This window comes from Paraburkholderia sp. RL17-347-BIC-D, assembly GCF_046027915.1.
GTDB lineage: Bacteria > Pseudomonadota > Gammaproteobacteria > Burkholderiales > Burkholderiaceae > Paraburkholderia.
In genome coordinates this window covers 1-42,671 of sequence record NZ_JARESS010000063.1, presented here as the reverse complement: position 1 = coordinate 42,671, position 42,671 = coordinate 1, and the positions used below count along the sequence as shown (strand labels likewise).

Below are 42,671 nucleotides of genomic sequence, written 5' to 3'. Positions count from 1 at the left end.
CGCGTTTGAGTCCTCACGGCGGGCCAGCCTCTACCTCGCGGAGTCATACTGACTAGTGTCTAAAAACGGTTATCTATCAGAGGCTTGGTGAATCCGTGTTTCGGGGAAATGTTGCAGCACAGGAGATCCTTGCTGGACAGGGCTCTGTGGGCGATGAGCGCCAGAAATTACTGAGATGGACCCGACGCCTCCCCCGGGGGACACTAATCGACTCAACCGGACGTCTGGATGGAGGTTCATCATGGAAATCGATATTCTCGGCATTGATCTCGCCAAACAGGTATTCGTGCGACCTGCAAGTCGCGTGAGTTTCTGTCTCACAGGTGCAGGTATGACCTGATGAAACCGGTTGTTCCATCAACCGTTCCCTACCCGGACATGCGGAGTTGGTAACAGCTCGGTGTGAAGCTTCGGGGACAACGTAGCCGCCGGGTAGCCGGTACGCCGTGCCGCGAGGCAAGGCGGAATCTGCCAGCACGAAGGCGGAGAGGAGCAAGGGATGAGTGGATACGACCAACATATGTGAACTTCCGCTAAACGTCGTGAGTTTGAACAAGCCAAACGTGCTGACAGGCTTGAACCAAAACGGTACGCGGTGAGGAGTGGTCTTTGAATACTGGGCCGCCATGGACAATCAGCCGCCGGCGAAGAGGAAGGGTCCGCCCCGCTCGGAGATTCATGCGGAACAGGGTAAGCCCATAGTGCTGCCGGCATCGGCAGGCGAACCGCAAGGAACGCTGTTGGCGCTGTGGGTAAAGGAATGCGGAGAAAGCGAATGCCCGGCTGTAATGGACGGGATACGGGCTGCAACATCGCTCGACGCGAAAGCGGGCAGACTTCCCTGCGGTCATTCATGGCGAGAGAACCTTGACCAATCGTTATACGAGGGAAGGCAGATGACGGCGATCGGCGCGAAAGCGACCGGGGCTGGTGCGCCCTCGCGCGCTGCACAGATGTGGGATCAGGCAAACTGGTCGCACGTCGAGGCAGATGTAAAACGACTTCAGGTGCGTATCGCCAAGGCAGTTCGGGAAGGCCGATGGGGCAAGGTAAATGCATTGCAACGTCTGCTAACCCGCTCGCATAGCGGCAAGATGTTAGCCGTGAAGCGGGTGACGGAGAATCGCGGCAAGAGAACGCTGGGGGTGGACGGCAGGATATGGTCATCTCCGGCGGCCAGATGGAACGGAATGTTGTCACTTCGACATCGCGGCTATCGTGTGATGCCGCTGCGACGCGTTTACATTCCAAAGAGTAACGGCAAGAAGCGTCCGCTGGGAATTCCCTGTATGCAGTGCCGGGCGATGCAGGCGTTATGGAAGCTCGCTCTGGAACCGGTGGCGGAGACACTGGCGGCCCCGAATTCCTATGGATTCCGGCCCGAGCGCTCGACGGCCGACGCCATCGAACAGTGCTTCATCACTCTGGCAGGCATAGAGTTCATGCATCGCATTTGCAAAGGACACTTCAACCTCGCGAAGCTAAGCCTCAAGGATACCGCTGCGCCCGCTGTGTGGGATGCCGTCCTGACGGTTCGATAAGACTTACTTAGTTATACGAAACACAACGACCCGGACCGCCTATTTGCACCAGAACCTCAACCTCTGCCGAGTTGCCCGCCACGGGGCACATCACGGCCAATGAGAGATGGTGGGCAGTGAGGCCTTCATGTTGAGTCTTTTGGCCTGTGCGGTCGGTCGCTGATGCAGATCGCAGGCGATAACGGCGGACTTCGGTATTTGGTTTGAAACAAATGGATGTTCGGACCTGCGCCGGCTGTGAGTCTTCCTGACAGCGTACCAAAACACAATGCGGCGCTAGACCAGCGACACTCCGCTGGCCATCATCTGCTCCTGGCGACTAGGTACCCTGTACCGACGCAAAGGCAGATCACCGCCTTCGATGTCTGCCTGCGCTCTAGCCACGCACGAACCACGTTCGTTTGGCCGAAGTGAGCATGCCCCGGTACACAAGCCAGGAGACGAGAAAGCTTGCTGGCGCGGAGAACGACTGCACAAGTCCCGGGACATTCATCAACACAAGACCGGCGAACGCACCTGCAAACCATGCGGTCAGGCCGCCTGGATTGAAAGCAGGCACGTGCGAATCGCGGCATTCGACTTCCCCGCCGATCAGTTCGTCGTAGCGTGTCGAACGGATGTGTGCGAGCGCCACACCGACCCACGCGACCACGAAGATTCCCTGATACGCCAGCGCCTGCAGGATCTTCGAAAATACATCGGCCATCATCAAGGCATAAACAGCCACGCCGACAACCAGCGCCCACACGAACTTCGGCGCGCGAAGGCCGAGTACTTTCTGAGAAAAAGCCTGCATATTGATGGCCGCGAGATAGTAGTTCGCGGTATTGATGCGCGACTGCGTTACCCACACGAACAGCAGACCCCAGACCCCCATCAGCTTGAGCAGCGCAAGCACAACGGATACTTCCGAAAGTGTGCCGAGGCCTGGAATCGTACTGACCAGATAGATGCCGACCGCTCCATTCAGCAGGAACGTGACCAGATAGAACGGCATGCCAAAGTTGAAGCGGCCGTGGTAACCCGCGTCCTCCTTGCGGCCAAAACGGGCGTAGTCGAAAGTGAACATCATCAGCACCCAGACGCCCATGTAATAGACAAAGCAACTCCACCAGCCGTTGGCCGGTGCGTTGCCTTTCGGGCCGAAGTCGAGCCACGCTGCGTTGTAGCCATATTCATGGGTAGCCAGCGCGACGGCAGCGACCAGCCCGAGCAGATAGAACGGCAACAGTACGCCGTTGAACTTGTCGAGCCAGTGCTGCACGCTGCCGAACACGAGTGGCACGCTGTAGCAAACGACGATCAGCGCCGCCCACCGGTAGTCGAGCACAGGAAAAAGACTGTGCGCCGCAACAGCGATCACGGACCCTTCGAATACCGCGTAGTAGATCGCAGTCGCGAAGAAGATCAACGTGGCGAGCGCCGCACCTGCGCTGCCGAACAAGACCCGCGAAAATAGCGCGACGGACAGGCCGGTGCGAACCGCGTAGCGGCTGATGATGGAATTGACAATACCGTACGACACCACCGATAGCGCCATCCCGATCAACGCGTTGCGCGCACCGTAATTGAGTGCAAGCGTTGCGCCGACGACAATGTAGAACACCGCGCTGCAAACCGCCCACCAGGCCATCGTGAGCGAAAACGCCGGCATGCGGGCGTTCTCCTGTATAGCGATGGTCGATTGATCCAGATCGCTTTCGGCGGGTTCCTGGGCCAGATTGGCCATGATCGTGCTCCTCAATGCATCTGCAGGTTTGGGAACGACGCCGTGATAGCGACCGTGTTCGGTGCCATGGCGACGAGTGAAAGAAAGACAACCGGTACGGCACAAAATGACGGACGTGTGCGTCCGCGTGCGGCGCATGGCGCCGCACGATCTGATTCGCGAAAATGCACTTAGGGATCACGGGGCCGGGCGCGCAATTCAACCGGCCCGAGAATGCGCTGCTTGCGCGCTAGCGCAGCAACACCTCGCGCAACCGTGCAAGCCGCAGTTGGGCATCGCGGCGGGCAGCGAGCGCCTGCGTCATGGTGACGGGCAGGAAGTGCGCCTGATGGTTCGGTTGCATTTGCCCGATCAGATCCATGTCGGCGCTGATGACGGTGCCGATCGTGGCGTAGCCGCCGCCGGACACTGCGTCACGGTGCAAAATAATCGGTTCGAGTCCGGCAGGGACCTGGATTGAGCCAATCGGATAGCAGGCATCGACAATGTTTGAGGGATCGGAGCCCGCGCCGAACGGCTGCTCGCGCTCGCGAAACTTAAGTGGCCGGCCCTGCTTATAGCGGTAACCGATACGGTCTGCTTCAGGGGCGACAGTCCACGTGTCTTCGAAAAACGTGATGGCTGACTCATCCGTCAGACGGTGATGATAGAGGCCAGGCAGCACGCGCAATTCGACTTCCCGAGCGAGCGGCGTACGCAACCGTTCTGGCAATTCCGTGCCTTCACGAGCGGGCCCTCGGGTACGCCCGATTCCGAGCCGGTCGCCTTTCTGCAGGCGCCGCCCCTCGTGGCCACCGAAAGCCCCTAGCGTGTACGTGGAGCGGCTTCCGAGCACCATCGGCACATCAACGCCGCCGGCCACCGCGAGACAGGCCCGCGCACCGCCTTTCACATAATCGAACGTCAGCGTGCTGCCTGCCTTGATTAGCAGGGCGACGTTGCATGCCTGGGCCACGCCGTCGATCTTGGGTTGCATTTCAGCACCCGTCACGGCAATCAGCGCGTCCGCATGAAACAGCAGCTGAGGACCAAGCAGCGTGCATTCAAGTGCGGCCGCACTTTCGGGGTTACCCACCAGGAGGTTGGCCGCACGCAAGGCGTACTGATCCAGCGCGCCGGAAGGCGGAATGCCGACATGGTAATACCCTTGGCGGCCCGTATCCTGCACCGATGTAGCCAGTCCGGGCTTGACGACCTCGATGGCATGGAGAGGGTTAGTCGGCATTGAGCACCTCGATCAACGAACGGTTGTAGGCTTCAGGGTCGCGCATAAATGAGCCGAGCGAGAAATTCACATCGCGCACCCGCAATGAAAAGATCCCCGCATCGACAGCGGCCAAGGCTTTGTCGTAAGTGTCGCGATCGATCGGCTTGAACTTGACGATGTCACCGGGGCGGAAAAACACCATGAAATCGCGCAGGTAATCCAGACGCTGCGCCGGATCGAAGATCGGTGCGGGCGTCACGCCGAACATCTGATAGCCCCCTGCGCCACGCACCGAGTAGATGCAGCCGAAGCACCCCCCGTGGCCAACCGTCAACCTGGGCGTATCGGTGCGAGGCCGCAGATATTTCGGTACCTGCAACTGACGCGCACGTTCGACCATCTGGAACATGAACGGTAAGCCGGCCACGAAGCCCACCATCGAGACAAACCATGGGGAGTCGGAGTGTGCTGCGATGAAGTCTTCGACGTCCTTCTTCCTGTTGATCCGTGCCGCGTATTCCAGATCCGTCGAAGCCGGGTCCTGATGACGCTCGCGAAAACCCATCAGTGTCTCGTTCGTCCACGGATCGTTGTAAAGCACGGGCACCTCGACAATGCGTGTGGCGATGTCCAGTTCCGTCGCGCCGGCGACCTCGGCCTCGATCTGTTTGAGCAGCGCGAGGAGCGTGTCCGGCTCGATCACGTCTGGATCGTAACGAACCTGGAAAGATGCGTTAGCGGGGCAGATTTCGGTCACGCCGTCCACTTTGCGGCGCTGCAGTTCGCGCGTGATCGCGGTCCCCTTGAAGAAGGCTTCGAGCGACATGTCTTCGCTGATCTCCACGAAGATGAACTCGTCGCCACCGAATGTGTATCGGATCGTCATGCAGCCTCCTCGTTCAGGTCCGTGGCGGCCACCCGTTTGGCGCGCCAGTCTGTCATCCATGCTTCCAGATAGTTGGTGTCGTAGCGGCCGGCGCGAATGTCGTCGTCTTCAAGCAGCGCGCGGTGCAGCGTCGCGGTGGTCTTGATGCCCACGATGCGCAGTTCGCTCAACGCCCGCTTGAGCCGCGCGAGCGCTGCAGGCCGGCTTTCGTCAAAGGCAATCAGCTTGGCGAGTAGCGAATCGTAGAACGGCGGGACGGTGTAACCCTGGTAGAGCATCGAATCGATGCGCACCCCTGGGCCCGCCGGCCAGACCAGTTCGTCTATGCGGCCGGGGTTCGGACGAAAATCCTGCTCGGGATCTTCCGCGTTGATCCGGCATTCGAGCGCGGCACCGCGCAACACGATGTCATTCTGGCTGAAACGCAACGGTTCGCCGTCCGCGATACGCAGCGTCTCACGCACCAGATCGATTCCGGTGACGGCCTCGGTCACCGGATGCTCGACCTGGATGCGTGTATTCATTTCAATGAAATAGAACTCGTCGCGCGTTTCATCGAACAGGTATTCCAGCGTTCCGGCACTGCGATAGCCCACCTGCTTTGCAAGCCGCGTCGCGGATGCGCACAGCGCATTGCGCAGCGCCGGCGTGAGCGAGGGTGACGGCGCCTCTTCAAGAATCTTCTGGCGGCGCCGCTGCAGCGAGCACTCGCGTTCGAACAGATGGACAACGTCGTTGCCGTCGCCGAGTACCTGCACTTCGATATGCCGGGCGCGTGCGATGAATCGTTCGAGATACACCCCGCCGTTGCCAAACGCCGCATGCGCCTCGCGTTGTGCAAGGGGCAATTCAGCGTCGAGTTGTGCAGCGTCGTGTGCCACCCGAATGCCGCGTCCGCCGCCGCCGGCTGCCGCCTTGATCATCACCGGGTAGCCAATCCTTGCTGCGATCTCGCGCGCTTCGTCGAGCGACAGGACGACACCGTCGCTGCCCGGGACTGTTGGTACATCGGCGCGCTGCGCGGTTTCCCGTGCATTTGCCTTGTCACCCATGGTTGCAATGACGCTCGACGACGGGCCAACAAAGATCATCCCGGCGTTCTCTACCTGCGCTGCGAATGCCGCGTTTTCGGAGAGGAAGCCGTATCCCGGGTGGATGGCATCCGCCCCGCACTGCTGTGCGGCAGCGAGAATCACCGCGGGGTTCAGGTAGCTTTTCGCCGCATGCGCATGGCCGATGTGAATTGCCTCATCGGCCATGCGCGCGGCAAGGCTATCGCGATCGGCATCGCTGACCACCGCGACCGCCCGCATACCCAGTTCGTGTGCTGCGCGGATCACCCGCACCGCGATCTCGCCGCGATTGGCAACCAGCACCGTACGGATTCGCTTCGGCTGATAGAACATGCCTGAGGAGCCGCCCGTGTTTGACGTGTTCATCCTGTTCACCCTTCAATCCGCATCAAGACTTGTCCTGCATCGACCGGCTCGCCGTCGTCGACAAGAATATCGGTGATGCGGCCCGCCACGCTTGTTTCGACATCGCTGAACTGCTTCATCACCTCGACGAGTCCAACCACCGCGCCGCTTTCGACAGATGCGCCTGTTTCGACGTAGGGCGCGGCCTCCGGCGACGCCCGCCGATAGAAGGTGCCAGGCAGGGGGCTGACGATATCGTGTAGTGCCATAGGGATGCTCCTCAAGTCTCTTTGGGGTAACTGGAATTAGCGGGCGGCCGCAGATAAGGGGGCTGCCACACGGATATCGTGATTGGCCAGTGTGGCGCGAGTGGCCTCGACGAGTTTGAGGGCGCCCGGCGTGTCGCTGTGAATGCAGACCGAGTCGAAATCGATATCGATGTCGTCGCCGTCGACTGTGGCCACCCGTCCTTCCACGCAGGCTCGCAACACCTTCGCCGCCACCTGAGCCGGATCGAGCCGTCCGACGCGTCGGGTGAAGACGATCGAGCCGCTGCGATCGTAGTCGCGGTCGGCGTAAAACTCGCGGATCACCGGCTGGCCGAGTTCGCGCGCAATCCGATACGTCACCGACGCTTCCATGCAATACAGCAGGAGCGTCGGATCCAGCGTCTGAAGCGTCCCGATCAGGAGGCGCGACAGGTCCTCGTCGCGTGCGGTGAGCATATAAAGCGCTCCGTGCGGCTTCACGTGTTGCACGCTGACGTTGTACAGGCGCGCGAATTCGCGCAGTGCGCCAAGCTGGAAAATGATGTCGTTGACGAGCGCCTGCGGCGTCTCGGCGATGTTGCGGCGTCCGAAGCCCACCAGATCGCGAAATCCCGGATGTGCGCCGACACCGACACCTGCCTGTTTCGCGAGTTGCACCGTACGCGCCATGATGTTGGGGTCGCCTGCGTGAAACCCGGTCGCGATGTTGGCCGAGCTGATGAGGGGCATGATGTCCTCATCGACGCCATCACCGATCTTCCATGAGCCGAAACCTTCCCCCATGTCGGAATTCAAATCGACGCTGCGCTTGTTCATGCTAGATCTCTCCTGGTTCAACAGCCTGGTCAGCTTGAAGGACGCGCGCCAGACCCGTTAAGGGAACGTTATCCGCTCGCCGGCTGCCAAAATAGTTCTATTTTTATATGGCACGTTATCTGTTTTTTCGATAGCTTCAGCGGCGCAAGGAGGAGCGGAAATCGGGCTTATTGCGGACTGGTCAAGGGAAGCGGAGGCGGATTCCATTCTGAACACTTGCGGGATTAAGATATTGCGCAGTGCAATATCATTTTTTCAGGTGGCCCCATGGCGCTGACTCTCCGGCAACTGAAGTACTTCGTCGCCACGGCCGAACTCGGTCAGATTTCGCAGGCGGCTATTCAACTGACGATTTCGCAATCGGCAGTGACCAATGCCATCAAGGAGCTCGAGGACAGTCTCGGCACGCAACTGTTCATGCGCACCGCTTCCGGCATGACCTTGACCAATACCGGGCGACGTTTTCTCAATCAGGCGTACACGATCCTGTCGTCGGTCGATGAGGCCATGCGCATTCCGAATCTCGAAAGCACGCTTACGGGCACGCTGACGCTCGCCGCAAGCTATACCGTGCTCGGCTATTTTCTGCCGCATCATTTGCAGCGCCTGAACACGCTCTATCCGCAACTCACCATCCAGTTGCACGAGTTGAATCGCGAGTCGATCGAAGAGGGATTGATCGCAGACCGATACGACATGGCTGTGCTGCTCACATCGAATGTTGCGAATCCGGAGTTGGTACTTGAGCCGGTCATTCATTCAGTGCGGCGCCTGTGGCTGTGTGCGCAGCACCCATTGTTAAAGCGCGAGAACGTTACGCTCGCCGATGTCGCTGCCGAACCATTCATAATGTTGACCGTCGACGAAGCGGCTTTTACGGCTTCGCGTTACTGGAACGAGACGCCGTACCGACCGAACGTGAAGCTACGCACATCGTCCGTTGAAGCGGTGCGCAGCATGGTGGCAAATGGAAGCGGCGTGGCGATCCTGTCGGACATGGTGTATCGCCCTTGGTCGCTGGAGGGCAGGCGCATCGAGACCGTCCAGCTGCGCGATCCGGTGCCGCCGATGAGCGTGGGTCTCGCATGGCGCAGAAGCGCCGAACTGAGTCCGGCGATGCATGCGGTGCGCGAGTACTTCCGGCATACATTCATGGAACCTCGGGCGTTCACCGGTAGCAGCTGAAGCACTGAAGTGGCGCGCGCAAGCGTTGTTTCCCGCAGCAATCGCGATCTCGTTGACCTGCCGTAACTCACGAACTTCCCGCTCAAGTTCCTTAGGCCGATCCTGCTCCTACGTGCTCGTCGCTGGGCGCAAGCCACGATCCCGTTCAGCCTGCCGCACCCAGCTTCGCAGCGTCTCTCCCGAGCAGCCGATCTTCGCCGCTATCGACGCAATCGCTTTCCATGTCGACTCGCGGGCGCCCTGCTGCTCCAGCACCATCCGCACGGCCCGCTCACGCACTTCCGGCGAGTACCTTGGTGACTTCTTCTTTACGTTTTCCATAACTCCATTCTCTCAAACGTTGGAGCCTCCGGAAAACCCGGTGCGATTCAGTCTGAAGCAGTTCGCTGCTTAACGCGTTGGCGTCGACCATTTCCGACCGACCTCAGTTTGCCCTGTCGCGTCTTGATGTTGATATTGCGCGAAACCGCATTTGTGGGGCTTTTGTTTTCCGCGGCATGACGGGCCACTGCCTGCATGAGCCACGCAAAGACGCAGCATGCGATGTGCCAAAACATCCGCGGCGGTTCCACAAAGTACAAAACCTCAAACGCCCCCACCGGCTTTCACCCGGATGCGCAAATAAGGGTAATCCCCCATATCGTTCATTAATTTGAATTCATTCAATATAAACGTATCTTGTTGACGACATACATTTAAATCGCTCGCGAAACGGACACCCGGCACATGCCAGCAGACTTTCCGACCGCCCTCAGCCTGTCGAACGACTACGCCCTCGGCTGCGCCCACCCCGTCAGCGTGACGGAGTGCGCGCTTGAACGCGCCACCAGCGTCCCGGAAGCGTTCATCGTCCTGACCCCGGAACGCGCACACGCTGAAGCCGCGCAATCGGCCGCGCGCTGGAAAAGCGGCGCGCCTTTGAGTCCGCTGGACGGCGTGCCGGTCGCATGGAAAGACCTGTTCGATATCGCGGGCACCGTCATCACGGCCGCGTCGGCGGTCAACGCGAAGCACGTCGCCACGCACACCGACGCTCGGCTCGTCGCCCACGCCACCCGCGCCGGCATTATCTGCATCGGCAAAACCAACCTCCCCGAGTTCGCCTTTTCCGGCCTCGGCCTCAACCCGCACTTCGGCACGCCGGTGAACCGCGCGCTCGACAGCGGCTCGCGCGCGCCGGGCGGCTCGTCGTCAGGCGCGGCGGTTGCGGTCGCGGCCGGGGTTGTGCCGCTTGCCATCGGCACCGACACCGGCGGCTCGGTGCGCGTATCCGCCGCCTTCAACGGCATCGTCGGCTATCGCGCGAGCACCGCGCGCTATCCGAAAGACGCACCTTCGCACTGCCCCGCACGCTCGACACAACAGGGCCGCTCGCCCGCACCGTCGCCGACAGCATCGCGTTTGACTCGGCCGTACGCGGCATCACCTCGCCCGCGCCGATTATGCCGGCGTCGCTCAAAGGCCAGCGCTTCGTGATCGACCCTACGTTCAGCGAACGACACGCGGTCAGCCCATCGGTGCTCGGGCAACTCCACGCGGTCGTCGAACGTCTGCGCGACGCGGTCGTCGAACGTCTGCGCGACGCGGGCGCGCAAGTCGACGCGCGCCGCCTCGCAACGCTCGACCAGTTGCACGAACTGATCCGCATGTACGGTTGGCTCGGCGGTCTCGAAGCCTTCAATGTGCATCGCGCGTTGCTCGATTGGCCTGACGCCGAATGCATCGATCAACGCGTGCGCACGCGTCTCGAAGCGAGCCGAGTCGTGCCCGCCGAGCGCCGCGCTTTCCTGCGCGAGCAACGTCTCGCGATGATCGCGTCGTTTCGCGACGAACTCGCCGACATCACCCTTATCGCTCCCACCGTGCCGCACGTCGCTCCGTTGCGCGCACCGCTCGAAGCCGATCCCGAACTGTTCGCGCGCGTCAATCTGCAAACCCTGTCGATGACCATGCCCGGCAGTTTTCTCGACACGCCCACCGTCGCGCTGCCCTCCGGCACCGACGCCGACGGCCTGCCCACCAGCGTGCAACTGATGCGCGCGCAAAACGACGACGACGCGTTGCTGCGCATCGCGCTGTCGGTGCAACACCACGCAAACTGCAGTTCTGAAATCTGAAACAAGGAGGAAGTACAGATGGCCAAGGAAATCCTGATCACCTTCGGTATCGACGTCGACGCGGTGGCCGGCTGGCTCGGTTCGTATGGCGGCGAAGACTCGCCGGACGACATCTCGCGGGGCCTGTTCGCGGGCGAGGTCGGCTCGATGCGTCTCCTCAGGCTGTTCGAACGCGAAAAACTCAAGACAACCTGGTTCATTCCGGGTCATTCAATCGAGACCTTTCCCGAGCAGATGAAAGCGGTCGCGGACGCGGGCCACGAAATCGGCATTCACGGCTATAGCCACGAAAACCCGATCGCAATGACGCCCGAGCAGGAAGAAGCCGTGCTCGACCGCAGCATCGAACTCGTCACGCAACTGTCGGGCCGCCGCCCGACCGGCTATGTCGCGCCGTGGTGGGAATTCAGCAACGTGTCGAACGAACTGCTCGTGAAAAAGGGCATCAAGTACGATCACAGTCTGATGCACAACGACTTCCATCCGTACTACGTCCGGGTCGGCGATAGCTGGACCAGGATCGATTACAGCAAGCACCCCGATACGTGGATGAAGCCGCTGGTACGGGGCGCGGAAACCGATCTCGTCGAAATTCCGGCCAACTGGTATCTCGACGATCTGCCGCCGATGATGTTCATCAAGAAAGCGCCGAACAGCCACGGTTTCGTGAATCCGCGCGAAATCGAAACGATGTGGCGCGACCAGTTCGACTGGCTGTATCGCGAGCACGACTACGCGGTGTTCCCGATCACGATCCATCCCGACGTATCCGGCCGTCCGCAAGTGCTGCTGATGCTCGAACGTCTGATCGCGCATTTCAAGTTGCACGACGGAGTTCGCTTTTGCACCTGCGATGAAATCGCCGACGACTTCCTGCGCCGCCAGCCACGCGTCAAACCAACCTGAACCCGGCGCGATTCAAAGCGCTATGTGTAGCGTCCTTATCGGAGCATTGAGATGAAAGAAAGTGCCTTGACCCGCGCCGGCTTCAGGCTCGAAAAGATCCTCCCGGTCGACGTGAAGCGCGCCACCGTGGTCGCGTTTTTCGCGTGGGTGTTCGCGGTGTACGACTTCATTCTGTTCGGCACGCTGCTGCCGGAAATCGGCAAGCACTACAACTGGGACGCAGCGACCCAGGCCGAGATCGCGACCTTCGTGGCGATCGGCACGGCGATCATCGCGTTCGGCATTGGCCCCCTGCTCGACCGCGTGGGACGAAAGGCCGCGTTGTTGTGGACCGTCGCGGGCGCGGCGCTGTGCTCGGGTCTCACTGTTCTCGGCGGTGCGATGGGCCAGTGGCCGCTGGTGCTGATCCGTTCGCTGTCGGGCCTCGGTTACGCCGAGGAAACCGTCAACGCGACCTATCTGAACGAACTGTACTCGGCCGCCGACGACCCGCGCCTGAACCGCAACAAAGGCTTTATCTACAGTCTCGTGCAGGGCGGGTGGCCGATCGGCGCGCTGATCGCCTCGGGTCTGACCGCGCTGCTGCTGCCGCGCATCGGCTGGCAAGGCTGCTTTATCTTCGCGACGTTCCCAGCTATCGTCATCTTCTTCATGACGCGACGCTTGAAGGAAAGCCCGCAATTCCTCCTGCACAAACGCATCAAGCAACTGCGCGAAGAAGGTCAGGACAAGGACGCGCGCGCGCTCGCCAGCGAACATCGGGTCGACTACGAACAACACAGCCGCGCGGGCCTGCGCGAAGCGTTTCGCGGCGACGCGCTGCGCGCGACGCTAGTGCTTGGCGGCGGCATTCTGCTGAACTGGTCGGCGATTCAGGTATTCAGCGTGCTCGGCACTACCGTGCTGACGCGCGTGCATAACGTGTCGTTCGAAAACTCGCTGCTGATTCTCGTCCTCTCGAACGTGATCGGCTATTGCGGCTATCTGAGCCATGGCTGGATCGGCGACAAGATAGGCCGACGCAACACGCTCGCTATCGGCTGGATGTGCGGTGGCCTCGCATTCGCCGGGATGTTGATGGGACCGAGCAGCTATGCGGTGGTGGTCGCGCTGTACAGCCTGGGTCTGTTCTTTCTGATCGGGCCGTATTCGGCGGCGCTGTTCTTTATCGGCGAAAGCTATCCCACTGCGATTCGCGGTACAGGTAGCTCGATCGTCCATGCGATGGGTCCGGTCGGCGCCATACTCGCGGGTGTCGGTGTGACCTCGATGCTGAATCACGGCGTGGACTGGTTGCATGCGGCGCTGTGGTTCGGTGCGCTGCCCTGCTTCCTGTCCGGCCTGTTGATCTTCTTCGCGAAACACGTCAACCCGGAACGTATTCATTAATTTATCGCCCTTATCGAGCAGACAAGTCATGAGCGAATCACAACGCACTAAAGTCGCGCTGATCACCGGCGCGGCGAGCGGCATCGGCCAGGCGCTCGCGCTTGCGTATGCGCAAATCGGCGTCGCGGTGGTCGGCGGCTACTTTTCGGGCGATCCGCACGACCCACGCGACACCGAATGTCTTGTTTCCGAAGCCGGCGGCCAGTGCGTGATGCATCCCGTCGACGTGAGATCCGCCGCCCAGGTCGACGCGTTCGCTGCCGTCGCACTGGAACGCTTCGGACGGATCGACTTCGCCATCGCCAATGCTGGCCTGCTGCGCGCCGCGCCGCTCACCCAGATGCGCGACGAGCAATGGTTCGAGATGATCGATGTCGATCTGTCCGGCGTGATGCGCACCTTCCGCGCCGCCAGCCGGCGTATGTCGGAAGGTGGCGCGATGGTCGCGGTGTCGTCGATTGCGGGCGGCGTGTATGGCTGGGAAAATCATACGCACTACTCCGCAGCGAAAGCGGGCGTGCCTGGGTTGTGTCGCGCGGTCGCGATGGAACTGGCGCCACGAAAGATTCGCTGCAACGCAGTGATTCCCGGGCTGATCGAAACGCCGCAATCGCTCGACGCGGTCAACTCGCTCGGCCCGGAAGGCCTGCTCGAAGCGGCGCGCGGCATTCCGTTGCAACGGGTCGGACGCCCTTCGGAAATCGCCACGCTAATCCGTTTTCTGACCAGCGAGGACGCGTCATATATCACCGGCCAGGCGATCATCGCGGACGGTGGCTTGACGGTCCGCTGGCCCGGTTGAGTCGCACATCGAGTCAAGAAGAGTCGAACCATGAGCGACACATTTTCACTCGACGGCCGCCGTGCCGTCGTCACGGGCGCGGCGAGTGGCATTGGCGCGGCGATTGCACAGGCGTATGCGGCGACGGGCGCGCGGCTCGTGCTGGCGGACCGCGACGTTACACGTCTCGAACAGCAGGCCGACGCCTGCCGCAAGCTGGGCGCAACGGTGCATACCGTGCAAGCCGATGTCGGCGTCGAAGCGGACGCGAATCGTATCGTCGATACCTGCATCGAGGCGCTCGGCGGCATCGATATTCTGGTCAACAACGCGGGCATGCTGACGCAGGCGCGTTGCGTCGATCTCACCACGGACATGTGGGACGAGATGATGCGCGTCGATCTGCGCAGCGTGTTTTTGTGTACGCGTCGCGCGTTACCCTCGATGATCGCGCAACGCTGGGGCCGCATAATCAACGTCGCGTCGCAACTCGGGATCAAAGGTGGCGCGGAGTTATCCCACTACTCCGCGGCGAAGGCGGGCGTGATCGGCTTCACCAAATCGCTCGCGCTCGAAGTCGCGCCCGACAACGTGCTGGTCAACGCCATCGCGCCGGGTCCGATCGACACCGCGCTGGTCGATGGGATCAGCACCGCGTGGAAAACGGCGAAGTCGGCGGAGTTGCCGTTGCGGCGTTTTGGCCGCGCCTCAGAAGTTGCTCCTGCTGCTGTGCTGCTTGCTTCGGACCCTGGCGGGAATCTGTTCGTCGGCCAGACGCTAGGCCCGAATTCCGGCGATGTGATGCCCTGAGCGGCATTCGTGAACAACTCCTGGAGAAGCACCATGTGCGGAATGTGTGGCTTGCTCGGCGGCGGCAATCACTGGTCGAATACGACGGCGCCCGCCTCTTCAACTGCGGGCTCGGGTACTGGCGGCCGTCCCGATGCTCGACGTCAGCGACTGTTGCAGGCCTCGTTGGCCAATCGGATTCTGGTGCCGCTGCGGCTGCGTCTCGACGACTTTCACGGGCAATCGTTCGTGCTGTCGTCACCGACCGGCGCGAGCGAATTGGTCGGTGATTTCGCGCAGGTATGGAAAGCGGCAGAGCGTATGCTCGGCCGTCCGCTCGATCCGCTGACCCTGTTCGCTGAAACAAAGATCGCCGCTACTTTGGATCAGGAGCCCGCGTGAGCCTCGCCTACGACATTATTCCGGTCACGCTCGTGACCGGCTTTCTGGGCAGCGGCAAATCCACCTTGCTCGCCGACGTGCTCACCGGCGAAGCCGCGCGCGACACCGCCGTGCTCGTCAACGAATTCGGCGAGATCGGACTGGATCACCTGCTGATGGGCGAGGTGGATGCGCAAACCGTGCTGCTCGAGAACGGCTGCGTGTGCTGCTCGATACGCAGCGAACTGAAGGACGCGCTGGCCGCACTGTTTTCGAAGCGCGCGCGGGGGGACGTGCCCGCATTTTCGCGTGTGGCGATCGAAACCACCGGTCTCGCGACGCCCGCGCCGATTATCGCGACGCTGCTCGCCGATCCGGTGATACGCAGTCACTATGCATTGAACGTGACCGTTACCGTCGTCGATGCGGTGAATGCCGAGCTGCAACGCGAGCGCTATCCCGAGTGGCTCGCGCAAATTAGTGCAACGGATCGTATCGTGATCAGCAAGGCCGATCTGGTGGGCGCGCAGCAGGTCGACGCATTGCGCATTGCGTTGGCTGCGTTGAATCCATTGGCGGAAATCGTTACGCGCGCGTCGTCTGCGGATGCGTTAAGAGATTTGCTGTTCATACCAGCGCGTTTTGTACCCGATGCCGTTCAGAGCATGAATAGGATCGGGGCGGGTACGCTGCATCTTGGTGAAGGTGGCGGCACACGTCTTTCCCATCGCGCGGAAACGCAGCCGCAACCGCACACGCAACCTCAAACCCTGAGCAACGCCATCACCTCCACCTGCCTCACCATCGACATCCCCATCGACTGGCAGGTCTTCACCCTCTGGTTCACCCTGCTGCTGAACCGCCACGGTGATAAGATTTTGCGCGTGAAAGGCCTGCTCTCGCTCGAAGGCTCGGACAGACCGGCCGTATTGCACGCGGTACAGCATCTGGTTCATCCCGTTCTGCATCTCGACGTGTGGCCCGACGAACCGCAAGGACCACGCGCCTCGCGGCTCGTATTCATCACTGAAGGCATCGACGCTCATGCAATCGAAAACTCATACCAGCGCTTTCGCGCCGTGCTCGCACAAGCGGCCTGATGCTGCGCGCTCCACCTTCACGTTTTAAGAACCTGTTCAACCCAACCCGTGCGCACCTCGCCCGAAGCACCCGCTATCCATCGCGGAAAGATCGAACTGCGCGTGCTCGGCACGTCGGTGACCTTGCAGGACCATATCCGCAAGCAGGCGGAACAGGACCTCGGCATCAAGCTGCGTTTCATCGTCGAAGATGGCTCGGCCGTGCAACGTAACGGCGTGATGCATCCGCAAAGCTATGATCTGTACGACCAGTGGTTTCACAGCATCGACTGCCTGTGGCCCGCGCACGCGCTGCAACCCATCGACCTCACGCGCATCACGCGCTGGGGCGAGATCAACTCGCTGCCGCGCGCCGGACGGCTCGGCAAACGCGTGTGCACCGGCGCGGGCTCGGTGCCGGCGGACCGCCTTTATGTGCAGCCGGACAACTCGCTCGGCCGCCAGCCCAGTGAGCGCATCAGCATGCTGCCGCTCACGCATAACGCGGACAGCTTCGTCTATCTCGACGATACGCTGCCCGCCGCGCTGATCGAGCGCGGCGAAAGCTGGTCGTGGCTGCTCGCGCCCGAACTCGCCGGACGCGTCGCATTACAGGCCGACGCCGCGATCGGCGCCATCGACGCCGCGCTCGCCGTCGAAGCAAGCGGGCTGATGCAGTTCGCGGACATCGGCAACCTGAGCATCGAAGAAATCGATGCGTTGATCGCCACCCTGATCGACTACAAACGACGCGGCCATTTCGCGGGCTTCTGGTCAAGCTTCGCCGAAGCCGCACAACTGATGATCTCCAACAAGGTGGCGATCCAGAGCATCTGGTCGCCCGCTACCGTCGAACTGGAAAAGGCCGGGTTAAAGTTCAGGCTCGCGAGTCCGCGCGAAGGCTATCGCGCCTGGTTCGGAGGCCTGTCTCTATCACGCGCGACCAACGGCCGCGTGCTCGACGCCGCCTACGCCTATCTGAACTGGTGGCTCGATGGCTGGGCCGGTGCGACGATGGCGCGGCAAGGCTTCTACATCGCCAACCACGAACGTTCGCGTGACTACATGAGCGACGCCGAGTGGGCTTACTGGTACGATGGCAAGGCTGCGGCGCACGCGTTGCCGGGCCCCATCGGCGAGCATCTGGTGGCCGCCGGTCAGCGCCGCGACGGCGGCAGCTACGTGGCGCGCATGGGCCGCATCGCAGTATGGGACTCGGTGATGGACGAGCATAATTATCTGGTGCGCCGCTGGGCCGAATTCAGGCGCGCGTGACGACGTACTCTATCAAACGATGACACGACGCGCAGGGCTAACCGCGGGGCCGAATGCTTCCGCGAACGAAACGGCGACCCGCGAGACCGTTGAATCCAATAGCGAGATTATCGCCGTCGAAAGTGAGACGCGCCTGCGTTATCGGCTGATTCACGATCAGTTGAAGAACGCGATTTTGCGTGGGCGGATCGCGGCCGGACTCGTACTGCTTGAAGGGCCGGTTGCGCGGATCTTTGGCACGAGTCGAGTGCCGGTCAGAAAGGCGTTCGAGTTGCTGCACGAAGGTGGACTGTTGCGCACGTTCGAGGGGCGCGGCTATCTGGTGGTCGGACCCGATGGGCCAGACGGCCCCGATCCACAGCCCCTGCGCGTGCCGCTCTCTGAAGCGGCGCTCGGCTTCGACGAAGCGCCTGCGCCACTCGCCCTACCCTCCATCAGCGAACGCATTTATCACGACCTCGAAGCCACGGTGTCGATCGGCATTGCGTTCGGCCATTTTCGTATCGACGAATCCGAGGCCGCTGAGACTTTCGGCGTGAGTCGCGGCGCGGTTCGCGAAGCGCTGAGTCGTTTGCGCGATCTCGGCCTGGTCGAGAAATCGGCTTACTCGCACTGGATGTGCGGACCGCTGACCGCGCGCGCCGTGCGACACGATTATGAATTGCGCTCGCTGCTGGAACCGGCAGCGTTGGCAGCAAGCGCGCCGCTGCTGTCGCGCGACACCTTGAACGCATCGCTTCGGGAAGTGGAGCGCGCCATTGCTAACCCGGAGCGCGTAGATTCGGAGGCATTGCAGCGGCTTGAAAACAGCCTGCATGTCGACTGCCTGCGTTGTGCGCCGAACAAGAAGCTGCTTGAGACAATCGGGCACGCGCATATGCCGCTGACCGTAAATTACGCGTTCTATAACGCGTTCGATCTGCATCCCGATACGGCGACGTTGATTGAACATCGCACCGTGCTAAGGTACTTGCTGGACGGCGATGCGAATGCAGCGGCGGACGCGTTGCGCATTCATCTGCAAGCAGGACAGAAGCGCACGCTGCAACGTCTGAAGGTGCTCGCCGTGTTGCCTGAACCCGATCTACCAGGCTTCATGCAGCGGATCGCATAGCGCTTCAAGGTGCCCGCGAGATGAGCCGACTAGCCCTCTTCTGGGCAATTTCAATTCTCGCCGAGCGGCCCGTCGGTTCAGTCCGTTGCTGGGCGCGCCGTATCTCGGCCGGCGACTGCTTGAACGGGTTGGCCCTGGCCGGCATCCCTCCCTCCGGGTCGCGCTTGCACTGTCTCTTGTCACGGAGACAGGTGGGCCTCCGGATTACGAGGGCGGACACGTCATTCTGGGCGACGTGCTGAAGGACGATACCGCGAGCGAGCCGCTGCGCAGCATGGCAGCAGCGGCTATTGCGGACAGTGCGCGGCTTGGTCGTGGCATGGACGCCGACCTTGAGATGGCCAAGGACATGTATGCCACGGCCTTGGAGCTTGGACATCGCTCAGCCGCGTACAACCTTGGTTTGTGCTGGGAGGGGTACTGGGACAGAAGTGCTCCCGGCGACGTCGTTCCTGACAGCTCAAAGGCCGCACAGGCCTGCAAGCGCGGTGGTTCGAACGCAAAATGCGCCGCGCGTCTGGACGCGCTGCGGGCCCGTTCGCGGTAGACCCCATCAATCGCGCATCCCGACGCAACGAAAAGCGAGCTCTGTGTCCTGGCTTACGCGGTCGCTTGAGCAGTCATAGGTTCTGGCGCGGTTGCGACAGGCAATTTCGTAACCGCCTTTTTGGCGCCAACCAGTTTCTTCACCGGTGCCTTCTTCGCTACCGCAGTCGTTGTTGCGGGCTTCTTCGCGACGGCTTTCGGCTTGCTCGCAGCGGCAGAATCCGCAACTCCGCTAACGCCATCAATCAAAAACCTCGAACGTTCTTTGGCACCAGCAAGCCACGCCGGCGCCCGCCCACGCCCGCTCCAAGTCGCGCCACTCTTTGGGTCACGATAAAGCGCAGGCTGCGGACCGCGGACGTAATTGCCAGCAGCCTTCGCTTTGCTCACAGGTGCCGGCATCGCCTTACCTCCATCAACAAGGAATTTATCGCGATTTTTTGCGCTTGCAATCCACTGGGGTGCCCGGCCATGTCCGGTCCACGTCGCGCCACTCTTCGGGTCCCGATACTTGACCGCGGCAGTGCCCCCTTTGCCGACAGCCTTGGCTCCAGTGCGTCTGAAAGTTCGCCCGCTGAAGAAGCTGAAGGACGCCGCGGTCTAAACCGGACCGCCGGAGAGGAAGCCCCTCGCGATGGAAGTCTGAGGGGCTTTTTTGTTTCTATGCCTGCCCACATGCAACGAGAGCCGTTCCGTGACGTCAAGTTGATTGCGTCGCAAACGGATTGATGGGCTGAACCTTTCGGCGGTCCTTAACGCGATCAAGCATCTGGCATGAACCAAGACGGCCACGAGTGCTGGCAACTTCTGCCTGGGGGCGGCAATTTTTCTTGCTCCCCCGGTATCGGTGACGAGCACGCTGGCTCCGCTATCGCGCAGGCGGTACTCCAACGCTTCCTCTCCAAACAATGCGAAGAGCGGAACGGAAAACGCGACTTCCTTGCGTGACACCGCGCTTTCGCAGGCAGTTCGCTGTCTGATTGCTTCTCCGCCGGAGTTCGCCGAAGGAGACGCGAGTGATGTGCCCGTTGCCGTGCTCGTGAATCAGCGCCAGCTGCTCCGGGTCGAGCGCCGCCCACTTATTGCACACAGCCACCCCAATGTTGTACTTTTCGGGAATGTTCCAGCGAAATTCTTTAACTTCAGATTCGTAGCTGGTGTCTCCGCGTAGCATACATGGTCAAACTCCCAGGTACTGCCGCTGTAGGTCGGCATCGTTGATTATCTGTTCCGGCTCACATTCGAAGACAACACGACCTTTGTCAACCAGTCGGCAATGCGCGCCCATGCGGGCAACAAACTCCAGATTCTGTTCGACCACAATGACCGCGATGCCCTCACGTTCATTGATTTTCCGGACAGTCGCAGCTATCTGGTCAACGATTGAGGGTTGTATCCCTTCGGATGGCTCGTCGAGAAGCAACAACGTTGGGCGTGTGATGAGTGCCCGTGCCAGAGCCAGAATCTGTTGCTGGCCGCCACTTAGCGAATCCCCGCGCTCGTCGGCTTTTTCGCGAAGCATCGGAAATTCGGAAAGCAGCCCGTCAACCGCTTCGCGCCAGTCGCTGCGCTTCGTGCCGAACGCCGCCGCTTTCAGGTTGTCGAGCACCGACAAGGATGGAAAGATGTCGCGGCCCTGGGGAACGTATGCAATTCCCCGGTGGGCACGCTTGTGCATTGGCATGTCTCGTATCGACGAGCCATCGAAGTGAATCTCGCCTTGCTGCACCGGGATGGCTCCAACGATGGCACGCAAAAGCGTCGTTTTTCCGACTCCGTTTCGCCCAAGGATGGAAATCATCTGCCCCTGCTCCAGCTCCAGGTCGAGACCGTGCAACACAGGCGTTTGACCGTAGCCGGCGCGAAGGTTCTTCAGTTCAAGCGACATGCCCATGTCCTTGTCGCCCCAGATAGATGTCGAGAATCCGCTCGTCGCGTCGCAGTTCTTCAAGCGACCCGGATGCGAAGACGTTTCCCTGGTGGAAGACGGTGACGGGAACGTCCAGCGCCCGCACAAATTCCATGTCATGCTCGACGACGATGACCGACACACTCTGTCCGAGCAGGCGCACCATCGCAGCCATGCGGGCAGTCTCCTCCCTGGTCATTCCAGCTGTTGGCTCATCGAGCAGTACCACCGAGGGTTCAGCAGCGATGACCATGCCAATCTCCAGCCACTGCTTCTGCCCATGGGACAGCGACCCCGCAATGTCATCCGCCCGGTGCGCGAGTGCCAGCCAGCCCAACATTTCCGCGGAGCGAAGGTCGGCCGCTGCCTTGTCTCGTCGACGCCCATACGCGGCTAGCCAAAGGTTCTCGCGTACCGACAGTTCAGTGAAGATGCTGGCCACCTGCAGCTTGATTCCTAGCCCGTTCCTCACCCGGTCGTGTGACTTCATATGGGTAATCGGTCGACCGTCAAGTTCGATGGCGCCGCGATTCGGAGGAAAGCGGCCGACAAGAAGGTTGAAGAACGTGCTCTTGCCCGCGCCGTTCGGGCCAATTAGACAATGAACGCCCTTCTGACCGAAGTTGACTGTTGCCTTCTGCACAGCTCGAACGCCGCCAAAGCGCTTTTCCAGTCCAGTGGCGCTGAGTGCGGCGCCGCTGGACTCGCTGCGAAAAGGCAGCTCTGCAAATCCCTGTTCCTCAGGCAGTGGAACATTGGCGGCCGCTGCGCCAGCCGAACCCGATTTCCGTTTTGCGACCAGGAGTTTGGCTGAGGCCGGAACGATTCCAGACGGCAAGAAAAGAACGACCGCGATGAGCACGACGCCAAGGACGATGGGTGTTGCGTCTCCAGCACCACCGCCCAGCGCGAAGGACAGCGACTGTACGAGCAAGGTTCCAATGAAGGCTCCAGCGAATGACACCCGACCGCCAACCAGGACCCAAATCACCACCTGCGCTGCCAATGCCAGTCCGAAGACCACCGGGCTTATGAACATAGCCCATGCGGCGTAGAAGGCACCCGCGATACCGGCAATCGCTCCGCCAATCGTGAACACTACAAGCTTACGGAGCCGGACATCGAAGGCCAGAAGTTGAGTGCGCAACTCGTTCTGCGTGAGAGCGGTAAGAACACGGCCAAACGGGCAATGAAGGAGAACGTACAGGCCTGCAACAATCAATGCGCAAACCAGAATCACGGTGGAGTACGACTGAACGACTGTCAGGGCGCTCCCGGATTCCCCGAGGGGCAAGGTGATGGGTGGGACGCCCGAGATTCCGTTGTAGCCGCCGAGTTGAGCCTCTCCAATATGGTATTTGGGGTCAGCCGTGCTCGACAGAACGGTGAAAAGCACGAGGGTCATCGCGAGCGTGATGATTCCGACGTAGACGTCGCCGACGTTGCCATAGAAGATGAAGTATCCAACCAAGGCCGCCAGCGCCGCAGTCGCGAGTGCTGCAACGACGACCGAAGATACAGTCTCATTGGTAGCGGGCAAGATGTTGATGGCTGCGACGCTGTACGCATAGGCGCCGATTCCGAAGAAGGCGCCTTGTCCGAAGCTGAATATGCCACCATGCCCCCAGACCAGCGTAAGGCTGGCTGCAAGCAGCCCGAATAGTGCCCAGTTCGTCGCTTGTAAGGTCGCGAATTCCGGCATCGCAAATCCAAGCGCGAGAGCGAGCAGCGCGACGACTGCGCAACCGATGAGGCGCAATTTCAAGGCACGGTTTGATGGAATCATGGTCAGCGTCTCATTCAGAGTTTGCGCCGCAGACGACCCGAGATACCAGTCGGCAGCACGCGTACAAGGCAAATGGCCAGGACCAGCAGAGCCGCTTGTCCGAGGAACGGGGTAAACAGGTATGACACCACGTTCTCGACTCCGCCAAGCAGCGCAGAAGCCGCGGCGGCGCCGGTCAGCACGCCGGAGCCACCCACAACCACCGTCATGAACGCACGAGCGATATATGCCTCTCCCATCGTTGGCATCACGCCTACCATCGGGGCAAGCAATGCGCCAGCCGCGCCCGCAAGCGCTGCACCGAACATGAACGTTAAAGAGTTGATGCGTCGCGGGTCGATGCCGACGGCCGACGCCATCTGGGGTCTCTGAACTGCAGCCCGTGCCATGACGCCGTACTTCGTACGCGTGAACACCGCATAGACGAATGCGAGGAGTGCGAGCGCGGCCAGAATAAGAATGACGGAATAGGCGGAGACGGAGTACTCGCCGAGGTGGATGCTTCCACCCGGAGTGGCAATTCCTTGCGTCGTGGCGCCAAATACGAAGACTGCGCCTTGCGACATGATGAGACTGAGTCCCCACGTCGCCAGCATGCTGTCCATCAGGCGGCCATACAGGAATCGAATCAATGCCCGTTCGACTACCCAGCCGAAGGCCGCAACGGCGAGCGTCGAAACCAACATTGCAACGGGCAGAGGAAGGCCACCCCTGACACCGGCAAGCGTTCCGAACGCGCCAAACATCAGAAACTCTCCATGGGCCAGGTTGATAATCCCCATCATGCCGAAGAGCACTGATAGCCCGAGCGAGACCAACACGAGAATTGCGATGCTGAGTCCGACGGACACAGCCATATTGATGAACCAACCTAGGCTTGAGGCTTCCATGTCTATTCGTCCGTTACAGTACGTCGTCTAGTTGGCTTTAGCCGAAGGCGTGAACTGCTTTGCGGTATTGGGTCGTGCAACAAGGTCGCACACGGTTCGTTCATAGCTCGGCGGAACAGATTTCTCCTCGCCAATAACCGTGAACCCATGCTTATCGTCAGCGCGCGCAATGTGGACGTTCTGAACCACATGGTGTGTCGGACCGTCTACTGTGACCTTGCCTGAAGGACCGTCGAAGCTGACACCACTTTCAAGCGCCTTAATGACCTTCTCGCGGTCTGTGCTGCCTGCCTTCTCGACAGCCAAGGCCCACAGGTGCCAACCGTTCCAGACGGCTACAGCGCTGTCTGTGATGTAGGGGTAGTTGGCTCCGTAAGCCTTCGCCCACGCCTCGCGGAACTTCCTGCTGCCTTCAGAAGAGCCCTCTTGAAAGTAGGGAAAGGCGACGACGATGCCGCTCGCTTCCTTGGGACCCAGGACCACCTGTTCGTTTCCCAGTCCGAACGTCGCGGAGACAATCTGCATACGGCTCGACAGGCCTGCGGACGCAAACTGTCGATAAAAAGCGATGTGGTTGCCACCAACCAGAAGAGAGAGCACCACGTCAGGTTTCGCCTCCTGCAGTTTCGAGATGACCGAGCCGAACTCGCTGACATCAAGCGGAATGAATTCGGCGCCGACGACACTACCGCCAGCTTTTGTCACATACTGCTTCACCCAGTCCGTCGAGATATGGCCGTAGTTGTAGTCGGCTGCCAGAACGTAAAACTTCTTCTTTCCGTTCTTAGTCGCCCAGTCGACAAGCGGCGGGATTTGTTGAGAGGGAACAATGCCGGTGAGGAAGACGTTTTTGTCGCAAACGCCTCCTTCATACTGCTCGTTGTAGAAATACAGTGTCTTGTTGCGGTCCGCTACGGGGCGGACGGCCTCGCGCGAAGCACTGGTGATGCCGCCCATGATGACGGATGCATGGTCTCGGAGCGCGAGCTGGTTCGCATAGCTTGTGTACTTCGCGTTATCTGACTGGGCATCGTAGGTAACGAGCTTGAGCGGACGTCCCAGCACCCCCCCGGCGTCATTGATGGACTTGACGGCAAGCTTCGTAGCATCTGCCATCGCCTTACCGTACACGTTGAGCGCACCAGTCTCATCAAGCACGCTGCCGACAACAATCGGCTCCTTGTCCGCGGCTATCGCGGGGTACTGCGTTGAGAATGCCAGGCAACATAAAGCAAGCCAGCGAAATGCTCGATTCATAGAATCTCCGCGAGAGTAAAGGGCTGTTCGAAGCCGAGTGCGTCCCGAAATCGACGAGGCAAGCCGGGCGACACGAGTTACATTGTTGCAGCAATGGATGCCCGTACGTTGTGAGGCGCGCCGTGGCATATGCCACGTTGCCTTACGGCAGCAGCAACGCGACAGCCCGTTCTCTGCTTGTTTTGAAGATGGTCTGCACGGGTCCACTGCGGAAGGATGTGGTGTTTGTGACAGTAACAGGCCGGCACCTGGGCTCGCTTGCATACCACGGACAACCGGATAGTCCCGGTACGCCATATCAGGGTGATTGCTGATGAATCGAACGGACCCGATGACTGGCGTTCCCACACTTCACGTCACGCGGCAGGTGGCTGTCCGTTTAAGACAATGACCAGGCGTCCCGCAGTCAAACCGGCCTGACGGCGGCGAATACCAGGGTTACATGGACTCACCTGTAAGGACTGGCATGAACGCGAAAATCGAAGATTCCCGGACAAGGGTCCGATGCCGCATTGCGGGTCCACCGAAGAAATTCTTACGGAGAAAGCACCATTGACCCGGAGGCGTGGGACGTCCTTGTTCACACCCTTGAAAGCAGAATCCGGCCTGGAACGGCACCAATTTCAGACGCACCGCGCCGACGTGATGCGTTACCACTGCGCTTTCATATGCTAGCTTTGAGAGAAAAGTCGTGCTTCAAGGCGTTCATATGGTGGTGCGCCCAGATGCGGGGCAGCCTTGGAATCAGCAGGAGCGCGTCTCCCGCATGGTCTTCATCGGGCGTCGCTCGCGCGCGCCGGAACTCAAAGAGGCGCTCGGGAGCTGCCTCGTTCAATCCGCACTGACACCGGCGCTGCAGGAACGGGTCAGGCATCGATGCTGATAATCGCGGGGGTTCTTTCTGCCCATGCTCCCCACAAAAGACCTCACCTGTTGGCAGCCGGCGCAATGCCGTGACTTTGCTGTTCCATCACGATGGCGCGCTCGCACAAGCTATTGGCAATTCGGCAAGGTACGCTCAGGACGTCGTCAACGAAGGAGAAATATGATGCCCAACTCGAGTGTGGAGCAGCTGGTCAGGACCACAGCTGAACACTCAAATCTGCCACTCGAAGACGGTCGCGTAGCAGCAATTAGACAGGTTCTCGAGGTGTGGTTGAAGGACGCAAATGCCTTGTCGGCGAAGTTGAGTGCGCTTGAGTTCGCGCAGGTGTCACCAATCACGGGCTTCCTCCAGACGGTGGTTCATGGTGAGGTGTCGCATGAGCAGTGAACTCGCCAGGTTATCGATTGCAACCGCCGCTAAGCTTGTTCGAAGCGGCGAAGTCAGCCCGACAGACCTGTTGAACGCATCGCTTCAAGAAATCGAGCGACATAACAGCACCTTGCGTGCATTCATTTCCGTCACCGAAGAAACGGCGAAAAAGGCGGCGACCGCTGCCGAACTGTTGTTGTCCGCTGGCTATGACCTCGGACCGCTCCATGGCATCCCGTTGGGAATCAAGGACAACGTAGGCATCCAGGGGCAGAGGACTACCGCCGGCAGCAAGGTGTTAGGAAATTGGTATCCCGACAAAGACGCGACGGTAATAGCGAAGCTTAAACAGGCTGGGTCGGTGTTCGTTGGAAAAACGAACATGCACGAATTCGCTTGGGGTGGCACTTCCGCAAATCCCCACTACGGTCACGTCCGCAATCCTTGGGATACCAGCAAATTTCCCGCCGGGTCGAGCGGTGGTTCAGGCGCTGCCGTGGCCGCAGGCCTGTGCTTTGGCGCACTGGGCACAGACACGGGCGGTTCCATCCGACTACCGTCAGCGATTAACGGGGTGGTCGGCCTGCGACCCACCTACGGAAGAGTCAGCAACTCCGGGATTGTCCCTCTCGCATGGTCCATGGACACCGCGGGGCCAATGACTCGAACCGTCGAGGATTGTGCGTTGATGTTCAACGCGATTGCGGGCCCCGACCCAACCGACCCGGCCACCGCGCCGGTCCCTGTGGATGACTATCTTTCCCGACTGAATTCGGGTGTCAGGGGGCTGCGAATCGGCGTGGTGCCTCGCTACTTCTTCTCTCACCTTCAGGCCGACGTGAAGCGGGCCGTAGAACAGGCGCTGCGGACGTTCGAAGGTCTAGGGGCCCAGCTCGTCGAAGTCGACATCAATCACATCGAAGGCAATATCTCCGCGCAGCTCACCATCGAATCTGCCGAGCCGAGCACCTATCACCAGAAATCGTTACGTGAAAGGCCGGGCGACTACGGCGATGACGTACGGACGTTGTTAGAGGTCGGGGAGATGCTTCTAGCCACGCACTATCTTCAGGCACAGCGCTACAGGTCGGTGCTGCGCGCGGAATTCATCGAGGCATTCAAGGAGGTCGACGTCTTCGTGTGTCCAACGTTGCCTTTTACCGCCACAGCCTTGGGCGCGACAACCGTCGTGATTGAGAACGGGGTGGAAGAGGATATGCTCTCGGCAATCATGCAGTTCACGGGAGTACCGAGCCTGACGGGCCTTCCCTCTCTCAACGTGCCATGTGGATTCGATTCCAGCGGACTGCCGGTCGGCATGCAGATTATTGGTGCGCCCTTCTCAGAGTCGAAACTGTTCTCTGTGGGTCATGCGTTCCAGTCCGCAACTGACTTTCATACGAAGAGCCCCAACCTGGCTTCTTATTGAAAAGAAAACGCCGCGTCATCAACGAGATGCGGCGTTGCTGTACGTGGTGTCCGCACACGCTATTCAGCCTTCGGAACAGTCAACCGGCTCCCTGTTCCGAAGCAATACGCTCTGAGGCGTAACGCCGTAGCTCTTTTTGAACGAGCGGCTGAAGTGGGATACGTCACAAAAGCCAAACGTCATCGCGGCGTCCGTAACATTTTTGACCGAGCCTTCCCGAAGTGCACAGTAGCTCGCCGCGAGCCGCTTTTGCCAGATGGACTTCATGGGAGTCGTAGCCTGTCCCGCGAATGCACGCGCCAATGTTCGCGTTGAAACGTGCATTGACGAAGCAATGTAATTGACGTCGAGGCCTGCGTACTCGATGTTGTCTTCAATGAACGCGAGCGCTTTTCGATACAAGGCGGCTTGCGAGGACGTGACAGGCGCTTCCCCGGAGTGGATGTCGATGATTGCACTTACGAGGTCCAGTATTGCGCCAGCAATCCGCGACCCAGCATGCGTCGACTGGCTGAGTTCCCGCGATTCGCACGCCTCCTTAATCATCGCGCCGAGTACGGCTCTGAATCCCGTGCCAGGTCCTAACGAGGTGGCGACTACGTGCTCGGCGCTCGCGGTGCGACGAAGGAGCAAATCGCGCGGGATTCTGACGATGAAGAAGGACTCTGGCGAAATGGTGTAACTGAATGGGCGCGCTGCATCGTACAGCAGCACGTCACCCGCGTTTTGGACAACCCGTCGGCCGTTTTGCTCCAGGTAGCCGATGCCATTCTCGAGAAAGGAAAGCCAGAGATTGTTTTCAGGACCGGACCGGATATTAGTGAAATCCCGAACCCATTCGTGTTCCGGGCCGGTCATCTTTGCCACATCCAGGGCGCCGAGTGAGCGGCCGATAATCTCAGCGTCGAATTGAGCTCTAAATTGCGAGTCGCTCGTCGCGGGAATGCAGTGACTGCAAACCACGTCCCGCCAGTAGTCGAAACGTTCAGGAGCCGCGACTGAAGATGTTGAGAACAAATATTGCATTGCAGTTCCGATAGCGGCACGTTAGCGATGGTCCTTGCAGCCAGTCTCGGAAAGGTAAGTCGCCCCGGAGCCGGCAAGGCAATGGGCGTGTGTGCCCAGTGTTTGTTGCACTGCGTCATTCTCCTGCGTTTTATGCGGTGGAACTATCAGCATTCGCCGACCATAGAACGCCAAATATCAGCGCGCAAGGATTAGGAGTTTGATTGGGTGTAAGGAGGTTCTCTGGAACCCTGAAAAAGAGTCTCCTTAGCAAGTAGGGGCTCTTCCCGCCGTCACGCCGGTACGAGGTGGGTCCGTTCGTGGACTCCGCCCGTCGGGTGATGGCAGCGCCGCTCTTCTCGCAGACAAACGAGGACGCAATGGCAAGCAGGAATGCTTGAATGGCACGGGATGGAAAGGTTCAGCAACAAGCTTCCCGTCAATGCTCCGGAGTAACATTCTTTCAACTGAGGGAGTCCTTCGAAGGTTACGTTTCTAAAATTTTAGGGAACCCCTCACCGCCCCAGCCGGATACTCGTCCGGCCACGCCCTTGCCAGCCATTTCCACAGCGACCCGTATCGCCAACTGTCACATCCACATCTGTCGCTTCCCGCCCCGGCGCACTCCGCCGTCTCGTCGTCGCTCATCTCCGCGGTCCCCATCCCTCATTGATGCCAAAAGCGATTGCGCGCAAGCGACCCTGGCGAGTGCACGTCGAAGCCGTTGGAACATCTCGTTTATCAGGCCGAGTTCTCGCGTAACGACCTCGACGTCGGTCGCAGCGTCTGATAGCAAAAGTTCTAAGAGCAGTCCGGGTTGTGGTTTCCGGATAGCATGCATTGATGAAATGGTATTTCAACAGCCAGTTAGTCCCCAAACGGGTTGCCGGTGTCTTTCACTTCGGTACTAAGGTTGTATTCCGCACGCACAGCCTTGAGCACGCCCTCGATGTCGCGCTCGAAGCCGACCGCGTTGCCGAAGTGGGTCATGTTCCAGTTGCAGCCTGTCTTGTCAGGCTCCTGCATCTGCGGCCGCGGCACACGAATCTTCACGCCATCCTCGACGATTTCCTGCAGTCGATGGATTCGTCGGTTGACCTCCTGCTGAAGCTGCGAGGCATTGAGCGTCTTGCGTATCATCCAGGTCTCCCTCCGGTTGCTTAAGCCAGTCTAGCGCAAATGAGGCGTTCCGCGACCTGGCGCTGAAAAGCAAAGTGCCTGAGAGAGCAGGCGCCTTGGTTCGTCGGGGGGTTGTGGTGCAAATAGCGCAGGCGAGCGCGAGGCCACCCGGCTGTTCGTCATCTCAGCGAGCTGAAAGGACCGCCGTCCACACTGAGGGCGCAGTGGTATCTTTGAGGTGCAGCTTCATCAGCTTGAATTGGCCTTTGCGAATGCGATGCATCAACTCGATGCCGGAAATGGAGGTTGCTGCCGGAAATGGAGGTTGCCGCAGTCCTGAAGCGTTTAAAGCCGAGCATCACGTTCAGCCGCGCTTTGAGGTTGCGATGATCCTGTTCGATCAGGTTATTCAAGTACTTCGACGATCGCAACGTTGTGCTTTCAGGCCGCAATTTATCGATCGTCATTTCGCGCACTGCGCGATGCGACGCCGCGTAGCCGTCCAGCGTGATTGTCTTGGGAGCGAGCCCTTGACTCCTGATCGCTTTCGCGAAAAAAGGCTCTGGCAGCAGCGACATCGCGCCTGGCGCTGAGCCGGAAGTCAACCGTCTTGCCGGCCCGGTCAACCGCTCGGTAAAGATAAACCCACTTGCCACGGATCTTCACCTAAGTTTCGTCGACTCGCCACGACCGGCCGGCTGCCGTAGCAAAACGGTTCCAGCGCTTGACGAACTCCGGCGTGAACCGCTTGACCCAGCGCATGATCGTCGTGTGCGCCAGAGAAAGGCCACGCTCGGACATCATCTCGCGCAGGCTCAGCTGTTAGCGCAGGTACCAACGAACGCACAAGACGATGACTTCGCGATCGAAGTGCCGACCTTCGAACAGCTTGTCAATGTTCCTCAGCTTACTCATTCTGTTTGCCCTGCGTGCGTCAAAACCCTGAGCCTAACCCATCGGCCTCCGTATTTGCACCAGAGCCCTCCTACCCGCGTTGAGAAAGTACCTGGACTACGAAACGCCAGCCGAGCGATCCAGCAAACTATTGCATCCACCGGTTGAATCCGCCCCTGCGTGCATCTAGTGCCGCGACTTATAGGGAGCCTATATCAGTGCTTGAGAGGCTGCATAACTAGCCAAAGAGCTTCACGCGAGGCGTCCACCATTCCGTCCCAGCGCCTTGCTGGCGGCCATCGAGACAACTCGGGTGCGCTTGACAGCGGCGCCTCGACCGCCTGATGCCGAACCGCGCCACCTCGCCCGCGCTTGCTGGCTAGAAAATGCTGGTGCCATGGACGAAACAGCATCCGGGCGAGGCGCGTGAATTGAGGCTTCGAACTGCCCCGACATCGGCAACTTCGCGGGTCGAACCTTGAATAGTTCCGCCTGCAAATCGTCCGTACCGTCGTGGACGGAGGGCAGGTAGGCGGTTGGCAACACTTCTTTCAAGCTTGCCGCCGTCGCATCGACGCCAGCTTGCAGTTCACCAGCATGTTGGCGCACGGCACGGTCGACAGTACCCTGCACATTGGTCACCGCCAGTTCTATACCTTCCTTCATCTTGCGCAATTCGTCGATCCGGATCTGCTGATCTACTTCCGCCCGCACGCCATTCAGGTAACGTTGCGCGCGCCCCAGTAACGCGCCGGCAGTGCGCGCGACACGGGGAAGTCGTTCCGGACCGAGCACAACCAGTGCGACCGTGCCGATGACGGCCATTTTGGAAATGTCGATGTCAAACATGGCAACTGCTCCTCCAGACTGTTGCGAATTCAATCAATGCACGGGTCATTGTTGCGAGACGGCAGGGGGATCCCGCACGTCGATGTGGGCGGCCACCGGCGCCTCCTTCCCGGGGCCGTCTGCGATAACCGGTTCGATTTCCTGCATGCCTTCCTTGAAACCCTTGATCGCTCCGCCGAGGTCCGAGCCGAGATTGCGGATCTTCTTCGTGCCGAAAACTAGCGCAACGATTGCCAGAACGATCAGCCAGTGCGTAATGCTAAGGCTACCCAAGATCAAACTCCTTTCATATGTAATGGACTTAACAGCAATCAATCCCACGTCTTGCGCTCATCGTAGTGCCATTTGCATGTGGCGTGTATCAGATGCTCTTATGGTTTTTTCAAAGAAATCTTGATTGTTCATTTGCGCCGCACGTTTCTAATATTCGTCGCACGGAGCGGATGGCGATCTTCCGATTCTGCAGGGAGCCCTCCAGATTGAGCGACGACTCACTGCAGCACAAGCCAGACCGGATCGTGCCCACATCTGTGTCGTACAGGAGTTCATCCTGACCACCGTGGATTCTTCAATAGGAATACTTATGAGAGAGCAACCATGACTGACCTGAAACGTCGCAGTGTACTAGCCGGTGCGGCCGCAGGTGCCGTGGCACTCGGTGCAACGGCCGCCGCCAAGGCAGCCGAATTCGGCAACCCGGACCGTCCTTTGCAGGGAGGTATCAACTCGACGCCCGCTGCGATTTCCGAGCCCGGCCCGCAGAATCCACAACTGCGCGATGTTTTGCCGTCGTTCAACAACCCGCCGCCGACGGATGTCGGCGGAATGCCGATTCCATGGGCATCCTTCAATGAGGCGCACAAGCGCATACAGGCGGGTGGCTGGGCACGCGAAGTGACAACGAAGGCGTTTCCGGTGTCGAAGGACATCGCGGGCGTGAACATGCGCCTCGGACCCGGCGGTGTGCGCGAACTGCACTGGCACCAACAGGCCGAGTGGGCGATCATGGTCAGCGGCGAGGTTCGTATCACGACTATCGACACCAAGGGTCGCGCTGAAGTCGCCGATGTACAAACCGGCGACATCTGGTACTTCCCGCCGGGTCTGCCGCATTCGCTGCAAGGCTTGGGCAACAACGGCGGCGAATTCGTGCTGGCTTTCGACAACGGTTCATCGGGCGAATTCAACACGCTGATGGTGTCGGACTGGATGGCGCACACGCCACCGGAAATCCTGGCGCAGAACTTCGGCGTGCCGGCCGAGAAGTTCAAGGAAATCCCGCTCGAGCAGCTGTGGATTTACCAGGGCGCCAAGGCCGGTCCGCTCGCGGCCGACCAGGCCTACGCCGCGGCGCCGAACGGCCGCCCAGACCATCCGTTCATCTTCCGCATGGGCTCCATGGCGCCGACGCTGGCCCAGCCGGGCGGTGAAGTGCGCATCGTCGACAGCAGTATCTTCCCGGTTTCGAAGACCGTGGCGGCCGCGATGGTGACGCTCCGTCCGGGCGGTTTGCGCGAGATGCACTGGCACCCTGATGCGGATGAATGGCAGTACTTCATCCAGGGTACCGGCCGCATGACGGTGTTTAACACGGGCCCGGCCGCTCAGACGGTCGACTTCAATCCGGGCGACGTGGGCTACGTCGAGAAGAACCTGGGGCACTACATCAAGAATACCGGGAATACCGACCTCGTTTTTCTGGAAATCTTCAAGTCGGACCACTTCTCCGAAGTGACTCTGGCACAGTGGCTGGCGAACACGCCGCGCCAGCTGGTGCGTGAGCACCTGCGCGTCGATGACGCCACGCTCGACGTTATCCACAAGCTGAAGGACCGTCGCGACGTGCTCGCGTAAGCGCAAGCAGTTCTGCGGTGACAGTGGCGCGCCGCGTGCACGCAGGGTCGATCTGAAGCGGACTCACGGCGCCCCAATCCGGATTCAATTCTGTTCCCCCGTGATTGCGGGGCAGAAGCAGTCATCTCGTATCGACACCACGTAGCACTTTGAAAAGGCCCCCACCATGTTGATGGCAATTAAACGCACCGCTAACTACGCCCTGTCCGGGAGATCAACGACCGACACCGTCACGGCGATGCGCGATGTCCTCGACAACAGGCGACATGGCATCCGTGCGCTGCTGCCATTCGCCGGCCCTGGGGTGATCGCCTCGGTCGGCTACATGGACCCGGGCAACTTCGCGACCAACATCCAGGCGGGCTCGACCTACGGTTATGAGCTGCTTTGGGTGGTGCTGCTGTCAAGCCTTGTGGCGATGCTGTTTCAGGCGATGTCAGCCAAACTCGGTATTGTGACCGGCCGTAGTCTCGCGGAACTATGTCGCGACGAATTTCCGCGTCCGCTTGTGATCGGGATGTGGATCGGTTCGGAGATTGCCGCGATGGCAACCGATCTGGCAGAGTTCATGGGGGCGGCGATGGGCATCTCGCTGCTGTTTCATGTGGCGATCGGGTGGGGACTGCTGATTACCGGCATCATCACTATCGGCATTCTGTCGCTCGATAGAAAGGGTTTCCGCCCGCTCGAAATCGTCATTGCCGCGCTCATCGCCATCATCGGTCTGAGCTATCTATGCGAGCTCGTGATCGCACCACCAAACTGGCACGCCGCCATCTTTCACACCTTCGTGCCGCATCTGCGGGGCAACGACGCCCTGATGCTCGCGGTTGGTATCGTCGGCGCGACCATCATGCCGCACGCGATTTATCTGCACTCGGGTCTGACGCAGAACCGCGCACCGGCTCGTAACAACTACCAGCGCCGCAAGCTGGTGCGGTTTTCGAACCGTGAAGTGGTGATCGCCCTGGGCTTTGCCGGCTTCGTGAACCTGGCAATGGTGGCCATGTCCGCTTCCGTGTTCAACAAGAAGACACCAGGCATTTCCGACATCACGGTGGCGTATCACACGCTCACACCTGTTCTTGGCGCCGGAGCGGCAGCACTGTTCCTCATTTCACTGCTGGCTTCGGGTATCTCCAGCTCGGTGGTGGGAACGATGGCCGGTCAAAACATCATGCAGGGCTTTGTCGGATTCAAGACGCCGGTGCTGGCACGACGCTTCATTACGATGGTGCCGGCCGTCATTGTCTGCATGACGTGCAATCCAATGACCGCAATGGTGGATAGCCAGATCGTGCTCAGCATCATCCTGCCCGTCCCGCTTATTGCGCTCGTGGTGCTGTCATCGCGGCGCTCAGTGATGGGTCGATTCACTGCGTGCCGGAAGCTGATCGGCACTGCCGTCTTCGCCACTGGCGTGATTCTGGCCCTGAACGTGATGCTCGTCTGGCAGTCGGTCGTCGCGTAACAGCGCGCGAGTGCGAAGCGCGACTTCGTGGCTGGCGCTACTGGCGGCAGTCGTCCTTGTTTCTAGAGCAGCGTGGTCAGGCCGCTGAAGAACGATGCCCGTATGCACACTCTCAATACCCGTGAAATCTTCAAGCCGTGTACCGCCCTCGGTAAGAAGAAACTGCCGGAAGTCGTCCGCCGCCCGCGGTAAGGGGCGGTCCGCGCGATGGACCACACACCATTGGCGTCTAAGCGGAAAACCCTGCACGTCGAGCACTTTGAGCAAACCGGCGCGCACTTCGGACTGAACCGCTTGTGTTGATAGAAAGCTGATGCCCATGCCGGCCATGACCGACTGTTTGATCGCTTCTTCGCAGCCGATTTCCATAAAACGCGGTGCCGATTCGCGTCGGCAGAATGTGTCGTTGGCGGCGTTGCGGGTGTCGGTACCACTCTCCCTTACGATCAGGCATTCGAGCGCGATGCGCGCATATGGGATGTCGGTTTCACAAGCAAGCGGATGTGTCGGTGCCGCCACCAGCACGAAGGGATTGGGTGCAAACGGCTCGGCTATGATGGCAGGGCCATCCGGCGCGTGCACCATCACGGCGAGGTCGATCTGGTCGCTTCGCAGCAAGGTGATGAGTTGATCGCGACTGCGCACTGTCATGTCGAGATCGACGCTGGTGTTGCGTTGCATGAACGAGTTGATCAGATGCGGAAAGAAGTAGCTGCCCGAGGTGATCAATCCGACTCGCAGACGCTGGATGCCGCCTGTCATGAGGTCCGCCAGTGATTGCTCGGCAGTCTTCAGATCTGCAAGAATCACCCGGCAATGACGTAGAATCAGCGTGCCGGCTTCGGTCAGCGAGATCCGCTTACCGGTGTGGCGGAACAGCGGCAAGCCAGTCTGGTCCTCCATCTGCTTGATCTGCATCGACACGGCCGGCTGGGTCAGGTGAAGGTCCTCAGCCGCGCGGGAAAAACTCAAGTTGCGCGCCACACTTTCGAAAGTCTTGAGTTGTCGAATCGTTATATTTCTCATGTAAGACCGCGCGTCTCCTTTCAGGACCGTAAAAACGCCCATTAGAAATCCGGGAGGTTTCAGGCGTTATCAGTTCGTGCGGGCGCGGTTGCCCGCAGCCGGAATGCGTGCATTCGACGCATGGCCAATGCCGCCTTCCTGGAGCCAATAGCCAAGACCCATGAAAATCCCACCGCCGGCGAGATTGCCCAGGGTGACGGAGAGTTCGTTGTGTACGGCACCGGCGAATGTGATGTTGGCCGGGTGCTCGCTGATCAGCGCAAGCGCGAACACGAACATGTTCGCGACGCTGTGCTCGAAGCCGCTTGCAACGAACGCGAATACGGGCCAGAAGATCAACCCGAGCTTGGCCGCGTCACTATCGGTCCGGGCTGCCATCCAGATCGCCAGGCACACGAGCCAGTTGCACAGGAGGCCCTTTGCGAACAGCTGAACCGCCGGGGCGGCCATCTTCGCTTCAACCACCTTGAAGAACACCTCCGAACCGTCAGTCAACAGCACGCCCCCGCCGGCCGCGTGTAGAATCGCCGCGAGCACCACCGCGCCGATCAGATTGCCGATCCAGCACACCGCCCACACTAGTACCATGCCACCGACCCCGGTTTCTCCGCGGAATACCGCAAACGGCATGTACATCGCCGTGCCGGTGAACAGATCGGAACCGGCGAACACAACGATCGTCAGCGCGCAGGCGAATACTGCACCCATGATCAAGTGCGTATAGGCCTGATTGACATGCGAGCCGACCGAAAACATAAGGATGTCGCCAAAGCCAATGTAGGCACCAGCCATCGCCGCGCCAATCAGAAAGGCAAGCGGCGAGCGCACGACAGCCGACGCTTTGTGCGCGCCGATCTTCGCGAATTTATCGATACTATCTGCGTACATCACTACTCCACAAAAATAAGTCGCGTCCGGATCGAGTAGCTATCCGGAAGCTTCACGCTCACCGGGTACCCCATTCTCGGCCGCTCACTCTGGCGGCCCCATGACACTGCGATTACAAGCGTGTTATCTTCACGCTAGCCATGCGGTCACACGAGTACACCGGCGTGTCAGCACCGATGGTCCCGCCCCGAGCCCCGTACGAGCGGGACGCCACGCAGCACTTCAGCGAATCCGGGAGCACGCAAAGCGACAAACTTCTTACAGGCAGCGCCATGCACTGTCGCTTTAAGATGCAATCCAGATCGACTTGGTGGTATGTCCTACAACGTTCCGACGGCGAAGCGCGCAAGCGAAGCTGCGACACCCGCGCCATACTCCGGATCGGCCCTGGTGCAGTTGTCGTTGTGGCGCTGCCTCACTTCATCCCTGCATCGCCCATCGCCCGCGCCGTGTTGTCGAAGAGCGTCTGGCGCTGGGCCGCATTCATCTTGCGGAAGAGATCGCCTGGCTGCTTGTAGTAATCGTCATCGACCCGATGGTCCCAATGAGCCGCCGCGCCGTCAATTTCCAACGGCGGTTCGTTGAGTTGCGGCTGACCCGTCCAGACCGCATTGCTGTTAGGCCAATACGACGGCATGCCGCTGGACAGATCACGTTTCCCTCCGACATTGTGGCGTGGTTACGCTCGACTGCCACTCGCAGCCGACGATACGGCTCCATCTGCACGGGCGCCTTTATACTCGCGTCAACGGTCTGCTTGACGGACGTCATGTGACGATTCATTGGGCCGCCTCCGAGGCTTCGGCCGGAGCGCATCCATCGCTTACGATCGACGAAGACGCGCTGTACGGTGTCAGCCTGTAGGTGCCCCGGTGTGTGCGGTAATGCACACAGAGAACGAGAGAAAAAAACTCCCCGAAATGGGGAGCTTTGATCGGCTCGGGCCGATCCACCAGTGCAAGCGCGAAGTAACGCGAACCGCGGCGAACTATTGAGTGATTTTCACTTGGATCAAACCGACGCGGATACATCGTTCCGCTTCGCGAAGTTGAATCGCAGCAGGTTGCTGATATCGGTATCTGGGTGCACGCTGCGGCAGTTCGGTCGGCACGCGAGGCAGATACGCATACCACCGTAGAGCATTGCCTCCCGTAGATCGCACACTTAGATTAGATTCCCAAAGACGCGCTTTTACGAGATCGGCCTTGTGCAGCACTGCGCCTTCGAAGTTACCCCCGCGCACACATGACGCGCTGGAGATCCCGGGCGACGAAAGTCGAAGCCCGGGATCTTACGATTAGGACTCCATTACTTGAAGCAGACGAGCGTACCGCAGGAGAGCAGTCGCGCAATCTGGCGCACAAAGGTTTCTTCAAGAGAGTCGAGCCCTGAAAAAGTCAAGAATTTCGTCCCGCGCCTTTGTCGTCGGCTGCCCCTCTTGATCTATGAGATGTACAGTGACGACGTTGTGGGGTGTTTGCACTACCTTTTCAAAGAACTCGGGCACGTCTCTGTTGGCAGCGCTGTCGGGCAGCACTCGCCCGATAAATCGATCTCCAAGCGCTTCTTCATATGCAGCGAATCTCTGGGACTTACAAAAGCGATCGCCTTCGAAGCGATACGCCATAACTGTGAGATCTTCTTTTTCAAGTCGTGCCTTGACTACTTTCAGCTCTTCTGGAGCTATCTCCAGTCCGGCGTCGTCGTCAAGTGGCAGCGCGGGTTGCGAGAACACTGGTGCGAGCATCGCCGGTTCGAGCATCATCGACAAAGCAAAGTTTCCCGAAAAGCACATTCCGATTGCGCCGACACCTGGACCACCGCATTCTTCGTGGGCAAGCTTGGCCAAAGCCCTCAACCACTTTGTAACTGGACTAGAACCGCCAGCACCGAATGCACGGAATTCCGCGCTCACGCATAGGCGCTTGAATATCGCCTGTCCGACTTCGAGGTCGATAGGTTCGCCATCCCTGCCGTATAGAGAGGGCATGTAGACCGTGAAGCCTGCATCTCGAACCCACCGGGCAAATCGCGCAACATGTGGGCTGATACCCGGAACTTCAGGGATCACGATCACTGCGGGGCCCTTGCCAGAAATATGGACAAGTTTGGTGATGTCGTCCAGTAGCGTGATTTTTCGCGGCTGGAAGTCCTTTAAAGGATCGTATTCGTTAAGATTTCTCGGTTGCATGGCTGATTCCTCTTGAGTGTGGGAACGACAAGGTAGGCGCACGACCCTCGTCGCATACCTCTCGTTTCCCGCTAGTAAGGGTTGTATTTGACTGCCAGAAACCGCAAACTAGCAGTGTCCGTTCAGACACTTATCAGGCGGTATCAGCCATGTTTGATTTCTCGGTCATAGTTCTGCGCGGAGCGTCCGCGTCAAGCGTCGCGATGACCCTTGATATCCTTTCGACCGCGGCGGCTTGCGCAAAGAAGGTTGGGTGTGCTGTACCGCAGTGGCGGATATATTCCACCCGGAAACTCGTCAGATTGAGCAATGGTGTGAGCGTGGGCGCAACGCCGCTGCCTAAGAAGTTAAGTCACGACGGTTCGGTGTGGATTATTCCCGGTTTGGACTTGCAGACAGTCGCGGAAGTCACGACTCGATTTGATGAACCGGATGCCAAGCGAACGATTAATGCATTGCAAGAGCACGTAAGAGCAGGTGGCGAGGTCGCGGCGTCGTGTTCGGCGGTTTTTTTATTACGTGCGGCAGGCTTACTCGATCACCGGCGGGTGACCACCACATGGTGGTTCGCTGGTCTGCTTCAACAAATGGCGCCAACGTGTACGGTCGACGGTGACAGGTTGCTGGTCGTAGATAAAAATATTGTAACGGGCGGGGCTGCATTTGCGCAGATCGACGTCATGCTTTATCTTTTGCGTACCAGATTTAATCCGACGCTCGCAGAAGCGGTATCCCGAAATCTGCTGATTGATGGTCGCGGGTCTCAGGCGCAATTTATTGTTCCGGCCGCATTGGCAAATGGCAATGAATTGGTTGGAAAGCTAGTATCGCTATATGAGGCGCGACTACGAAATCCCCCAAGCATCGAAAGGCTCGCGACTGAATTGTGCATGTCGAGTCGAACTCTCTCTCGACATGTAAAGGTTGCGACCGGTCGAAGTACTTCAGCGCTGCTTCAACATGTCCGCATTAGTAGAGCACGCATGTTGCTTGAAGCGGGCAATCTTACGATCGAACAGATTGCTGAAGAGATAGGGTACGGAGACACCACTGCACTCCGTCGTCTGATGCGTAAGTTGACCGGGTCGACACCACGTCAATTCCGACCCTCCGTATTGCCAAAATGATCGTCTCAAGAATAATTTTCTCATCAGATCGTCTCGCCCATTTGGGTGACAAATCGAGCGCGGTCTCCGCAACTCGAGCAAAGTTCGGCGACAGACTGCGTCTCGCTCGTGGACTAGGAGGAACATCGCCCACGTCGCGCTCGTGACTTCGTTGTCATGCCTGGTTCGATTGGGCCGACATGAACCTTCTGGTGTCCTTCGGCAGCTTTGCTTCCTGAACTCGGTAGGCACTCGTTGTCCATACAGCAAACCTATGAGAATGGATTGCGAAGCTTCGTTGCGACGTTGACCGCATTACTCCCAGACGCAGATTTGAAAGCGGCGGGTCGTCGGGCAACCGCATCTTTGCTCTCATGGTGGGCACCCTTCAGCTGGCGTGCGCTGTGCCAGACGCTGCCCGCGCGGAGGAAATCACGGAAGGCGGCGTCGAGGCAGCGGTCGTCCTTGCACGCGAGTCACAAGAATGAACTTTGCTTGGCGGCGGCCCGGCCTCCTCAGCTGAGCCAGTGCAATGTATGAGGTCCACGGAGACCTGCAGATTGACGACCGGCCACCGACCGGCGTGAAGCGCCGTTCCAGCATCCGCCCCGTGACACGATCGAATGCCAGAAACTGGCCGACACCAGAAGCTCGAGTCTCATCGGATACGATAGTGAACTCACCATCTTGCGTGGGGACAAGAGTTGCGTAACGGTTGCACGGGCTTAATTTTCCTCGAAAAATCCCTGCGTCGATTGGACGTGGGCATTCGATCAGTCGAGAAGCAACTGCCCTATGTGGTCGTGGTCTTCCAGACAGGCGGTCGCTCACGCCACCGCCCTGCCTAGCTCCCCATCACGCGGCGACAGCCAGCATCGACCGACGGCACCTGGCAGACGCACAAGCACATGCATACTGAGCGCGAGCCTCTTCGTCTTCGGCATCGTCGATTGCCAGCAGATAGTCGATGAAGAGCTCTTCGCCTGCGTCGACTGGCCGGAGCGCGTAGATGAAAATCCGCCCTTGATCCTCGACGGTCTCGCAGTTCGGCGCGCAGGCGTGATTCAGCCACCGCGCACTGTTACCGCCGCGACTGCCGTCGATGACCCGGCCATCCGACAGACCGAACAGGAAGGTGTGTCCCGTGACGCCTTCACGCCGGTGTCGACGTAACGCGTCCCGCCACGCTGTGATTTCGCCCTTATATTCGAGCACGCGCTCGCCCGCTGCGAGCGGACGCATCGCAAATACACCTTTGCCGTGAACCAGCGATCTCCGAACGATGACGCGTCGCATTCTATTGCCCTGACGGTGGTCTTTGCGCAAGTATGAAGCGGCCAATTTCCGCGTCTACTGATGGAAGAAAAATTTGTTGCCGCAACCGCCAGCTCCTGGCGCGCGGCACTCTATCCAGGGGCGTGGGCAGGGTTCGAGTCGCGACAGCGAAGGTTGATCGTCAGATTCCCCGCGATTCAGGCAAGATTCAGAATAGTTGGGCGCCAAGTTCGCGCAGGCTGGCCCACTTCACCGTACTCACGAATGTCCGGCCCGCCGTGTCGAGCGATTCGATCATCGCGCGCTGCCCACGCGCTTCCGCGATGACGCGCACGATGCGGGTCCGGTAGCGTAGCAACGCACCGATAGTCGGGCACGAGGTCTGCCGCCGTGTCCGGGAATGTTTCTTTTCCATGCGAGTATCGATATAGATAGGCAGCAAAAGCGAGGGGCCGAGATACAACGCACTAACCCGCAGCAAATGCGACAGGGCCAGCCGCCCTGAGTCCAGACCGGCAGCCTGAGCACGGTGTTCCGACGCGACTGTCGCCGTACAGGTCGCGGCGATCCGACCAGGAGGCCGTTCGCAGCCGCGTCCGATGGCTTGGCTGTGGTTTCAGGCGCCGTTCACCGCGTCCTTGAACGCCTTGCCCGCGGTGAACTTGACTGTCTTGGCGGCAGCGATCTGGATCTCGGCACCGGTCGCCGGATTGCGTCCGACCCGTGCGGCACGCGCACCGGTCGAAAACGAACCAAAGCCGATCAGTTGCACCGTCTTTCCTTTCGTCAGCTCACCGGTAATGGTCGCGATCACCGCGTCGATCGCCTCACCGGTCGCGGCCTTGCTGTCTCCAGTCTTCGCGGCAACTGCATCCACCAGTTCCTGCTTGTTCATGGTTTTATCCCTGTTCTGGTTGTGAAGATGTCGCCCACCCTACCCGATCGCCGGGGCATTAGGCAATATCTGCCAGTCCCGGCTTCGCATCACCCGACTGGCCGCGCGTCGCCGGCCGCTTATCTGAGTCGTGTCCCGATGCCC

At 59.8% G+C, this 42,671-nt stretch carries 38 protein-coding genes and 5 pseudogenes; 18 read left to right on the top strand and 25 right to left on the bottom strand.

Annotated elements, in window-relative coordinates; translation table 11 throughout:
- Positions 1 to 740 precede the first annotated feature (740 nt).
- Entirely contained in the window at positions 741 to 1,541 is an 801-nt protein-coding gene (locus P0D96_RS41840; RefSeq protein WP_459252706.1) for a reverse transcriptase N-terminal domain-containing protein, read from the top strand.
- Positions 1,542 to 1,917: 376 nt separating this feature from the next.
- Here P0D96_RS41840 and P0D96_RS41835 read toward each other — a convergent pair whose 3' ends face one another.
- The 6 genes from P0D96_RS41835 to P0D96_RS41810 all read right to left on the bottom strand — a co-directional run bounded on the left by P0D96_RS41835 (position 1,918) and on the right by P0D96_RS41810 (position 7,866).
- Entirely contained in the window at positions 1,918 to 3,270 is a 1,353-nt protein-coding gene (locus P0D96_RS41835; RefSeq protein ID WP_408181578.1) for a purine-cytosine permease family protein, read from the bottom strand.
- A gap of 229 nt (positions 3,271 to 3,499) precedes the next feature.
- On the bottom strand, positions 3,500 to 4,495 hold the full coding sequence (locus tag P0D96_RS41830; RefSeq protein ID WP_408319711.1) for a 5-oxoprolinase subunit C family protein: 996 nt from the start codon (positions 4,493 to 4,495) through the stop codon (positions 3,500 to 3,502).
- The gene (locus tag P0D96_RS41825) at positions 4,485 to 5,363 is read right to left on the bottom strand and encodes a 5-oxoprolinase subunit B family protein (protein WP_408319709.1); all 879 of its coding nucleotides are present in this window, start codon (positions 5,361 to 5,363) and stop codon (positions 4,485 to 4,487) included. Before P0D96_RS41825 ends, P0D96_RS41830 begins: the two co-directional genes overlap by 11 nt.
- Positions 5,360 to 6,802 (bottom strand): acetyl-CoA carboxylase biotin carboxylase subunit, encoded by a 1,443-nt coding sequence (locus P0D96_RS41820; protein WP_408181583.1) that lies wholly within the window; start codon positions 6,800 to 6,802, stop codon positions 5,360 to 5,362. The genes P0D96_RS41825 and P0D96_RS41820 overlap by 4 nt, the downstream gene beginning before the upstream one ends.
- Positions 6,803 to 6,807: 5 nt before the next feature.
- Positions 6,808 to 7,050, bottom strand: a complete 243-nt coding sequence (locus tag P0D96_RS41815) for an acetyl-CoA carboxylase (protein ID WP_408181584.1) — start codon at positions 7,048 to 7,050, stop codon at positions 6,808 to 6,810.
- Positions 7,051 to 7,086: 36 nt separating this feature from the next.
- Entirely contained in the window at positions 7,087 to 7,866 is a 780-nt protein-coding gene (locus P0D96_RS41810) for a 5-oxoprolinase subunit PxpA (RefSeq protein WP_408181586.1), read from the bottom strand.
- A 267-nt stretch (positions 7,867 to 8,133) separates the two neighbouring features.
- Between P0D96_RS41810 and P0D96_RS41805 the strand changes: the two genes are divergently transcribed.
- Complete coding sequence (locus P0D96_RS41805; protein ID WP_408287961.1) at positions 8,134 to 9,051, top strand: LysR family transcriptional regulator; 918 nt, start codon at positions 8,134 to 8,136, stop codon at positions 9,049 to 9,051.
- Positions 9,052 to 9,096: 45 nt separating this feature from the next.
- On the opposite strand, the pseudogene P0D96_RS41800 reads toward P0D96_RS41805, so the two are convergent.
- A pseudogene (locus tag P0D96_RS41800) lies at positions 9,097 to 9,372 on the bottom strand (transposase); the annotation flags it as partial.
- Between the two features lie 405 nt (positions 9,373 to 9,777).
- Here P0D96_RS41800 and P0D96_RS41795 point away from each other — a divergent pair.
- From P0D96_RS41795 to P0D96_RS41750, 10 genes and pseudogenes are all read left to right on the top strand, one after another.
- Positions 9,778 to 11,168: pseudogene (locus P0D96_RS41795) on the top strand (amidase family protein).
- Between the two features lie 18 nt (positions 11,169 to 11,186).
- Positions 11,187 to 12,074 (top strand): polysaccharide deacetylase family protein, encoded by an 888-nt coding sequence (locus P0D96_RS41790; RefSeq protein ID WP_408319706.1) that lies wholly within the window; start codon positions 11,187 to 11,189, stop codon positions 12,072 to 12,074.
- 51 nt (positions 12,075 to 12,125) lie between these two features.
- A complete protein-coding gene (locus tag P0D96_RS41785) occupies positions 12,126 to 13,463 on the top strand; it encodes an MFS transporter (protein WP_408181591.1) in 1,338 nt (445 codons plus the stop codon).
- 28 nt (positions 13,464 to 13,491) lie between these two features.
- Positions 13,492 to 14,265, top strand: a complete 774-nt coding sequence (locus tag P0D96_RS41780) for an SDR family NAD(P)-dependent oxidoreductase (RefSeq protein WP_408319704.1) — start codon at positions 13,492 to 13,494, stop codon at positions 14,263 to 14,265.
- Between the two features lie 30 nt (positions 14,266 to 14,295).
- Positions 14,296 to 15,054 carry an SDR family NAD(P)-dependent oxidoreductase gene (locus P0D96_RS41775; protein ID WP_408319702.1) on the top strand — a complete coding sequence of 253 codons (759 nt, stop codon included), beginning with the start codon at positions 14,296 to 14,298 and terminating at the stop codon, positions 15,052 to 15,054.
- Between the two features lie 33 nt (positions 15,055 to 15,087).
- The gene (locus tag P0D96_RS41770; protein WP_408319700.1) at positions 15,088 to 15,435 is read left to right on the top strand and encodes a hypothetical protein; all 348 of its coding nucleotides are present in this window, start codon (positions 15,088 to 15,090) and stop codon (positions 15,433 to 15,435) included.
- Positions 15,432 to 16,514, top strand: a complete 1,083-nt coding sequence (locus P0D96_RS41765; protein WP_408319698.1) for a CobW family GTP-binding protein — start codon at positions 15,432 to 15,434, stop codon at positions 16,512 to 16,514. Before P0D96_RS41770 ends, P0D96_RS41765 begins: the two co-directional genes overlap by 4 nt.
- 48 nt (positions 16,515 to 16,562) lie before the next feature.
- The gene (locus tag P0D96_RS41760) at positions 16,563 to 17,768 is read left to right on the top strand and encodes an ABC transporter substrate-binding protein (protein WP_408181598.1); all 1,206 of its coding nucleotides are present in this window, start codon (positions 16,563 to 16,565) and stop codon (positions 17,766 to 17,768) included.
- A 19-nt stretch (positions 17,769 to 17,787) separates the two neighbouring features.
- Positions 17,788 to 18,882 (top strand): GntR family transcriptional regulator, encoded by a 1,095-nt coding sequence (locus P0D96_RS41755; RefSeq protein ID WP_408181600.1) that lies wholly within the window; start codon positions 17,788 to 17,790, stop codon positions 18,880 to 18,882.
- 235 nt (positions 18,883 to 19,117) lie between these two features.
- Entirely contained in the window at positions 19,118 to 19,429 is a 312-nt protein-coding gene (locus P0D96_RS41750; RefSeq protein WP_408181602.1) for a hypothetical protein, read from the top strand.
- Between the two features lie 53 nt (positions 19,430 to 19,482).
- Here P0D96_RS41750 and P0D96_RS41745 read toward each other — a convergent pair whose 3' ends face one another.
- From P0D96_RS41745 to P0D96_RS41720, 6 genes and pseudogenes are all read right to left on the bottom strand, one after another.
- Positions 19,483 to 19,881 (bottom strand): H-NS family nucleoid-associated regulatory protein, encoded by a 399-nt coding sequence (locus tag P0D96_RS41745; RefSeq protein ID WP_494478618.1) that lies wholly within the window; start codon positions 19,879 to 19,881, stop codon positions 19,483 to 19,485.
- Positions 19,858 to 19,935 (bottom strand): annotated as a pseudogene (locus P0D96_RS41740) (H-NS family nucleoid-associated regulatory protein); the annotation flags it as partial. The pseudogene P0D96_RS41740 and the gene P0D96_RS41745, both read right to left, overlap by 24 nt.
- Before the next feature lie 673 nt (positions 19,936 to 20,608).
- A complete protein-coding gene (locus P0D96_RS41735; RefSeq protein ID WP_408319695.1) occupies positions 20,609 to 21,316 on the bottom strand; it encodes an ABC transporter ATP-binding protein in 708 nt (235 codons plus the stop codon).
- Complete coding sequence (locus P0D96_RS41730; protein ID WP_408319693.1) at positions 21,306 to 23,123, bottom strand: ATP-binding cassette domain-containing protein; 1,818 nt, start codon at positions 23,121 to 23,123, stop codon at positions 21,306 to 21,308. Before P0D96_RS41730 ends, P0D96_RS41735 begins: the two co-directional genes overlap by 11 nt.
- A gap of 14 nt (positions 23,124 to 23,137) precedes the next feature.
- Entirely contained in the window at positions 23,138 to 24,013 is an 876-nt protein-coding gene (locus tag P0D96_RS41725) for an ABC transporter permease subunit (protein WP_408181608.1), read from the bottom strand.
- A 27-nt stretch (positions 24,014 to 24,040) separates the two neighbouring features.
- Positions 24,041 to 25,270 (bottom strand): urea ABC transporter substrate-binding protein, encoded by a 1,230-nt coding sequence (locus P0D96_RS41720; RefSeq protein ID WP_408287938.1) that lies wholly within the window; start codon positions 25,268 to 25,270, stop codon positions 24,041 to 24,043.
- 691 nt (positions 25,271 to 25,961) lie between these two features.
- On the opposite strand from P0D96_RS41720, the gene P0D96_RS41715 reads away from it, so the two are divergent.
- Complete coding sequence (locus P0D96_RS41715) at positions 25,962 to 26,153, top strand: GTP-binding protein (RefSeq protein ID WP_408181611.1); 192 nt, start codon at positions 25,962 to 25,964, stop codon at positions 26,151 to 26,153.
- Between the two features lie 379 nt (positions 26,154 to 26,532).
- Positions 26,533 to 27,954 (top strand): amidase, encoded by a 1,422-nt coding sequence (locus tag P0D96_RS41710; protein WP_408181613.1) that lies wholly within the window; start codon positions 26,533 to 26,535, stop codon positions 27,952 to 27,954.
- A 63-nt stretch (positions 27,955 to 28,017) separates the two neighbouring features.
- Here the strand turns inward: P0D96_RS41710 and P0D96_RS41705 are convergent, their stop codons facing one another.
- The 5 genes and pseudogenes from P0D96_RS41705 to tatA form a co-directional block, all read right to left on the bottom strand.
- Positions 28,018 to 28,980, bottom strand: a complete 963-nt coding sequence (locus P0D96_RS41705; protein ID WP_408319692.1) for an AraC-like ligand-binding domain-containing protein — start codon at positions 28,978 to 28,980, stop codon at positions 28,018 to 28,020.
- Positions 28,981 to 29,826: 846 nt separating this feature from the next.
- A complete protein-coding gene (locus P0D96_RS41700) occupies positions 29,827 to 30,099 on the bottom strand; it encodes a hypothetical protein (RefSeq protein WP_132382040.1) in 273 nt (90 codons plus the stop codon).
- Positions 30,100 to 30,262: 163 nt separating this feature from the next.
- Positions 30,263 to 30,984: pseudogene (locus tag P0D96_RS41695) on the bottom strand (IS6 family transposase).
- 240 nt (positions 30,985 to 31,224) lie between these two features.
- Positions 31,225 to 31,821, bottom strand: a complete 597-nt coding sequence (tatB, locus tag P0D96_RS41690) for a Sec-independent protein translocase protein TatB (RefSeq protein WP_408287932.1) — start codon at positions 31,819 to 31,821, stop codon at positions 31,225 to 31,227.
- 45 nt (positions 31,822 to 31,866) lie between these two features.
- Complete coding sequence (gene tatA / locus P0D96_RS41685) at positions 31,867 to 32,094, bottom strand: Sec-independent protein translocase subunit TatA (RefSeq protein ID WP_408181617.1); 228 nt, start codon at positions 32,092 to 32,094, stop codon at positions 31,867 to 31,869.
- A gap of 324 nt (positions 32,095 to 32,418) precedes the next feature.
- Between tatA and P0D96_RS41680 the strand changes: the two genes are divergently transcribed.
- Both P0D96_RS41680 and P0D96_RS41675 read left to right on the top strand, forming a co-directional pair.
- Positions 32,419 to 33,675, top strand: a complete 1,257-nt coding sequence (locus P0D96_RS41680) for a cupin domain-containing protein (RefSeq protein ID WP_408181618.1) — start codon at positions 32,419 to 32,421, stop codon at positions 33,673 to 33,675.
- A gap of 166 nt (positions 33,676 to 33,841) precedes the next feature.
- Positions 33,842 to 35,146 carry an Nramp family divalent metal transporter gene (locus P0D96_RS41675; RefSeq protein WP_408181620.1) on the top strand — a complete coding sequence of 435 codons (1,305 nt, stop codon included), beginning with the start codon at positions 33,842 to 33,844 and terminating at the stop codon, positions 35,144 to 35,146.
- Here the strand turns inward: P0D96_RS41675 and P0D96_RS41670 are convergent.
- The 3 genes from P0D96_RS41670 to P0D96_RS41660 form a co-directional block, all read right to left on the bottom strand.
- A complete protein-coding gene (locus tag P0D96_RS41670; protein WP_408181621.1) occupies positions 35,033 to 36,214 on the bottom strand; it encodes a LysR family transcriptional regulator in 1,182 nt (393 codons plus the stop codon). The two genes, P0D96_RS41675 and P0D96_RS41670, sit on opposite strands and share 114 nt — an antisense overlap.
- 27 nt (positions 36,215 to 36,241) lie before the next feature.
- Positions 36,242 to 37,060, bottom strand: coding sequence for a formate/nitrite transporter family protein (locus P0D96_RS41665; RefSeq protein WP_408181623.1), 819 nt, complete (start codon positions 37,058 to 37,060; stop codon positions 36,242 to 36,244).
- A 415-nt stretch (positions 37,061 to 37,475) separates the two neighbouring features.
- Positions 37,476 to 37,631 carry a catalase-related domain-containing protein gene (locus tag P0D96_RS41660; RefSeq protein WP_408319691.1) on the bottom strand — a complete coding sequence of 52 codons (156 nt, stop codon included), beginning with the start codon at positions 37,629 to 37,631 and terminating at the stop codon, positions 37,476 to 37,478.
- Positions 37,632 to 37,700: 69 nt separating this feature from the next.
- On the opposite strand from P0D96_RS41660, the pseudogene P0D96_RS41655 reads away from it, so the two are divergent.
- Positions 37,701 to 37,909: pseudogene (locus tag P0D96_RS41655) on the top strand (DJ-1/PfpI family protein); the annotation flags it as partial.
- Between the two features lie 523 nt (positions 37,910 to 38,432).
- Here the strand turns inward: P0D96_RS41655 and P0D96_RS41650 are convergent.
- The gene (locus P0D96_RS41650) at positions 38,433 to 39,251 is read right to left on the bottom strand and encodes a dienelactone hydrolase family protein (protein WP_408181626.1); all 819 of its coding nucleotides are present in this window, start codon (positions 39,249 to 39,251) and stop codon (positions 38,433 to 38,435) included.
- 149 nt (positions 39,252 to 39,400) lie between these two features.
- Here P0D96_RS41650 and P0D96_RS41645 point away from each other — a divergent pair, with 149 nt between their 5' ends.
- Positions 39,401 to 40,378, top strand: a complete 978-nt coding sequence (locus tag P0D96_RS41645) for a GlxA family transcriptional regulator (protein WP_408287914.1) — start codon at positions 39,401 to 39,403, stop codon at positions 40,376 to 40,378.
- Positions 40,379 to 41,212: 834 nt separating this feature from the next.
- On the opposite strand, the gene P0D96_RS41640 is transcribed toward P0D96_RS41645, so the two are convergent.
- From P0D96_RS41640 to P0D96_RS41630, 3 genes are all read right to left on the bottom strand, one after another.
- Positions 41,213 to 41,653: an SET domain-containing protein gene (locus P0D96_RS41640; RefSeq protein ID WP_408181628.1), complete on the bottom strand. Its 441-nt coding sequence runs from the start codon at positions 41,651 to 41,653 to the stop codon at positions 41,213 to 41,215.
- A gap of 187 nt (positions 41,654 to 41,840) precedes the next feature.
- The gene (locus tag P0D96_RS41635) at positions 41,841 to 42,047 is read right to left on the bottom strand and encodes a hypothetical protein (protein WP_408181629.1); all 207 of its coding nucleotides are present in this window, start codon (positions 42,045 to 42,047) and stop codon (positions 41,841 to 41,843) included.
- Positions 42,048 to 42,248: 201 nt separating this feature from the next.
- The gene (locus P0D96_RS41630) at positions 42,249 to 42,527 is read right to left on the bottom strand and encodes an HU family DNA-binding protein (RefSeq protein WP_408181631.1); all 279 of its coding nucleotides are present in this window, start codon (positions 42,525 to 42,527) and stop codon (positions 42,249 to 42,251) included.
- Between the last annotated feature and the right edge of the window lie 144 nt (positions 42,528 to 42,671).

Excerpts from the sequence above, each read along its gene's own strand:
- P0D96_RS41835 (WP_408181578.1), bottom strand. The coding sequence starts at position 3,270 with ATGGCCAATCTGGCCCAGGAACCCGCCGAAAGCGATCTGGATCAATCG.
- P0D96_RS41830 (WP_408319711.1), bottom strand. The coding sequence starts at position 4,495 with ATGCCGACTAACCCTCTCCATGCCATCGAGGTCGTCAAGCCCGGACTG.
- P0D96_RS41825 (WP_408319709.1), bottom strand. The coding sequence starts at position 5,363 with ATGACGATCCGATACACATTCGGTGGCGACGAGTTCATCTTCGTGGAG.
- P0D96_RS41820 (WP_408181583.1), bottom strand. The coding sequence starts at position 6,802 with ATGAACACGTCAAACACGGGCGGCTCCTCAGGCATGTTCTATCAGCCG.
- P0D96_RS41815 (WP_408181584.1), bottom strand. The coding sequence starts at position 7,050 with ATGGCACTACACGATATCGTCAGCCCCCTGCCTGGCACCTTCTATCGG.
- P0D96_RS41810 (WP_408181586.1), bottom strand. The coding sequence starts at position 7,866 with ATGAACAAGCGCAGCGTCGATTTGAATTCCGACATGGGGGAAGGTTTC.
- P0D96_RS41805 (WP_408287961.1), top strand. The coding sequence starts at position 8,134 with ATGGCGCTGACTCTCCGGCAACTGAAGTACTTCGTCGCCACGGCCGAA.
- P0D96_RS41790 (WP_408319706.1), top strand. The coding sequence starts at position 11,187 with ATGGCCAAGGAAATCCTGATCACCTTCGGTATCGACGTCGACGCGGTG.
- P0D96_RS41785 (WP_408181591.1), top strand. The coding sequence starts at position 12,126 with ATGAAAGAAAGTGCCTTGACCCGCGCCGGCTTCAGGCTCGAAAAGATC.
- P0D96_RS41780 (WP_408319704.1), top strand. The coding sequence starts at position 13,492 with ATGAGCGAATCACAACGCACTAAAGTCGCGCTGATCACCGGCGCGGCG.
- P0D96_RS41775 (WP_408319702.1), top strand. The coding sequence starts at position 14,296 with ATGAGCGACACATTTTCACTCGACGGCCGCCGTGCCGTCGTCACGGGC.
- P0D96_RS41770 (WP_408319700.1), top strand. The coding sequence starts at position 15,088 with ATGTGCGGAATGTGTGGCTTGCTCGGCGGCGGCAATCACTGGTCGAAT.
- P0D96_RS41755 (WP_408181600.1), top strand. The coding sequence starts at position 17,788 with ATGACACGACGCGCAGGGCTAACCGCGGGGCCGAATGCTTCCGCGAAC.
- P0D96_RS41735 (WP_408319695.1), bottom strand. The coding sequence starts at position 21,316 with ATGTCGCTTGAACTGAAGAACCTTCGCGCCGGCTACGGTCAAACGCCT.
- P0D96_RS41730 (WP_408319693.1), bottom strand. The coding sequence starts at position 23,123 with ATGATTCCATCAAACCGTGCCTTGAAATTGCGCCTCATCGGTTGCGCA.
- P0D96_RS41725 (WP_408181608.1), bottom strand. The coding sequence starts at position 24,013 with ATGGAAGCCTCAAGCCTAGGTTGGTTCATCAATATGGCTGTGTCCGTC.
- P0D96_RS41720 (WP_408287938.1), bottom strand. The coding sequence starts at position 25,270 with ATGAATCGAGCATTTCGCTGGCTTGCTTTATGTTGCCTGGCATTCTCA.
- P0D96_RS41710 (WP_408181613.1), top strand. The coding sequence starts at position 26,533 with ATGAGCAGTGAACTCGCCAGGTTATCGATTGCAACCGCCGCTAAGCTT.
- P0D96_RS41705 (WP_408319692.1), bottom strand. The coding sequence starts at position 28,980 with ATGCAATATTTGTTCTCAACATCTTCAGTCGCGGCTCCTGAACGTTTC.
- P0D96_RS41700 (WP_132382040.1), bottom strand. The coding sequence starts at position 30,099 with ATGATACGCAAGACGCTCAATGCCTCGCAGCTTCAGCAGGAGGTCAAC.
- tatB (WP_408287932.1), bottom strand. The coding sequence starts at position 31,821 with ATGTTTGACATCGACATTTCCAAAATGGCCGTCATCGGCACGGTCGCA.
- P0D96_RS41680 (WP_408181618.1), top strand. The coding sequence starts at position 32,419 with ATGACTGACCTGAAACGTCGCAGTGTACTAGCCGGTGCGGCCGCAGGT.
- P0D96_RS41675 (WP_408181620.1), top strand. The coding sequence starts at position 33,842 with ATGTTGATGGCAATTAAACGCACCGCTAACTACGCCCTGTCCGGGAGA.
- P0D96_RS41670 (WP_408181621.1), bottom strand. The coding sequence starts at position 36,214 with ATGGGCGTTTTTACGGTCCTGAAAGGAGACGCGCGGTCTTACATGAGA.
- P0D96_RS41665 (WP_408181623.1), bottom strand. The coding sequence starts at position 37,060 with ATGTACGCAGATAGTATCGATAAATTCGCGAAGATCGGCGCGCACAAA.
- P0D96_RS41650 (WP_408181626.1), bottom strand. The coding sequence starts at position 39,251 with ATGCAACCGAGAAATCTTAACGAATACGATCCTTTAAAGGACTTCCAG.
- P0D96_RS41645 (WP_408287914.1), top strand. The coding sequence starts at position 39,401 with ATGTTTGATTTCTCGGTCATAGTTCTGCGCGGAGCGTCCGCGTCAAGC.
- P0D96_RS41640 (WP_408181628.1), bottom strand. The coding sequence starts at position 41,653 with ATGCGACGCGTCATCGTTCGGAGATCGCTGGTTCACGGCAAAGGTGTA.
- P0D96_RS41635 (WP_408181629.1), bottom strand. The coding sequence starts at position 42,047 with ATGGAAAAGAAACATTCCCGGACACGGCGGCAGACCTCGTGCCCGACT.
- P0D96_RS41630 (WP_408181631.1), bottom strand. The coding sequence starts at position 42,527 with ATGAACAAGCAGGAACTGGTGGATGCAGTTGCCGCGAAGACTGGAGAC.